Source organism: Streptomyces sp. NPDC059009 (genome assembly GCF_042740175.1).
GTDB lineage: Bacteria > Actinomycetota > Actinomycetes > Streptomycetales > Streptomycetaceae > Streptomyces.
The window spans coordinates 68,830-123,783 of record NZ_JBHYJB010000028.1; the positions used below are offsets into that span (position 1 = coordinate 68,830).

The 54,954-nt window shown below is 71.4% G+C and carries 57 protein-coding genes (2 of these 57 cut by a window edge); 40 read left to right on the forward strand and 17 right to left on the reverse strand.

Annotated features, from left to right (window positions below; translation table 11 throughout):
• The 6 genes from ftsZ to ACFWYM_RS26410 all read left to right on the forward strand — a co-directional run.
• On the forward strand, positions 1–1,076 hold the 3' portion of the coding sequence (gene ftsZ, locus ACFWYM_RS26385) for a cell division protein FtsZ (protein WP_384842094.1). The gene continues 157 nt to the left of window position 1, outside the view; the window shows 1,076 of its 1,233 coding nt (coding positions 158–1,233); the start codon falls outside the window, past its left edge; it ends in the stop codon at positions 1,074–1,076.
• Positions 1,073–1,852, forward strand: coding sequence for a peptidoglycan editing factor PgeF (pgeF, locus tag ACFWYM_RS26390; RefSeq protein WP_384842097.1), 780 nt, complete (start codon positions 1,073–1,075; stop codon positions 1,850–1,852). Before ftsZ ends, pgeF begins: the two co-directional genes overlap by 4 nt.
• Positions 1,849–2,568, forward strand: a complete 720-nt coding sequence (locus tag ACFWYM_RS26395; RefSeq protein WP_384842100.1) for a YggS family pyridoxal phosphate-dependent enzyme — start codon at positions 1,849–1,851, stop codon at positions 2,566–2,568. The genes pgeF and ACFWYM_RS26395 overlap by 4 nt, the downstream gene beginning before the upstream one ends.
• Before the next feature lie 123 nt (positions 2,569–2,691).
• On the forward strand, positions 2,692–3,336 hold the full coding sequence (locus tag ACFWYM_RS26400; RefSeq protein WP_384842103.1) for a cell division protein SepF: 645 nt from the start codon (positions 2,692–2,694) through the stop codon (positions 3,334–3,336).
• 67 nt (positions 3,337–3,403) lie between these two features.
• Positions 3,404–3,688 (forward strand): YggT family protein, encoded by a 285-nt coding sequence (locus ACFWYM_RS26405; protein ID WP_249590439.1) that lies wholly within the window; start codon positions 3,404–3,406, stop codon positions 3,686–3,688.
• Between the two features lie 46 nt (positions 3,689–3,734).
• Positions 3,735–4,802 (forward strand): DivIVA domain-containing protein, encoded by a 1,068-nt coding sequence (locus ACFWYM_RS26410; RefSeq protein ID WP_384842106.1) that lies wholly within the window; start codon positions 3,735–3,737, stop codon positions 4,800–4,802.
• 209 nt (positions 4,803–5,011) lie between these two features.
• On the opposite strand, the gene ileS is transcribed toward ACFWYM_RS26410, so the two are convergent.
• Positions 5,012–8,143, reverse strand: a complete 3,132-nt coding sequence (gene ileS / locus ACFWYM_RS26415) for an isoleucine--tRNA ligase (protein ID WP_384842109.1) — start codon at positions 8,141–8,143, stop codon at positions 5,012–5,014.
• Between the two features lie 592 nt (positions 8,144–8,735).
• On the opposite strand from ileS, the gene ACFWYM_RS26420 reads away from it, so the two are divergent.
• The 6 genes from ACFWYM_RS26420 to ACFWYM_RS26445 all read left to right on the forward strand — a co-directional run bounded on the left by ACFWYM_RS26420 (position 8,736) and on the right by ACFWYM_RS26445 (position 14,597).
• Positions 8,736–9,770, forward strand: a complete 1,035-nt coding sequence (locus ACFWYM_RS26420) for a TraR/DksA family transcriptional regulator (RefSeq protein ID WP_384842112.1) — start codon at positions 8,736–8,738, stop codon at positions 9,768–9,770.
• A gap of 78 nt (positions 9,771–9,848) precedes the next feature.
• Positions 9,849–10,484: a signal peptidase II gene (gene lspA / locus ACFWYM_RS26425; RefSeq protein ID WP_384842115.1), complete on the forward strand. Its 636-nt coding sequence runs from the start codon at positions 9,849–9,851 to the stop codon at positions 10,482–10,484.
• Between the two features lie 57 nt (positions 10,485–10,541).
• Positions 10,542–11,483: an RluA family pseudouridine synthase gene (locus ACFWYM_RS26430; RefSeq protein WP_384842118.1), complete on the forward strand. Its 942-nt coding sequence runs from the start codon at positions 10,542–10,544 to the stop codon at positions 11,481–11,483.
• The gene (locus ACFWYM_RS26435; RefSeq protein WP_384842121.1) at positions 11,480–11,965 is read left to right on the forward strand and encodes a GNAT family N-acetyltransferase; all 486 of its coding nucleotides are present in this window, start codon (positions 11,480–11,482) and stop codon (positions 11,963–11,965) included. The genes ACFWYM_RS26430 and ACFWYM_RS26435 overlap by 4 nt, the downstream gene beginning before the upstream one ends.
• 192 nt (positions 11,966–12,157) lie before the next feature.
• Positions 12,158–12,916, forward strand: a complete 759-nt coding sequence (locus ACFWYM_RS26440) for a heparin lyase I family protein (RefSeq protein WP_384842124.1) — start codon at positions 12,158–12,160, stop codon at positions 12,914–12,916.
• A 94-nt stretch (positions 12,917–13,010) separates the two neighbouring features.
• Positions 13,011–14,597 (forward strand): Na+/H+ antiporter, encoded by a 1,587-nt coding sequence (locus tag ACFWYM_RS26445; protein WP_384842127.1) that lies wholly within the window; start codon positions 13,011–13,013, stop codon positions 14,595–14,597.
• Between the two features lie 55 nt (positions 14,598–14,652).
• Here ACFWYM_RS26445 and ACFWYM_RS26450 read toward each other — a convergent pair whose 3' ends face one another.
• On the reverse strand, positions 14,653–15,753 hold the full coding sequence (locus ACFWYM_RS26450) for a mechanosensitive ion channel family protein (RefSeq protein ID WP_384842130.1): 1,101 nt from the start codon (positions 15,751–15,753) through the stop codon (positions 14,653–14,655).
• A 45-nt stretch (positions 15,754–15,798) separates the two neighbouring features.
• Here ACFWYM_RS26450 and ACFWYM_RS26455 point away from each other — a divergent pair, with 45 nt between their 5' ends.
• The gene (locus ACFWYM_RS26455) at positions 15,799–16,368 is read left to right on the forward strand and encodes a dienelactone hydrolase family protein (protein WP_384842133.1); all 570 of its coding nucleotides are present in this window, start codon (positions 15,799–15,801) and stop codon (positions 16,366–16,368) included.
• Between the two features lie 7 nt (positions 16,369–16,375).
• Here ACFWYM_RS26455 and ACFWYM_RS26460 read toward each other — a convergent pair whose 3' ends face one another.
• The 4 genes from ACFWYM_RS26460 to ACFWYM_RS26475 all read right to left on the reverse strand — a co-directional run bounded on the left by ACFWYM_RS26460 (position 16,376) and on the right by ACFWYM_RS26475 (position 21,083).
• Positions 16,376–18,034 (reverse strand): alkaline phosphatase D family protein, encoded by a 1,659-nt coding sequence (locus ACFWYM_RS26460; RefSeq protein ID WP_384842136.1) that lies wholly within the window; start codon positions 18,032–18,034, stop codon positions 16,376–16,378.
• Between the two features lie 105 nt (positions 18,035–18,139).
• Positions 18,140–18,958, reverse strand: a complete 819-nt coding sequence (locus tag ACFWYM_RS26465; protein WP_384842139.1) for a thioredoxin domain-containing protein — start codon at positions 18,956–18,958, stop codon at positions 18,140–18,142.
• Between the two features lie 42 nt (positions 18,959–19,000).
• A complete protein-coding gene (locus ACFWYM_RS26470; protein WP_384842142.1) occupies positions 19,001–19,690 on the reverse strand; it encodes a hypothetical protein in 690 nt (229 codons plus the stop codon).
• 67 nt (positions 19,691–19,757) lie between these two features.
• Positions 19,758–21,083: a DUF2252 domain-containing protein gene (locus ACFWYM_RS26475; RefSeq protein WP_384842144.1), complete on the reverse strand. Its 1,326-nt coding sequence runs from the start codon at positions 21,081–21,083 to the stop codon at positions 19,758–19,760.
• Positions 21,084–21,312: 229 nt separating this feature from the next.
• Between ACFWYM_RS26475 and dnaE the strand changes: the two genes are divergently transcribed.
• Together dnaE and ACFWYM_RS26485 are read left to right on the forward strand one after the other, a co-directional pair.
• Positions 21,313–24,858 carry a DNA polymerase III subunit alpha gene (gene dnaE / locus ACFWYM_RS26480; protein WP_384842147.1) on the forward strand — a complete coding sequence of 1,182 codons (3,546 nt, stop codon included), beginning with the start codon at positions 21,313–21,315 and terminating at the stop codon, positions 24,856–24,858.
• Between the two features lie 146 nt (positions 24,859–25,004).
• A complete protein-coding gene (locus ACFWYM_RS26485; protein WP_384842150.1) occupies positions 25,005–25,253 on the forward strand; it encodes a hypothetical protein in 249 nt (82 codons plus the stop codon).
• A gap of 150 nt (positions 25,254–25,403) precedes the next feature.
• Here ACFWYM_RS26485 and ACFWYM_RS26490 read toward each other — a convergent pair whose 3' ends face one another.
• Positions 25,404–25,583: a hypothetical protein gene (locus tag ACFWYM_RS26490; protein ID WP_384842153.1), complete on the reverse strand. Its 180-nt coding sequence runs from the start codon at positions 25,581–25,583 to the stop codon at positions 25,404–25,406.
• A gap of 364 nt (positions 25,584–25,947) precedes the next feature.
• On the opposite strand from ACFWYM_RS26490, the gene ACFWYM_RS26495 reads away from it, so the two are divergent.
• The 4 genes from ACFWYM_RS26495 (at position 25,948) to ACFWYM_RS26510 (ending at position 30,170) form a co-directional block, all read left to right on the forward strand.
• A complete protein-coding gene (locus ACFWYM_RS26495) occupies positions 25,948–27,177 on the forward strand; it encodes an NYN domain-containing protein (protein ID WP_384842156.1) in 1,230 nt (409 codons plus the stop codon).
• Between the two features lie 339 nt (positions 27,178–27,516).
• Positions 27,517–28,551, forward strand: a complete 1,035-nt coding sequence (locus tag ACFWYM_RS26500; protein WP_384842158.1) for an ABC transporter ATP-binding protein — start codon at positions 27,517–27,519, stop codon at positions 28,549–28,551.
• 58 nt (positions 28,552–28,609) lie between these two features.
• A complete protein-coding gene (locus tag ACFWYM_RS26505; protein ID WP_384842161.1) occupies positions 28,610–29,425 on the forward strand; it encodes an ABC transporter permease in 816 nt (271 codons plus the stop codon).
• A gap of 88 nt (positions 29,426–29,513) precedes the next feature.
• Entirely contained in the window at positions 29,514–30,170 is a 657-nt protein-coding gene (locus ACFWYM_RS26510; protein ID WP_384842164.1) for a DUF2567 domain-containing protein, read from the forward strand.
• A 141-nt stretch (positions 30,171–30,311) separates the two neighbouring features.
• On the opposite strand, the gene ybaK is transcribed toward ACFWYM_RS26510, so the two are convergent.
• The 4 genes from ybaK to ACFWYM_RS26530 form a co-directional block, all read right to left on the reverse strand.
• A complete protein-coding gene (ybaK, locus tag ACFWYM_RS26515; protein WP_384842167.1) occupies positions 30,312–30,815 on the reverse strand; it encodes a Cys-tRNA(Pro) deacylase in 504 nt (167 codons plus the stop codon).
• Positions 30,816–30,832: 17 nt separating this feature from the next.
• A complete protein-coding gene (locus ACFWYM_RS26520) occupies positions 30,833–31,573 on the reverse strand; it encodes an LON peptidase substrate-binding domain-containing protein (RefSeq protein WP_384842169.1) in 741 nt (246 codons plus the stop codon).
• A 43-nt stretch (positions 31,574–31,616) separates the two neighbouring features.
• Positions 31,617–32,660 (reverse strand): hypothetical protein, encoded by a 1,044-nt coding sequence (locus tag ACFWYM_RS26525; protein ID WP_384842172.1) that lies wholly within the window; start codon positions 32,658–32,660, stop codon positions 31,617–31,619.
• A 96-nt stretch (positions 32,661–32,756) separates the two neighbouring features.
• A complete protein-coding gene (locus tag ACFWYM_RS26530) occupies positions 32,757–34,268 on the reverse strand; it encodes an oxidoreductase (protein WP_384842286.1) in 1,512 nt (503 codons plus the stop codon).
• Positions 34,269–34,552: 284 nt separating this feature from the next.
• Here ACFWYM_RS26530 and hisD point away from each other — a divergent pair, with 284 nt between their 5' ends.
• From hisD to ACFWYM_RS26580, 10 genes are all read left to right on the forward strand, one after another.
• A complete protein-coding gene (hisD, locus tag ACFWYM_RS26535) occupies positions 34,553–35,887 on the forward strand; it encodes a histidinol dehydrogenase (protein WP_384842175.1) in 1,335 nt (444 codons plus the stop codon).
• On the forward strand, positions 35,863–36,984 hold the full coding sequence (locus tag ACFWYM_RS26540; RefSeq protein ID WP_384842178.1) for a histidinol-phosphate transaminase: 1,122 nt from the start codon (positions 35,863–35,865) through the stop codon (positions 36,982–36,984). The genes hisD and ACFWYM_RS26540 overlap by 25 nt, the downstream gene beginning before the upstream one ends.
• On the forward strand, positions 36,981–37,574 hold the full coding sequence (gene hisB, locus ACFWYM_RS26545) for an imidazoleglycerol-phosphate dehydratase HisB (protein ID WP_384842181.1): 594 nt from the start codon (positions 36,981–36,983) through the stop codon (positions 37,572–37,574). Before ACFWYM_RS26540 ends, hisB begins: the two co-directional genes overlap by 4 nt.
• Before the next feature lie 3 nt (positions 37,575–37,577).
• Entirely contained in the window at positions 37,578–37,742 is a 165-nt protein-coding gene (locus ACFWYM_RS26550; protein WP_062781233.1) for a hypothetical protein, read from the forward strand.
• Positions 37,743–37,753: 11 nt separating this feature from the next.
• The gene (gene hisH / locus ACFWYM_RS26555) at positions 37,754–38,392 is read left to right on the forward strand and encodes an imidazole glycerol phosphate synthase subunit HisH (protein ID WP_384842185.1); all 639 of its coding nucleotides are present in this window, start codon (positions 37,754–37,756) and stop codon (positions 38,390–38,392) included.
• Positions 38,392–39,120: a bifunctional 1-(5-phosphoribosyl)-5-((5-phosphoribosylamino)methylideneamino)imidazole-4-carboxamide isomerase/phosphoribosylanthranilate isomerase PriA gene (gene priA, locus ACFWYM_RS26560; RefSeq protein ID WP_384842188.1), complete on the forward strand. Its 729-nt coding sequence runs from the start codon at positions 38,392–38,394 to the stop codon at positions 39,118–39,120. The genes hisH and priA overlap by 1 nt, the downstream gene beginning before the upstream one ends.
• Entirely contained in the window at positions 39,117–39,515 is a 399-nt protein-coding gene (locus tag ACFWYM_RS26565) for a RidA family protein (RefSeq protein WP_384842191.1), read from the forward strand. The genes priA and ACFWYM_RS26565 overlap by 4 nt, the downstream gene beginning before the upstream one ends.
• A complete protein-coding gene (gene hisF, locus ACFWYM_RS26570; protein ID WP_384842194.1) occupies positions 39,512–40,267 on the forward strand; it encodes an imidazole glycerol phosphate synthase subunit HisF in 756 nt (251 codons plus the stop codon). The genes ACFWYM_RS26565 and hisF overlap by 4 nt, the downstream gene beginning before the upstream one ends.
• 126 nt (positions 40,268–40,393) lie before the next feature.
• The gene (locus ACFWYM_RS26575; protein ID WP_384842197.1) at positions 40,394–40,981 is read left to right on the forward strand and encodes an ArsR/SmtB family transcription factor; all 588 of its coding nucleotides are present in this window, start codon (positions 40,394–40,396) and stop codon (positions 40,979–40,981) included.
• 1 nt (position 40,982) lies between these two features.
• Positions 40,983–42,251: an MFS transporter gene (locus tag ACFWYM_RS26580; protein WP_384842200.1), complete on the forward strand. Its 1,269-nt coding sequence runs from the start codon at positions 40,983–40,985 to the stop codon at positions 42,249–42,251.
• Here ACFWYM_RS26580 and ACFWYM_RS26585 read toward each other — a convergent pair.
• The gene (locus tag ACFWYM_RS26585) at positions 42,248–42,643 is read right to left on the reverse strand and encodes a VOC family protein (RefSeq protein WP_384842203.1); all 396 of its coding nucleotides are present in this window, start codon (positions 42,641–42,643) and stop codon (positions 42,248–42,250) included. The two genes, ACFWYM_RS26580 and ACFWYM_RS26585, sit on opposite strands and share 4 nt — an antisense overlap.
• A 39-nt stretch (positions 42,644–42,682) precedes the next feature.
• Positions 42,683–43,318, reverse strand: a complete 636-nt coding sequence (locus ACFWYM_RS26590; RefSeq protein WP_384842206.1) for a TIGR03085 family metal-binding protein — start codon at positions 43,316–43,318, stop codon at positions 42,683–42,685.
• A 131-nt stretch (positions 43,319–43,449) separates the two neighbouring features.
• Here ACFWYM_RS26590 and hisI point away from each other — a divergent pair, with 131 nt between their 5' ends.
• From hisI to lgt, 11 genes are all read left to right on the forward strand, one after another.
• Positions 43,450–43,836 (forward strand): phosphoribosyl-AMP cyclohydrolase, encoded by a 387-nt coding sequence (hisI, locus tag ACFWYM_RS26595; protein ID WP_384842209.1) that lies wholly within the window; start codon positions 43,450–43,452, stop codon positions 43,834–43,836.
• Between the two features lie 74 nt (positions 43,837–43,910).
• The gene (locus ACFWYM_RS26600; protein ID WP_384842212.1) at positions 43,911–45,413 is read left to right on the forward strand and encodes an anthranilate synthase component I; all 1,503 of its coding nucleotides are present in this window, start codon (positions 43,911–43,913) and stop codon (positions 45,411–45,413) included.
• A 7-nt stretch (positions 45,414–45,420) separates the two neighbouring features.
• On the forward strand, positions 45,421–46,062 hold the full coding sequence (locus ACFWYM_RS26605; protein ID WP_384842215.1) for a TIGR02234 family membrane protein: 642 nt from the start codon (positions 45,421–45,423) through the stop codon (positions 46,060–46,062).
• Between the two features lie 162 nt (positions 46,063–46,224).
• Complete coding sequence (locus ACFWYM_RS26610) at positions 46,225–46,443, forward strand: HGxxPAAW family protein (protein ID WP_384842217.1); 219 nt, start codon at positions 46,225–46,227, stop codon at positions 46,441–46,443.
• A 213-nt stretch (positions 46,444–46,656) separates the two neighbouring features.
• On the forward strand, positions 46,657–47,091 hold the full coding sequence (locus ACFWYM_RS26615) for a DUF2752 domain-containing protein (protein WP_384842289.1): 435 nt from the start codon (positions 46,657–46,659) through the stop codon (positions 47,089–47,091).
• A gap of 183 nt (positions 47,092–47,274) precedes the next feature.
• On the forward strand, positions 47,275–48,084 hold the full coding sequence (gene trpC / locus ACFWYM_RS26620) for an indole-3-glycerol phosphate synthase TrpC (RefSeq protein ID WP_384842220.1): 810 nt from the start codon (positions 47,275–47,277) through the stop codon (positions 48,082–48,084).
• A 7-nt stretch (positions 48,085–48,091) separates the two neighbouring features.
• A complete protein-coding gene (trpM, locus tag ACFWYM_RS26625; protein ID WP_384842223.1) occupies positions 48,092–48,280 on the forward strand; it encodes a tryptophan biosynthesis modulator TrpM in 189 nt (62 codons plus the stop codon).
• Positions 48,281–48,388: 108 nt separating this feature from the next.
• Positions 48,389–49,636: a tryptophan synthase subunit beta gene (gene trpB, locus ACFWYM_RS26630; RefSeq protein WP_384842225.1), complete on the forward strand. Its 1,248-nt coding sequence runs from the start codon at positions 48,389–48,391 to the stop codon at positions 49,634–49,636.
• Positions 49,633–50,445, forward strand: a complete 813-nt coding sequence (gene trpA / locus ACFWYM_RS26635; protein WP_384842228.1) for a tryptophan synthase subunit alpha — start codon at positions 49,633–49,635, stop codon at positions 50,443–50,445. The genes trpB and trpA overlap by 4 nt, the downstream gene beginning before the upstream one ends.
• A gap of 89 nt (positions 50,446–50,534) precedes the next feature.
• Positions 50,535–51,326, forward strand: a complete 792-nt coding sequence (locus ACFWYM_RS26640) for a DsbA family protein (protein ID WP_384842231.1) — start codon at positions 50,535–50,537, stop codon at positions 51,324–51,326.
• 89 nt (positions 51,327–51,415) lie between these two features.
• The gene (gene lgt / locus ACFWYM_RS26645) at positions 51,416–52,387 is read left to right on the forward strand and encodes a prolipoprotein diacylglyceryl transferase (protein WP_384842234.1); all 972 of its coding nucleotides are present in this window, start codon (positions 51,416–51,418) and stop codon (positions 52,385–52,387) included.
• 69 nt (positions 52,388–52,456) lie between these two features.
• On the opposite strand, the gene ACFWYM_RS26650 is transcribed toward lgt, so the two are convergent.
• The 4 genes in view from ACFWYM_RS26650 to rbsK are tightly spaced (each overlapping or abutting the next) and all read right to left on the reverse strand, a layout consistent with a single transcriptional unit that may run on beyond the window.
• Entirely contained in the window at positions 52,457–53,296 is an 840-nt protein-coding gene (locus ACFWYM_RS26650; protein ID WP_384842238.1) for an HpcH/HpaI aldolase/citrate lyase family protein, read from the reverse strand.
• Positions 53,293–53,424 carry a hypothetical protein gene (locus ACFWYM_RS26655; protein ID WP_384842241.1) on the reverse strand — a complete coding sequence of 44 codons (132 nt, stop codon included), beginning with the start codon at positions 53,422–53,424 and terminating at the stop codon, positions 53,293–53,295. The genes ACFWYM_RS26650 and ACFWYM_RS26655 overlap by 4 nt, the downstream gene beginning before the upstream one ends.
• Positions 53,421–54,632, reverse strand: a complete 1,212-nt coding sequence (locus ACFWYM_RS26660) for a CaiB/BaiF CoA transferase family protein (RefSeq protein ID WP_384842244.1) — start codon at positions 54,630–54,632, stop codon at positions 53,421–53,423. The genes ACFWYM_RS26655 and ACFWYM_RS26660 overlap by 4 nt, the downstream gene beginning before the upstream one ends.
• Positions 54,629–54,954 carry the final stretch of a ribokinase gene (gene rbsK, locus ACFWYM_RS26665; RefSeq protein WP_384842247.1) on the reverse strand. It continues 664 nt past the right edge of the window, so the window shows 326 of its 990 coding nt (coding positions 665–990); its start codon lies off the right edge, out of view; its stop codon occupies positions 54,629–54,631. Before rbsK ends, ACFWYM_RS26660 begins: the two co-directional genes overlap by 4 nt.

Sequence of the window (54,954 nt, forward strand, 5' to 3'; positions counted from 1 at the left end):
ACGTCAAGCTCGACGTCGGCCGTGAACTCACCCGTGGACTCGGCGCGGGAGCCAACCCGGCCGTCGGCCGCAAGGCCGCCGAGGACCACCGCGAGGAGATCGAGGAGGTCCTCAAGGGGGCCGACATGGTCTTCGTCACCGCCGGCGAGGGCGGCGGCACCGGCACCGGCGGCGCCCCCGTGGTCGCCAACATCGCGCGCTCACTCGGCGCCCTGACGATCGGTGTGGTCACCCGGCCGTTCACCTTCGAGGGCCGCCGCCGCGCGAACCAGGCCGAGGACGGCATCGCGGAGCTCCGCGAAGAGGTCGACACCCTCATCGTCATCCCCAACGACCGGCTCCTGTCCATCTCGGACCGCCAGGTCTCCGTGCTCGACGCCTTCAAGTCGGCGGACCAGGTGCTGCTCTCCGGTGTGCAGGGCATCACCGACCTCATCACCACGCCCGGCCTGATCAACCTCGACTTCGCCGACGTCAAGTCCGTGATGTCCGAGGCGGGTTCGGCGCTCATGGGCATCGGCTCGGCCCGCGGCGACGACCGCGCGGTGGCCGCCGCCGAGATGGCGATCTCCTCGCCGCTGCTCGAGGCGTCCATCGATGGCGCCCGCGGTGTGCTGCTCTCCATCTCCGGCGGCTCGGACCTCGGCCTCTTCGAGATCAACGAAGCGGCCCAACTGGTCAGTGAGGCCGCCCACCCCGAGGCCAACATCATCTTCGGTGCCGTCATCGACGACGCCCTGGGCGACGAGGTCCGGGTCACCGTCATCGCTGCGGGCTTCGACGGCGGACAGCCCCCGGCCAAGAGGGAAAACGTTCTGGGCTCGGCTTCCGCCAAGCGCGAGGAGCCCGCGACCCCGGCCCGGTCCACCGAGTCCCGCCCGGCCTTCGGCGGCCTCGGCAGCGTGACCCCGCGCGACGAGCCGCGGCCCGTCGAATCCGCCGAGTCCGCCGAGCCGGCCCCGGCCCCGGTGAGCGAGAGCCCGTCCGCGCCGGTCTCCCCGCCGCAGGTCCCCCCGGCCCGTCCCTACCAGGACAGCCAGGCCGAGGAGCTGGACGTGCCGGACTTCCTGAAGTGATAGGTCAGCGCTCCGGAACGAGCACTGTGAGCGGCGCGCGCTTCGCCTTCACCGACAGGTGGGGCGGGGTGAGCGCCGTTCCGTACGAGGAGCTCAATCTCGGCGGGGCGGTCGGGGACGACCCCGACGCGGTGCGCACCAACCGCGAGCTGGCCGCCAAGTCGCTGGGGATCGACGCGGCCCGGGTCGTCTGGATGAACCAGGTGCACGGGTCCGACGTCGCCGTGGTGGACGGGCCGTGGGGCGCCGCCGAGCAACTCCCCGCCGTCGACGCCGTGGTCACCGCCCGGCGCGGCCTCGCCCTCGCGGTCCTCACCGCCGACTGCACCCCCGTCCTCCTCGCCGACCCCGTCGCGGGTGTCGCGGGGGCCGCGCACGCGGGGCGGCCCGGCATGGTCGCCGGAGTGGTGCCCGCCGCGGTGGCCGCGATGGTGGAGCTCGGCGCCGACCCCGCGCGGATCGTGGCCCGCACCGGCCCCGCCGTGTGCGGCCGTTGCTATGAGGTGCCCGACGCGATGCGCGCCGAGGTCGCCGCCGTCGAGCCCGCGGCGTACGCCGAGACGAGCTGGGGCACGCCGGCGGTCGACGTGACGGCGGGGGTGCACGCTCAGCTGGAGCGGCTCGGGGTGCGCGACCGGGAGCAGTCCCCGGTGTGCACCCGGGAATCGGAAGACCACTTCTCGTACCGCCGCGACCGGACCACCGGTCGTCTCGCGGGCTATGTCTGGTTGGAGGGCGCCTCCGGTGCCCTCGAAGCGACGGGGGACAGGGCATGACGGACCGTAAGTCTCAACTCGCCGGGAATCTGGCGGATGTCGAGAAGCGCATCGCCGCGGCCTGCGCGGAAGCGGGCCGCGAGCGGGACGAGGTGACCCTCATCGTGGTCACCAAGACGCACCCCGCGAGCGATGTGCGGATCCTGTCGGAACTCGGTGTGCGCCACGTCGCGGAGAACCGCGACCAGGACGCGGCGCCGAAGGCCGCGGAGTGCTCGGATCTGCCCCTTACCTGGCACTTCGTCGGCCAGTTGCAGACCAACAAGGTCCGCTCCGTGGTCAGTTATGCCGATGCCGTGCAGTCCGTCGACCGTCCCAAGCTCGTCACAGCTTTGTCGGCGGCCGCGGTGCGCGCCGAGCGGGAGCTCGGCTGCTTCATCCAGGTCGCCCTCGACGCCGAGGAGGACGGGCGGGGGGACCGCGGGGGCGTAGGACCGGGCGGAATCGAAGAGTTGGCCGATCTCGTGGCCGGGGCGCCGGGGCTGCGGCTCGATGGTCTGATGACCGTCGCACCGCTCACGGGCCCTTACGAGGGGCGCCAACAGGCGGCGTTCGAGCGGTTGATGGATTTGTCGACTGCCCTGCGCGCGACTCATCCGGCTGCGAACATGGTCTCGGCAGGGATGAGTGCGGACCTCGAGCAGGCCGTTGCGGCCGGGGCGACACATGTGCGCGTCGGTACGGCGGTACTCGGAGTCCGACCCAGGCTCGGGTAACGTCGCCAAGAAGTCGGACCACAGCAGAAAATATGGTCATTCCCGCTGTTGGGGCGGGGACCTCGTGGATCGCGGGCAGTTGGTGACGACAGCCGATCCACCACAGAGCGGAGGACTCAGAGCATGGCCGGCGCGATGCGCAAGATGGCGGTCTACCTCGGCCTCGTGGAGGACGATGGGTACGACGGTCCGGGGTTCGACCCCGATGACGAGTTCGAACCCGAGCCGGAGCCCGAGCGGGACCGCAGGCGGCACGAGCCGCCGCATCAGTCGCACCAGTCCCGCCAGGCGCACACGCCCGAACGGGACGAATCGGTACGAGTGGTGCAGCCGCCCGCCCCGAGGGAGCCGGTGTCCCGCTCCGCTTCGCTAGCCGCGGAATCCGGACGTCCGGCGCGAATCGCCCCCGTGGCATCCATCACACCTGAACGCCAGAGCCTGGAGAAGAACGCACCGGTGATCATGCCCAAGGTCGTGTCCGAGCGGGAGCCCTACCGCATCACCACGCTGCACCCCCGGACCTACAACGAGGCCCGTACCATCGGGGAACACTTCCGCGAAGGCACCCCGGTGATCATGAACTTGACGGAGATGGACGACACGGACGCGAAGCGACTTGTCGACTTTGCCGCCGGTCTGGTCTTCGGTCTGCATGGCAGCATTGAGCGAGTGACGCAGAAGGTGTTCCTGTTGTCGCCTGCTAACGTCGATGTCACGGCGGAGGACAAGGCCCGTATCGCAGAGGGCGGGTTCTTCAACCAGAGCTGAGACGCAAGTGCAGTAGACACAGGCATCGGAAACGAAGCACGGGAACAGGGGAGAGGGAAACGCGGACATGAGCGTGGTCTTGCAGGTGCTCTACATCGCGCTGATGTGCTTCCTCATCGTGCTGATCTTCCGGCTGGTCATGGACTACGTCTTCCAGTTCGCCCGCTCATGGCAACCCGGCAAGGCGATGGTGGTCGTTCTGGAGGCCACCTACACTGTCACTGATCCACCGCTCAAGCTTCTGCGGCGGTTCATTCCGCCGCTGCGTCTCGGGGGCGTGGCGCTCGACCTGTCCTTCTTCGTACTGATGATCATCGTCTACATCCTGATCACCGTCGTGAGCGGCTTGTGAACGATACGGTCTTGCCGAATGCCGACGACTACGTTGAGGTGAAGAGATGCCGTTGACCCCCGAGGACGTGCGGAACAAGCAGTTCACGACCGTCCGCCTCCGAGAAGGCTATGACGAGGACGAGGTCGATGCCTTCCTCGATGAGGTCGAAGCCGAACTGACGCGCCTGCTCCGCGAGAACGAGGACCTGCGCGCCAAGCTGGCCGCGGCCACCCGCGCCGCCGCGCAGAACCAACAGCAGGGCGGAATGCGCAAGCCGCCGGAGCCCCAGGACCAGCGTGGTCCCGGTGCCCCCGTGCCCGCCGCAATATCTGGCCCGCCGCAGCCGGTCCCGCCGCAGCAGCAGCACCCGATGGGCGGCCCGCCGCAGCTGCCCGCCGGCCCCGGTGGCCATGGACCGCAGGGCGGTCCGCAGGGTCCCGGCCCGATGGGCCAGGGTCCGATGGGTGGCCCCATGGGCGGCCCGATGGGCGGTCACGGCCCCCAGCTGCCGCAGCCCGGTCAGGGCCCCGGTGGCGACAGCGCCGCGCGCGTGCTCTCGCTCGCGCAGCAGACCGCCGACCAGGCGATCGCGGAGGCCCGTTCCGAGGCCAACAAGATCGTGGGCGAGGCCCGTTCGCGTGCCGAGGGCCTCGAGCGTGACGCCCGTGCCAAGGCCGACGCCCTGGAGCGGGACGCGCAGGAGAAGCACCGCGTCGCGATGGGCTCCCTGGAGTCCGCCCGCGCCACGCTGGAGCGCAAGGTCGAGGACCTGCGCGGCTTCGAGCGCGAGTACCGCACGCGTCTGAAGTCCTACCTGGAGTCGCAGCTGCGTCAGCTGGAGACGCAGGCGGACGACTCGCTGGCCCCGCCGCGGACCCCGGCGACCGCCTCGCTGCCGCCGTCCCCGGCGCCTTCGATGGCCCCGGCCGGTGCGGGTGCCCCGTCCTACGGCGGCAACCAGTCGATGGGCGGCAACAGCCAGCCCGCCGGCGGCCCGTCCTACGGCGGCCAGCAGCAGATGTCCCCGGCGATGACCCAGCCGATGGCGCCGGTGCGGCCGCAGGGCCAGCAGCCGATGCAGCAGGCCCCGTCGCCGATGCGTGGCTTCCTCATCGACGAGGACGACAACTGACGGGTGTGACCACGCCCTTGTAGGCGTCGGACATTCAGGGCCGGGCCCCCAGATTCTCTGGGGGCCCGGCCCTTTTGCGCATGCACGTTTGTGTGCCGCTGCAGAAACGTTCAGTTGTGCCCGGTACGCAACGCCGAAGGCCCGTACCCACCAAGATCTTTGGCGGGTACGGGCCTTCGGTCCGTCTGCGGGCTTGCCGCGTCCGGGAGTTACGCCTTGCGCAGGCGGAACGTCAGGGACAGGGACTCGTCCGTGAAGGTCTCGCCGTACGAGTCGTCGGCCTCGCCCTGGGCGAAGTCCGTGGCGAGGACCTCGTCCGCGATGAGCTCCGCGTGCTCGGCGAGCGCCGTGAGCACCGCCGGCTCCGTGGAGGTCCAGCGCAGTGCGATCCGGTCCGCGACGTCCAGGCCGCTGTTCTTGCGGGCCTCCTGGATCAGGCGGATCGCGTCACGGGCCAGGCCCGCGCGGCGCAGCTCCTCGGTGATCTCCAGGTCGAGGGCGACGGTCGCGCCGGAGTCGGACGCCACCGACCAGCCCTCGCGCGGGGTCTCCGTGATGATGACCTCCTCCGGGGAGAGCGTCACCGTCTCGCCGTCGACCTCGACCGAGGCCGTGCCCTCGCGCAGCGCCAGGGACAGCGCGGCGGCGTCGGCCTCCGCGACCGCCTTGGCGACGGCCTGGACGCCCTTGCCGAAACGGCGGCCCAGGGCACGGAAGTTGGCCTTCGCCGTCGTGTCGACCAGCGAGCCGCCGACCTCGGAGAGCGAGGCCAGCGAGGAGACGTTCAGCTCCTCGGTGATCTGGCTGTGCAGCTCGGGGCTGAGCGCCTCGAAGCCGGACACCGCGACCAGCGCGCGGGACAGCGGCTGGCGGGTCTTGACGCCCGACTCCGCGCGCGTGGCCCGGCCCAGCTCGACCAGGCGGCGCACCAGGACCATCTGCTTCGACAGCTCAGGATCGATGGCGGACAGGTCCGCCTCCGGCCACGTGGACAGGTGCACCGACTCCGGGGCGCCCGGGGTCACCGGCACGATCAGGTCCTGCCAGACGCGCTCGGTGATGAACGGCGTCAGCGGGGCCATCAGCTTCGTGACGGTCTCGACGACCTCGTGGAGGGTGCGAAGCGCCGCCTTGTCGCCCTGCCAGAAGCGGCGGCGGGAGCGGCGCACGTACCAGTTGGAGAGGTTGTCGACGAAGACGGACAGGAGCTTGCCCGCGCGCTGGGTGTCGTAGCTCTCCAGGGCCTGGGTGACCTGGTCGGTGAGCGCGTGCAGCTCGCTGAGCAGCCAGCGGTCCAGGAGCGGGCGGTCGGCGGGGGCCGGGTCGGCCGCGCTGGGGGCCCACTGCGACGTACGGGCGTACAGGGCCTGGAAGGCGACCGTGTTCCAGTACGTGAGGAGGGTCTTGCGGACGACCTCCTGGATGGTGCCGTGGCCCACGCGGCGTGCCGCCCACGGGGAGCCGCCGGCCGCCATGAACCAGCGCACCGCGTCGGCGCCGTGCTGGTCCATGAGCGGGATCGGCTGCAGGATGTTGCCCAGGTGCTTGGACATCTTGCGGCCGTCCTCGGCGAGGATGTGGCCGAGGCAGACCACGTTCTCGTACGACGACTTGTCGAAGACGAGCGTGCCCACCGCCATCAGCGTGTAGAACCAGCCGCGCGTCTGGTCGATGGCCTCCGAGATGAACTGCGCCGGGTAGCGGCTCTCGAAGAGCTCCTTGTTCTTGTACGGGTATCCCCACTGCGCGAACGGCATCGAACCCGAGTCGTACCAGGCGTCGATGACCTCGGGGACGCGGGTGGCCGTCTCCTGACAGGTCGGGCAGGGGAAGGTGACCGCGTCGATGTACGGGCGGTGCGGGTCGAGCTCCGACTGGTCGGTGCCCGTGAGGTCGCCCAGCTCCGCGCGCGAGCCGACGCAGGTGAGGTGGTCGTTCTCGCAGCGCCAGATGGGCAGCGGGGTGCCCCAGTAGCGGTTGCGGGAGAGCGCCCAGTCGACGTTGTTGTTCAGCCAGTCGCCGAAGCGGCCGTGCTTGACCGAGTCCGGGAACCAGTTGGTCTTCTCGTTCTCCTGGAGGAGGCGGTCCTTGATGGCCGTGGTGCGGATGTACCAGGACGGCTGCGCGTAGTAGAGGAGCGCCGTGTGGCAGCGCCAGCAGTGCGGGTAGCTGTGCTCGTACGGGGTGTGGCGGAAGAGGAGGCCGCGGTCCTTGAGGTCCTCGGTGAGCTTTTCGTCCGCCTTCTTGAAGAAGACACCGCCGACGAGGGGGACGTCCTCCTCGAAGGTGCCGTCGGGGCGGACCGGGTTCACGACGGGGAGGTCGTACGCGCGGCAGACCTTGAGGTCGTCCTCACCGAAGGCGGGGGACTGGTGGACCAGGCCCGTACCGTCCTCGGTCGTCACGTAGTCGGCGTTGACCACGTAGTGCGCCTCGGCCGGGAACTCGACCAGCTCGAAGGGGCGCTGGTAGGTCCAGCGCTCCATCTCTGCGCCGGTGAAGGTCTGCCCGGTGGTCTCCCAGCCCTCGCCGAGGGCCTTCTCCAGGAGGGGCTCGGCGACGACGAGCTTCTCCTGGCCGTCGGTGGCCACCACGTAGGTGACGTCCGGGTGCGCGGCGACCGCCGTGTTCGAGACCAGGGTCCAGGGCGTGGTCGTCCACACCAGGAGGGCCGCCTCGCCCGCGAGGGGGCCGCCGGTGAGCGGGAAGCGGACGTAGACGGAGGGGTCGACGACCGTCTCGTAGCCCTGCGCCAGCTCGTGGTCGGAGAGGCCGGTGCCGCAGCGGGGGCACCAGGGGGCGACGCGGTGGTCCTGGACCAGGAGGTCCTTGTTGAAGATCTCCTTCAGGGACCACCAGACCGAGTCCACGTACTCGGGGTTCATGGTGCGGTAGGCGTCGTCGAGGTCGACCCAGTAGCCCATGCGCGTCGTCAGGTCGGCGAAGGCGTCGGTGTGGCGGGTCACGGACTCGCGGCACTTGGCGTTGAACTCGGCGATGCCGTACGCCTCGATGTCCTTCTTGCCGCTGAAGCCGAGCTCCTTCTCGACCGCGAGCTCCACCGGGAGGCCGTGGCAGTCCCAGCCCGCCTTGCGGGCCACGTGGTAGCCGCGCATCGTGCGGAAGCGGGGGAAGACGTCCTTGAAGACGCGGGCCTCGATGTGGTGGGCGCCCGGCATGCCGTTGGCGGTGGGCGGGCCCTCGTAGAACACCCACTCGGGGCGGCCCTCGGACTGCTCCAAGCTCTTGGCAAAGATCTTCTGCTCGCGCCAGAAGTCGAGCACGGCGTGCTCGAGGGCGGGCAGGTCGACCTGGGCGGGCACCTGGCGGTACTGCGTCATCGATCTTCCTCCGGCGGACTGCTCTTCCGTCGGAGGGACGAGAGCCTCGGACGCCGTGTGCGGCGCGCTCCCGCGGTACCACCCTCCTTGGCCCTCCGGAGCGTCGTGTGCGCCGGTGAGCCCCCTCATTGGGGTCGCGATGCCGGGTCTACTGGCCTTGGCCCTCGGGCTGCGGCTTTCTTCCGGCGGCTCCGGGGTGATCTTCGCGTCGCGCTCGCTCCCGGGCTCACACCGTCCCCGGGTCGCTCTTGGCTGCGTACGCCGCTACTCGTCCCCATCCACGCTTCTCGCTCCGGCCAGTGTACGGCGCCCGGGGAGGGGTGGCCGACCGGTTTTTGCGTGGACCGCGTGCGGTGTGCGGCCAGGGGCGCGTACTGACCCGAATGGCCACTGGTGGGCCGCGCGGATCCCGGCACGGCCCGGTCGGCGGATTACCCGGCGGGGAGCTGGGCACAACGCATGAAGGCTCGTCCCGCGGCACCCGTGGGGCGGGCGAATCGGGCGGCGTGCCCCGTTGCCGCGGGCCTGGAGTCGATTTATCGTCCCAGCACGATTCGCGAGCAAGATCACAATATGTGAAGGGGCCGCGGCCATGGTGGCGAAGAAGACCGCCGTACAGCAGTCGGCGACCAGCAGATCCACAGGCACGGCCGGCGCTGCCGGGACGGCAGCGCCCAAGGACGTCAGCGGCAAGAAGAGCGTGGCGAAGGGCACCGCACACGACGCCAAGGACCAGCCGCGCAAGACGACGGCGAAGAAGGCCGCCGCCAAGAAGACGGCATCCGCCGCGAAGGACGCGTCCGTCCACAAGGAGGCGTCCGGCGGGGGAACGGCGTCCAAGGAGACAGCGGCGAAAAAGACCGTGGCCAAGAAGGCGGTGGCAAAGAAGGCGGCAGCCACGAAGACTGCCGCCACGAAGGATGTCGCCGCACCGGCCAAGAAGGCCGCTGCCAAGAAGACGGCTGCCAAGAAGACGCAGGCTGAGGGGGAGGCGGGCACCGCGAAGGCCGCTCCGGCGAAGAAGGCGGCGGCGAAGAAGACGGCGGCGAAGAAGACCGCTGCCAAGAAGAGCACGGCGAAGAAGACGGCCGCAGCGGCGGCCGAGGGTGCGGCTGAGGCCGCGGAGACGACGGGAGCCACGACGGTGGTTGCGAAGAAGACTCCGGGCACGGCGACGGCAGCGAAGAAGCCGACCGCGGTGCCGAAGGCACGTGCTGTGGCGGCGGCGCCCGGTGAGCTCGCGGTCCGGCCCGGCGAGGACCCGTGGACCCCGGCGGAGGTCGCCGAGGCGCGGACGGAGCTGATGGCCGAGTCCATGCGGCTGCGGACCGAGATCGAGTCGTCCGAGAGCGCGCTCGCGGGGCTGATGCGCGACTCCGGTGACGGCGCGGGCGACGACCAGGCGGACACCGGCACGAAGAACATCACGCGGGAGCACGAGATGGCGCTCGCCGCGAACGCCCGGGAGATGCTGGAGCAGACCGACCGCGCCCTGGAGCGGCTCGACGCGGGCACGTACGGCCTCTGCGAGAACTGCGGCAACCCGATCGGCAAGGCCCGGATGCAGGCGTTCCCGCGCGCGACACTGTGCGTGGAGTGCAAGCAGAAGCAGGAACGCCGGTACTGAGGGCCTCCTGGACTGCTGGGGCCGTACGTGTGTGCCGTACTCTCGTCCTCAGTCAGGCACCTAGGTTGAGGGACTCACGTGGCAGAGGCGGAGCGCATCATCGGTACGCCGGATATCCCTGAGGCGGCTGGGGCCGAGCCGGAGCAGTCCGACTCCGGGACCGAGGAGACCGCCGCCGGCCAGGGCGAGCAGCAGGCCGCGGCCGGGGAGCCCGAGCAGCGGCCCAAGGGCAAGCGGAAGATCGCCGTGCTGTTCGGGGTGGCCGTGTTCGCCTACCTCCTCGACCTGGTCAGCAAGATGATCGTGGTCGCCAAGCTGGAGCACCACAAGGACATCGACCTCATCGGTGACTGGCTGCGCCTGTCGGCGATCCGGAACGCGGGCGCGGCCTTCGGGGTCGGCGAAGCATTCACCGTGATCTTCACCTGCATCGCGGCGGCCGTGATCATCGTGATCGCGCGGCTCGCCCGCAAGCTCTACAGCCTGCCCTGGGCGATCGCCCTCGGGCTGCTGCTCGGCGGCGCCCTCGGCAACCTCACCGACCGGCTCTTCCGGTCGCCCGGGGTCTTCGAGGGCGCGGTCGTCGACTTCATCGCCCCGAAGGGGTTCGCGGTCTTCAACCTGGCGGACTCGGCGATCGTGTGCGGCGGCATCCTGATCGTGCTGCTGTCGTTCCGCGGCCTGGACCCGGACGGGACCGTCCACAAGGACTGAGCCCTGGGCAGGAGCCTGCGGTGTGGGGGTGTCGGTGGGCTCCTGCATACTCAATGGGTGAGCACGATTCCCGAGATCCGCACCCTGCCCGTACCGGACGGCCTGGAGGGCGAGCGCGTCGACGCCGCCATCTCCCGCATGTTCGGGTTCTCCCGTACGAAGGCCGCGGAGCTCGCGGCGGCGGGCAAGGTGCTGGTCGACGGCGCTGCCGTGGGCAAGTCCGAGCGGGTGCACGGCGGTGCCTGGCTCGAGGTGGAGATGCCGCAGGCGGCGCCGCCGGTGGAGATCGTCGCGGAGCCCGTCGAGGGCATGGAGATCGTGCATGACGACGACGACATCGTCGTGATCGTCAAGCCGGTCGGCGTGGCCGCGCACCCGAGCCCCGGCTGGACCGGGACGACCGTGATCGGCGGCCTCGCGGCGGCCGGGTACCGCATCTCGACCTCGGGCGCCGCCGAGCGACAGGGCATCGTGCACCGCCTGGACGTGGGGACGTCGGGCCTGATGGTGGTGGCCAAGTCCGAGCGGGCGTACACGTCGCTCAAGCGCCAGTTCAAGGAGCGCACGGTCGACAAGCGCTACAACGCGCTGGTGCAGGGCCACCCCGACCCCATGAGCGGCACCATCGACGCCCCCATCGGGCGGCACCCCAACCACGACTACAAGTGGGCGGTGACCTCCGAGGGCAAGCCGTCGGTCACGCACTACGACCTCATCGAGGCGTTCCGGGCGGCCAGCCTGCTCGACATCAAGCTGGAGACCGGGCGCACGCACCAGATCCGGGTCCACATGTCGGCGCATCGGCACCCCTGCGTGGGCGACCTGACGTACGGCGCGGACCCGACGCTCGCCAAGCGGCTCGGCCTCACCCGCCAGTGGCTGCACGCCGTCCGGCTCGGCTTCGAGCACCCCGGCGACGGCCAGTGGGTGGAGTTCGAGAGCGGCTATCCGGACGACCTCCAGAAGGCGCTCGACCGGGTGCGGGCGGAGAGCGCGTGAGCGCCCGCGGGGTCGGCGTCAGCTGCCGGGTGGCGGCCGGGGCCGACGACCTCGAGGCGTGCTTCGGGGTGCGCAAGGAGGTCTTCGTCGCCGAGCAGGGCGTTTCTGAGGACTTGGAGTACGACGAGTACGACGCGGGGGCGACGCACGTCCTCGCGGTGCGCCAGGACGGCGTTGCGGTGGGCACGGGGCGGTTGTTGTCCGGCGCCGCGGCCGCCGTGAAGAACGGCGGGGACGTGAGCGTGGGCTCCCTGGGCCGCCTCGCCGTCACGCGCGCGGCGCGCGGCCTCGGGATCGGGGCCGCCCTCGTGACGGCCCTCGAGGAGGCGGCGCGCGAGCGGGGCCTGACCGCGGTGGACCTGCACGCGCAGACGCAGGCGATGGGGTTCTACGAGCGGCTCGGATACGTGGCGTACGGGCCGGAGTTTCCCGATGCGGGGATGCCGCACCGGTCGATGCGGAAGGCGCTGGGCCAGCCGTAGCTCCACCGAGCTCCACCGAGCTCCACCGAGCTCCACCGAGCTCCACCGAGCTCCACAGTTAGGAAAGTTTCCAGTCGGTCTTGACGGGCGACTGGGCGCGGCCCTACGTTCACGCTCATCCCCCACCTCCCCTCAACGGAGCCTGTGATGCGCGTACTTGGGAAGCACCGTAAGCGGCGAAATGTCATGGGCATGGTTTCGGGGGTGGTCGCTGCCGGGGCTCTCGGGCTCGCCGGGGGCTGGCACGCGGACGCCGGGCAGAGTGCCGCGCCGCTCTGGCAGGCCGACCCCGCGAAGGGCACCGGGGTCTTCGAAGGCGTCGAGACCAAGCCGGGCACCGTCAGCGTGGTCGACGACCCCAAGGGCCAGTACGGGAAGACGTACAAGCTCTACACCTCCGGCGACAAGGTCGACCCCGACGAGCGGGTGCGGGTGGAGACCCGGGGGCACAAGACGTCCGACGGTGGCCGGCTGCGCTTCAAGGAGGGCGACACCGTCTACGTCGGCTGGCGCTCGATGTGGAACCCGCTGCCCACGCACTCCGGCGACTGGGTCGTCCTGTGGCAGCTCAAGGACTACGGCGCGGGCGCCGCGACCCCGCCCCTGTCGCTGCGGGCGCGCGGCGACGGCACCGTCGACCTCGAGTACGCCGACCCGGACCTGAAGACCACGCAACTGTGGAACACGCCGCTGGAGACCGGCCAATGGCACCACTACGTGGTCGGCATCAAGGTGTCCGACGACCCCGCCAAGGGATCCGTCCGCTTCTGGTACGACGGGAAGCCGCAGAAGCTGAAGGGCGCCTCCGCGTACAAGGCCGCCACCCTGCGGGCGGACTGGGTCACCGACAAGTGGGGGGTCTACCGCTCCGACGGCGTGACCGGCGCGGCCACGGCTTATCTCAACGGGGCCAAGGTGGGGCGGAACTACGAGGACGTCGCGCTCCGGTGACATGATCGACAGCGCCATTGGTCCGGTTGGTCGGGATTGCGTGGCAGGGTTGAGGTCTTGATCGTTCGAGACCGATACCGCCGGAGGGCACCCCGTGGATCAACTGGCGCTGCTGCTCGTCCTGTTGCTGGGGGCGGTGGTGACCGTGCCGCTGGGCGACCGGCTCGGGCTGCCCGCGCCCGTCCTGATGACCCTCGCCGGGGTCGGGATGGCCCTGCTGCCCTTCGTGCCCAATGTGGAGGTGCCGCCGGACTACATCCTTCCGCTGGTGCTTCCGCCGCTGCTCTACGCGTCCGTGCAGCGGACCTCGTGGCGGCAGTTCACGGCCAACTTCCGGCCGATCCTGCTGCTCGCCGTCGCCCTCGTGTTCGTGACCACGGCCGCCGTCGCCGCCGTGGCCAACGCGATCGTGCCCGGCCTGCCGATCGCGGCCGCCGTGGCGCTCGGGGCGCTCGTCGCGCCGCCCGACCCGGTGGCGGCGACCGCCGTCGCGGGCCAGCTCGGGCTGCCGCGCCGCCTTGTGTCGATCCTCGAGGGCGAGGGGCTCTTCAACGACGTCACGGCGATCGTGCTGTACCACGTGGCCATCGCGGCGGCGATGAGCGGGACGTTCTCCTGGCCGAAGGCGGTGGGGCAGTTGGTGCTCTCCGCGGTGGTCGCCGTCGCCGTCGGGCTCGCCCTCGGCTGGCTCACCACCAAGCTGATGGGGCTGCTCGGCGACGCCACGCTGCAGACCGGCCTGACGCTGCTCGTGCCGTTCGCCAGCTATGTGCTCGCCGAGGAGCTGTACGGCTCCGGGGTGCTCGCCGTGCTGATGACCGCGCTGTACCTCGCGGAGAACGCCGTCGACGCCGATGACGTGCTCGGGCGGATCACGGGACAGACGTTCTGGCAGATCGTGGACACCCTCGTGACCGGAGTCGCGTTCGGGCTCATCGGGCTCGAACTGCACAACGTCTTCGGAACGGCGGACGGCCACGAGGCGGAGATGTTCGGGTGGGGCGCCGCGATCGTCGCGGTCGTGGTCGGCGTCCGGCTGCTGTGGCTGCTGCCCGCGACCTGGCTCGCCAAGCGGCTGCACAAGAGGCGTGACTACGACGAGGACATCCCCACGAGCTGGCGCGAGACCGTCGTCATGTGGTGGTCCGGGATGCGCGGGGTGGCCTCCGTCGCGCTGGCCCTGGCCATTCCGCTGCAGACCGACAACGGCGACCCGTTCCCGGGCCGCGACGAGATCGTCTTCGTCGCCTTCTGCGTGATCATGGCGACCCTCGTGGCCCAGGGCCTCACCCTGCCCTGGCTGGTCAAGCGGCTCGGCGTGACCGCCGACAGCGACGCCGAGCGGGCCCTGGAGCGCGAGCTCGCCGTCCGCGCCGCCAAGGCCGCCAAGCGCCGCCTCAAGGAGATCGAGGAGGTCGAGGAGCTCCCCGAGGACCTCTCCGAGCGGCTGCAGCGCGGGGCCTTCGACATCGGCGCCCGCATCAGCCCCGACATAGTGGACGAGGAGCGGCGCGAGCGGTACACGAAGCGGGTCGCCCGCCTGAAGTCGGTCCAGCGCATCCAGCGGGAGATGATGTCGGCCGCCCGCCACGAGGTGCTCGCCGCGCGCAGCGAGCCCGGCTCCAACCCGGAGGTCGTGGACCGGGTGCTGCACCAGCTCGACGTACGGAGTCTGCGCTGACCCCCGTACGAACGGATGGGACGGATGGGACGGGTGGGACGCGGGTACGGGCGGATCAGCCGCGGCCGGTGCGCGGGACCTCCGGCGACGGGGGCGTGGGGCGCGGCCTGCCGTCGCCGTCGGGGGAGGGCTCGGCCCAGCCGGTGATGACCTTCGGGAGCGCGTAGGGGTGGTGCTCGGCCACCCAGCGCACCAGCTGCTCGCGGACGGTGACCCGGACCGTCCAGATGTCGTCCGCGTCCTTGGCGGTGACCAGGGCGCGGACCTGGATGGTGTTGGGCGTCGTGTCCGTGACGGCCAGGCCCCAGTCCCGGCCGTCCCACGCGGCGCACTCGCGCAGGATGTCGTGGAGCTTCTCGCGCATCTCGGGGACGGGGGCCGAGTGGTCGAGCTGGAAGAAGACGGTGCCGGTCATCTGGGAGCCGCCGCGCGACCAGTTCTCGAAGGGCTTCGACGTGAAGTACGAGACCGGCATGGTGATGCGGCGCTCGTCCCACGTGCGCACGGTCAGGAAGGTCAGCGTGATCTCGTCGACGGTGCCCCACTCGCCGTCCACCACCACCGTGTCGCCGATCCGCACCATGTCGCCGAAGGCGATCTGCAGCCCGGCGAAGAGGTTGCTCAGGGTGGACTGCGCGGCGACACCGGCGACGATGCCGAGGATGCCGGCGGAGGCGAGCAGGGAGGCCCCGGCCGTCCGCATGGCCGGGAAGGTGAGCAGCATCGCGGCCGCGGCCACCACACCGATGACCGCGGAGACCACGCGCTGGATGAGCGTCACCTGCGTCCGCACCCGGCGGACCCGGGCCGGGTCGCGGTGCGCGGCGGCGTAGCGCGTGTACGACGTCTCGACGATGGCCGCGGCGATGCGTACGAACAGCCAGGCTAGGGAGCCGATGAGGGTGAGGGTGAGGGTCTGGCCGATCCCCGCCTCGTGGTCCTCGGCGATCTTCGCCTGGTCGTAGGAGCCACGCAGCAGGGCGGTGCACAGGACGAGTTGGAGGGGTAGTCGGCAGCGGCGCAGCAGGCCCCACAGGGGGGTGTCCCGGTGCCGCGCGTCGGCCCGGCGCAGTATGACGTCGGCCAACCAGCCGACGACCAGCGTGAGCACGACCGAGCCGCCGATCACGATCAACGGGCGCAGGACGTTCTCCATGCGTCCGAGGGTAGGGGGCGGGGATCCAAGTGGCACGATGGCCCCATGAACATCATGCTTTTCCATTCGACGTACGGCCTTCGGCCCGCGGTGCGCGCGGCGGCGGACCGGCTGCGCGCCGCGGGCCACGAGGTGTGGACCCCGGACCTCTTCGACGGGCGGACCGTCGAGACCGTCGAGGAAGGCAGGGACCTCCGGGACGAGATCGGCAAGGACGAGCTCCTGAAGCGGGCGATCCTGGCCGCCGCCCCCCACTCCGAGCGCGGGCTCGTCTACGCCGGCTTCTCGCTCGGCGCCGCGATCGCGCAGACCCTCGCGCTCGGCGACGCCAAGGCGCGCGGGCTGCTGCTCCTGCACGGCACGTCGGACATCTCCGAGGGCGTGACGGTGGACGAGCTGCCGGTGCAGCTGCACGTCGCCGAGCCCGACCCGTTCGAGCCGGACGACTGGCTGAGCGCCTGGTACCTGCAGATGGGCCGCACCGGGGCCGATGTCGAGGTCTACCGCTACGCGGGCGCGGGCCACCTCTACACCGACCCGGACCTGCCCGACTACGACGAGGAGGCCGCCGAGGCCACCTGGCGGGTGGCGCTCGGCTTCCTCGACAGCTTGTAGAGAGGCGTCAGCGCACCGGGGTGTCCGCCCGCTCGACCTTCTGCGTGCCGCTGAGCGTGCGGTACGAACGGGCCCACTCGGACGTCGCGTTCGGGTCCGTCTTGTCGGACAGGACGTAGTAGTCCATCTGCGAGCGCTCGGCGGTGACGTCCAGGACGCCGTAGCCGTGCGAGTCCATGTCCAGCCACTTCACATGGCGGTTGGCGGCCTTGACGGCGGCGACGGCCACCAGCGAGACGGTGTGCGGGGCGACGTGCAGCATGTCGTCGACGTTGTCGGACGTCATGGACGTCACCACGAACTCCGTCGCGGCGGACGGCGACAGGGGGTACGTCGCCGCCTTCGCGGGCACGTCGTTGGCCCAGGCCATGTGGATGTCGCCGGTCAGGAAGACCGCGTTCTTGACGCCCTTGTCGTGCAGGTGGCCGAGGAGCTCCTTGCGGTCGTCGGTGTAGCCGTCCCACTGGTCGGTGTTGATGGCCAGGCCCTCCTTGGGCAGGCCGAGCAACTCCGCGAGGGGGCCGAGCAGATGGGCCGGCACGGAGCCGAAGGCGACCGGCGAGATCATCACCGAGGTGCCGATCAGCTTCCAGGTCGCGTCAGAGGAGGCCAGGCCCGCCTTCAGCCAGTCCAGCTGCGCGCGGCCGGTGATCGTGCGCTCAGGGTCGTCGACCTTGCCGCTGCCGGTGCTCGCCTGCTCGGAGCGGAACGAGCGCAGGTCGAGCAGGTGCAGATCGGCGAGCCTGCCGAAGCGGAGGCGGCGGTAGACGGTGCCCGCGATCGAGGGACGCACCGGCATCCACTCGAAGTACGCCTGCTTGGCGGCGGCCATGCGCTGCGCCCAGGGGCCCTCGCTCTCCGGGGTGTGGTTCTCGGCGCCGCCCGGCCAGGCGTTGTCGGCGAACTCGTGGTCGTCCCAGATGGCGATCAACGGGTGTGCTGCGTGGACCAGTTGGGCGTCGGCGTCGGTCTTGTGGGCGCCGTGCCGGGTGCGGTAGTCGGCGAGGGTGATGATCTCGTGCGCCGGCTGGTGCTGCCGGACGCCGTACTTGGCCTCCGGGTACTCGCCCGCCTTGTACTCGTAGAGGTAGTCGCCGATGTGCAGGACCGCGTCGAGGTCGGTGCGGGCCGCGAGGTGGCGGTACGCGGAGAAGTAGCCGGCCTCCCAGTTGGAGCAGGAGACCACGCCGAAGCGGAGGCCGGGGGCCGTCGCGTCGGGGGCGGGGGCGGTGCGGGTGCGGCCGACCGGGGAGCGCGTATCGCCTGAGGAGAAGCGGAAGTAATAGTCGGTCGCCGGGCGCAGGCCCCTTACGTCGGCCTTGACGGTGTGGTCGCTCGCGGCCCGTGCGGTGGTGCTGCCCTTGCCGACGACGCGGCTGAAGCCCTTGTCCTCCGCGATCTCCCAACTCACCTCGGTGTCCCGGCCCTTGCCCGAGCCGGGCACCGCCTCGGGGCTGGGCGTGACCCGCGTCCACAGGAGCACGCCGTCGGGCAGGGGGTCGCCGGAGGCCACTCCGTGGTGGAAGGCGGGGCCCTCGGCGGCGTGGGCCAGGGGGCTCGCGGCGAGCGGGGCGCCGAGCGCGGCGGTGGCGGCCGCGGCCTTCACGACCGTACGGCGGCGCGGCGTCAGGGAGTTGCTGGGGGTGCTGCTGCTTCTACTGGTCACGGGCGATCACCATACTGACCAGTAATGGCCAAGAGCGGGCGACCCCGAAAGGTTCGCCCGCTCTTTCCCTGAGTGACGCTCACATATGGAGCGCTATGGGGTGATTCAGCCCTTGATGGCCGCGTCGACCGCCTTGTTGAAGTCGGCCACCGACAGCGGCGGGTTCTTCCCGTCCGCGCCCTTGAGCTCCTTGCCGTTCAGGACGAAGCCCGGGGTGGAGTCGACCTTGTCCTTGTTGCTGTCGAACGACTTCGACATCTCCAGGGCCCAGCGGTCGTACGTGCCGTCCTTGAGGTCCTTCTTGAAGGTCGCGCTCTTCTTGAGGGCGGGCACCTGGTCCGCGATCTCCTGCAGGTACGAGTCGTCCTTGAACTTGTCGTCCTGCTCCTCGGGGTGGTACTTCGCCGAGTAGAGGGCCTTCTTGTAGTCGAGGAAGGCGTCCTGGCTCACGTTCAGGGCGGCGCCGAGGGCACTCATGGCGTTGCGGGAGCCCTCGCCCGGGATGTTGCGGTCGAGGAAGGTGGCGCCGATGAACTGGATCTTGTACTTGCCCTTGTCGAGGTCCTTCTCGACGGTCGGGCCGACGGTCTGCTCGAAGCCGGCGCAGACGGGGCAGCGCGGGTCCTCGTAGACCTTGAGGGTCTGCTTGGCGCTCGCCTTGCCGAGGATGACGGTGGTGCCCTTGTCGCCGGAGGTGTGGGCGGGGCGGACCAGCTTGTCGTCCTTGGCGGCGTCCCAGCCGCTGGGCTTGTTGGACTGCATGACGGCGTAGCCGACGCCGCCCGCTATCGCGAGGACCGCGACGATGGTCGTGCCGACGATGGCGGTCCGCTTGCGCTTCTCGCGCCTGCGCTCGGCCTCCTGCTGGGCCTTGATCCGCTCGCGGGCCGCCGACTTCGCCGCCTGGCTGTTGCGCTTGCTCATGATCGTTTTCTCCGTGTGGGTGACATACGTGGGGGGGCGTACTCAGGCGAATACGGCCGAGCACGGCGGCCCGCGCCGCCCCACGAAATGCACCAACCACCGCGTACGCACGACCCGCGCGCGGGTCGCGGGGCGCGGCAGCCGGAGCGGCCGCTCCGGGCGCAGCGCCACCGCGGCGACCGCGAGCAGCAGCGGCCGGAAGGTGGCCGCGGCCACCGCGCGCACCAGCTGGGCCAGGGCCTGCTCGCCCCGCCGCAGCCAGGCCGCGGCGAGCAGCCCCACCGCGATGTGCGCGCCGAGCAGCAGCCAGGCGGCCCCCGCGTCGGTGTCGGCGAGCAGGGCGGCGGAGCGGTGTCCGTCGCCGCCGCCCGCCATCCGCGCCAGGGGGGTGCCGAAGGCGGCGTTGCCGCACAGCACGTCCACGCCGAAGGAGCGCAGCGGGCCCGCGACCGGGCCGCCCGCCTCGCCGTAACAGACGTGCTGACCGGTCGTGAAGACCGTGTCGGCGGCCAGCTCCAGGGGGATCACCAGGGCGGCGATCCGGCCGAAGCCGCGCTCCCGGCCCGCCAGCAGATACGCGAGGGCGAACACGGCGACGGCGATCGGGGCGACCGTGGTGAGCGGCAGCGGGGCCCTGGACAGCAGGACGTGCGACGCGGCGGAGAGCGTCACGACCAGCGTCGTGAACAGCGCCGCGCGCACGGCCCTGAGCTGAGTCCCGGATATGTCCATCGCAGGGGAGTGTCCCATGCACTCGGGTAGGGGTCCCCTAAAGGGTCCCTATGAGTTACGCAACGGACTACAGACCCGGAATCCGACCGTTACGGAACAGGTCGACGAAGATCTGGTGGTCCTCGCGCGCGCGGGCGCCGTAGCTGTGCGCGAAGTCCACGAGGAGGTCCGCGAAGCCGTCCTCGTCGGCGGCGATCGCGGCGTCGATGGCGCGCTCCGTGGAGAACGGCACCAGGGACTCGCCGGACTGGTCGTCCGCCGCCGCGTGCATCGTGGCCGTCGCCCGGCCCAGGTCGGCGACCACCGCGGAGATCTCCTCCAGGTCGTCGATGTCCGACCAGTCCAGGTCCACCGCGTACGGCGACACCTCGGCGACCAGCTGGCCGGCGCCGTCCAGCTCCGTCCAGCCGAGCCACGGGTCGGCGTGCGCCTGGAGCGCGCGCTGGGAGATGACCGTGCGGTGGCCCTCGTGCTGGAAGTAGCCGCGCACCGCCGGGTCCGTGATGTGCCGGGAGACGGCCGGGGTCTGGGCCTGCTTCATGTAGATCACGACGTCGTTCTCCAGGGCGTCGCTGTTGCCCTCCAGGAGGATGTTGTACGAGGGCAGGCCCGCCGAGCCGATGCCGATGCCGCGGCGGCCCACGACGTCCTTCACGCGGTACGAGTCGGGGCGGGTGAGGCTCGACTCGGGCAGCGTCTCCAGGTAGCCGTCGAAGGCCGCGAGGACCTTGTAGCGGGTGGCCGCGTCCAGCTCGATGGAGCCGCCGCCGGGGGCGAAGCGGCGCTCGAAGTCGCGGATCTCCGTCATCGAGTCCAGGAGGGCGAAGCGGGTCAGGGAGCGGGCGTCGCGCAGCGCGTCCAGGAGGGGGCCCTGGGCGGTGTCCAGGGTGAAGGGCGGGACCTCGTCGCTCTTCGCGCCCGTGGCGAGGTCGTGGACGCGCTCGCGGTACGCCGCCGCGTAGACCCGGACGAGGCCGGCGATCTGGTCGTCGCTCAGGGCCTTGGAGTAGCCGATCAGGGCCACGGAGGCGGCGAAGCGCTTCAGGTCCCAGGTGAACGGGCCGACGTAGGCCTCGTCGAAGTCGTTCACGTTGAAGATCAGGCGGCCCTGGGCGTCCATGTACGTGCCGAAGTTCTCCGCGTGCAGGTCGCCGTGGATCCACACCCGGCCCGTGCGGTCGTCCAGGTACGGGCCGCCGTGCTGCTCGCGCTCCAGGTCGGCGTAGAAGAGGCAGGCCGTGCCGCGGTAGAAGGCGAAGGCCGAGGCGGCCATCTTCCGGAACTTCACCCGGAACGCCGCCGGGTCGGCGGCAAGCAGCTCGCCGAACGCGGTGTCGAAGACGGAGAGGATCTGCTCGCCGCGCTGCTCAGCGGTGGGCTGCGGGACCGACATCGCTGGGTGCCTCCTGGTGCATGACATGTGGGACAGATGTTCCGCCCCTTCCAACGCACGACCGTACCCGCGAGTGCCCGCCCGCCCGTCACCCGACCACCACCCCTCAACGAGGCGCTGCGTGCCGCTGTATTTGTCTCCTGTGTCAGTCGCGAGTCGTAGACTTCCACGCTGTCCCCCCAGACTGTCCGCAGCCTGTCATCCCTCGTTTCTGCTGGAGGCCAAAGCCGTGACAAAGCCGCCGTTCACGCACCTGCACGTCCACACCCAGTACTCGCTGCTGGACGGTGCCGCGCGGCTCAAGGACATGTTCAAGGCGTGCAATGAGATGGGCATGACCCATATCGCCATGTCCGACCACGGCAACCTCCACGGGGCCTACGACTTCTTCCACTCGGCGCAGAGCGCGGGCGTCACGCCGATCATCGGCATCGAGGCGTACGTCGCCCCGGAGTCGCGGCGCAACAAGCGGAAGATCCAGTGGGGCCAGCCGCATCAGAAGCGGGACGACGTGTCCGGTTCGGGTGGTTACACGCACAAGACGATCTGGGCGGCGAACAAGACCGGGCTGCACAACCTGTTCAAGCTGTCCTCGGACGCGTACGCCGAGGGCTGGCTGCAGAAGTGGCCGCGCATGGACAAGGAGACCATCTCCCAGTGGAGCGAGGGTCTCATCGCCTCCACCGGCTGCCCCTCCGGCGAGCTCCAGACCCGACTGCGCCTCGGCCAGTTCGACGAGGCGCTCCAGGCGGCCTCCGACTACCAGGACATCTTCGGAAAGGACCGGTACTTCCTGGAGCTGATGGACCACGGCATCGAGATCGAACGCCGGGTCCGCGACGGCCTGTTGGAGATCGGCAAGAAGCTCGGCATCCCGCCCCTGGTGACGAACGACTCGCACTACACGTACGCCCATGAGTCGACGGCGCACGACGCCCTGCTCTGCATCCAGACCGGCAAGAACCTCTCCGACCCGGACCGCTTCCGCTTCGACGGCACCGGCTACTACCTGAAGTCCACGGACGAGATGTACGCCATCGACTCCTCGGACGCCTGGCAGGAGGGCTGCCGCAACACGCTCCTGGTGGCCGAACAGATCGACACCACCGGCATGTTCGACAAGCGCGATCTGATGCCGAAGTTCGACATCCCCGAAGAGGGATACACGAACACGACGTGGTTCAAGGAAGAAGTGCGGCGCGGCATGATCCGCCGCTTCCCGAACGGGATCCCGGAGGACCGCCAGAAGCAGGCGGACTACGAGATGGACATCATCATCCAGATGGGGTTCCCGGGGTACTTCCTCGTCGTCGCCGACTTCATCATGTGGGCCAAGAACAACGGCATCGCGGTGGGCCCCGGGCGTGGTTCCGCGGCCGGTTCGATCGTCGCGTACGCCATGGGCATCACCGACCTCGACCCGATCGAGCACGGGCTGATCTTCGAGCGGTTCCTCAACCCCGAGCGCGTCTCCATGCCCGACGTCGACATCGACTTCGACGAGCGCAGGCGCGTCGAAGTGATCCGGTACGTGACGGAGAAGTACGGCGCCGACAAGGTCGCCATGATCGGCACATACGGAAAGATCAAGGCGAAGAACGCCATCAAGGACTCCGCACGCGTGCTGGGTTACCCGTACGCGATGGGCGACCGCCTCACCAAGGCCATGCCCGCCGACGTCCTCGGCAAGGGCATCGACCTCTCCGGCATCACCGACCCCAAGCACCCCCGCTACAGCGAGGCGGGCGAGATCCGGGGGATGTACGAGAACGAGCCGGATGTGAAGAAGGTCATCGACACCGCCAAGGGCGTCGAGGGCCTGGTCCGGCAGATGGGCGTGCACGCCGCCGGCGTGATCATGTCCAGCGAGCCGATCATCGACCACGCCCCGATCTGGGTGCGGCACACGGACGGCGTGACGATCACGCAGTGGGACTACCCGCAGTGCGAGTCGCTCGGCCTGATCAAGATGGACTTCCTGGGCCTCAGGAACCTCACGATCATGGATGACGCCGTGAAGATGGTGGAGGCCAACAAGGACATCAAGCTGGAGATGCTCGAGGTCCCGCTGGACGACCCGAAGACGTACGAACTGCTCTGCCGTGGTGACACGCTCGGCGTCTTCCAGTTCGACGGCGGCCCGATGCGTTCGCTGCTGCGCCAGATGCAGCCCGACAACTTCGAGGACATTTCCGCCGTTTCGGCCCTCTACCGGCCGGGCCCGATGGGCATGAACTCGCACACGAACTACGCGGAGCGCAAGAACGGCCGCCAGGAGATCACGCCGATCCACAAGGAGCTCGAAGAGCCCCTCAAGGAGACGCTGGGCCTCACCTACGGCCTCATCGTGTACCAGGAGCAGGTGCAGAAGGCCGCGCAGATCGTCGCCGGCTACTCGCTCGGCGAAGCCGACATCCTGCGCCGCGTGATGGGCAAGAAGAAGCCCGAGGAACTGGCGAAGAACTTCACCATCTTCCAGGGCGGTGCCCGCAAGAACGGCTTCAGTGACGAGGCCATCCAGGCCCTCTGGGACGTCCTGGTGCCCTTCGCCGGATACGCCTTCAACAAGGCGCACTCCTCCGCGTACGGCCTGGTCACCTACTGGACCGCCTACCTGAAGGCGAACTACCCGGCCGAGTACATGGCCGCGCTGCTCACCTCGGTCAAGGACGACAAGGACAAGTCGGCGGTCTATCTGAACGAGTGCCGCCGCATGGGCATCAAGGTCCTCCCGCCGAACGTGAACGAGTCGGTGCACAACTTCGCCGCCCAGGGCGACGACGTGATCCTCTTCGGCCTGGAGGCCGTGCGCAACGTCGGCACGAACGTGGTCGAGTCGATCATCCGGTCCCGCAAGGCGAAGGGGAAGTTCGTCTCCTTCCCGGACTATCTCGACAAGGTCGAGGCGACCGCCTGCAACAAGCGCACCACCGAATCGCTCATCAAGGCGGGCGCGTTCGACACCATGGGGCACACCCGCAAGGGCCTGACCGCGCAGTACGAGCCGATGATCGACAACGTGGTCGCGGTCAAGAGGAAGGAAGCGGAAGGGCAGTTCGACCTCTTCGGGGGGATGGGCGACGAGTCCGGTGGCGACGAGCCCGGGTTCGGTCTCGACGTGGAGTTCTCCGAGGACGAGTGGGAGAAGACCTATCTGCTCGCCCAGGAGCGGGAGATGCTCGGTCTGTACGTCTCCGACCACCCGCTCTTCGGCCTGGAGCACGTCCTGTCGGACAAGGCCGACGCGGGCATCGGGCAGCTCACCGGCGGTGACTTCTCCGACGGCGCGGTCGTGACCATCGGCGGCATCATCTCCGGCCTCCAGCGCAAGATGACCAAGCAGGGCAACGCCTGGGCGATCGCGACCGTCGAGGACCTCGCGGGCTCCATCGAGTGCATGTTCTTCCCGGCGACGTATCAGCTGGTCTCGACCCAACTCGTCGAGGATGCCGTGGTGTTCGTGAAGGGCCGCCTCGACAAGCGCGAGGACGTGCCCCGGCTCGTCGCGATGGAGATGCAGGTCCCCGACCTGTCGAACGCGGGCACCAACGCGCCCGTGGTGATCACCATTCCGACGGTCAAGGTCAGCCCGCCGATGATCACCCGCCTCGGCGAGGTCCTCAGCCACCACCGGGGCAACAGCGAGGTCCGGATCAAGCTCCAGGGTGCGCAGAAGACCACGGTGCTGCGGCTCGACCGGCACCGGGTGAAGCCGGACCCGGCGCTCTTCGGCGACCTGAAGGTGCTGCTCGGCCCGTCGTGCCTGGCGGGGTAGCGCAGCCCAAGGAGCGGCCCAAGGGCCCGTAAAGCACGGCAAAGAAGGGCTTTACTTACTTAAAGCGGACATCTCACGGAGTAAGGTGCACCATGCATCTAGAAGATGCATGGTGCATCTAGTTTTTCGTGTGAGGGATGAGTTTCATGACGAACACCGCCGCCGTCGACAAGGCCGTATTTCTGCTCCGGGAGGCGCACCAGTCCCCGTGGACGGCGCAGAGTTCCCTCAAGTCCTACTTCCCGGGCATGGAGTTGAACGAGTGGGTGTCGCACGTGCGGCTCGCCTACGAGGTGATCCAGGGCGGCCGCAAGGTGGTGCGGCCGCGCGCCTCCGAGATGCAGGACCCGCGGTCGTTCATGGTCGCCCACGAGCGCCACGGATTCGGCGAGTAGGGCGCACGGACGCCGTACGCGCGGAGGCCGTACGCGCGAGGGCTGTACGCACGGAGGCCGTACGTGCGAAGGGGCACCCCCGGAATCCGGGGGTGCCCCTTCGCTGTGCCTGGGGTGGATCAATGCGGATCAATACCCCTGCCGGTGGCGTCAGTTGTGGCCAAAGCGGCGCTGGTGCTTACGGGCGACGTCCGCCGGGGAACCCTGGGCCTGCGACTCCATCGCCGACTGGGCTTCCGTCGCGGAGGACTTGGCCTGCTCCGCCGCCTGCTCCGCCGAGGACGCGCGATTCTGCTGTCCGCCCTGCTTGCGGTTCTTGTTCTTGGCCATGGTGATCTTCCTCCTGAGGGGGATCTGGGGGCCAGGATGCGACCAGATTCACATAGGGCGACAAGCTGCGCATTTTGGAGAATTACCGTGCGTGATATGGGCAGCGCGCGGCGTCGACAAGGGGTGCGTTCAGCCGAAGTTGCCGATACGCCACGCCGAAGATCGAGTTCGGGCCGTTAAGCCCCGCCAGGTCGGGCAGACTCGAAGGAAACCCGAAGCGTCCCGCAAGTGATCCCGCCGTTCCTTCACGGATTCCTGGCGGTCGCCCGGGGGTTCAGATGTTCCAAGATCTCAAGACCTCGGTACTTTCAGTTACTTTCTTCCGTTACTTCCAGGGAATATCCAGGGAAAGAGGGTGGATCGCGTGGACCGCTGCATCGTCCTGGTGGACGCCGGCTATCTGCTGGGGGCCGCCGCGAGTCTCCTCGCGGGAGAGCCGTCCCGGTCCCGGATCACCGTTGATCACACGGCCCTCATCCAGGGCCTGCGCGACCGCGCCGAATCGGACACCGAGCGCCCCTTGCTGCGCATCTACTGGTTCGACGGCGCCCCCGACCGCGTACCGCAGCCGGAGCACCGCAGGCTGCGGGTCATGCCCCGGGTCACGGTCCGGCTCGGCGCCCTGACCCGCAGCGACGGCCGCTGGGCACAGAAGGGGGTGGACGCCGCGATGCACGCCGAGCTCACCGAGCTCGCCCGCAACCGCGCCTGCTCCGACGTCGTGCTCGTCACCGGGGACGGCGATCTGCTGCCCGGCATGATGGCCGCCAAGGAGCACGGCGTCGCCGTCCACCTGTGGGCCGTACAGGCCGCGGACGGCGACTACAACCAGTCCGAGGACCTGGTCGCCGAGGCCGACGAGCGCCGCGTCCTGGACCGCGCCTGGATCACCAAGGCCGTCCGCGCCAAGGAGCTCGGCGGGGTCTGTGCGGCGCCGCCCGTGCCGCGCCCCGAGATCGCCGCGATCCTCTCCGCGCCGCTGCCCGAGTCCGCGCTCGCCGCTGCCGCCGCCCCGTCCGCCGACGAGGCCCAGGCGGCCCCGCACACCGAGCCCGCACCCGGCGGCGCCAACGGCACCGGTGAGCGCATCCCCGCCGCGAAGGGCGTCCCCACCCCCAAGGACCTCGCCGCCCTGCGCGGCCCCGGCGCACCCGTCGGCAAGGACCACACCAACGCGACGCTGCGCTGGTCCTCCGACAAGGGCTGGGTCGAGCGTCCCCCCGGTGCCGCCGAGGGGCCCGAGGCCGCCGCGCTGCCGACCCTCGCCCAGCTCACCACGGCCGAGCAGCGGTGGGCCGACCGCGAGGAGGACATCACCACGGTGGGCGGCGACCCCTACGAGGTGGGCCAGGTCTTCGCCCGCCGCTGGATGGCGCGGCTGCCCGAGCAGCACAACCTCCAGAAGCTGTCGACGATGTACCCGCGCATCCCGCACCGCATCGACGGCGAGCTGCTGCGGTACGCCGCGCGCTTCGGGCTGCTCGCCCACAAGGACGACCAGATCGACGAGCACGACCGGTACGCGATCCGGGCGGGGTTCTGGCGGGAGATCGACGTCCGTACCGCGGCGGAGCATGCTTCCGTGGGGGACTGAGTCGTGGGGCGCCCCTTGAGGTGGGGGGCCGGCTCGTGGGTGGGGCGCCGTCCCGGGGCTGCGCCCCTGGACCCCCATCGGCCTGAACGGCCTCGTCCTCAATCGCCGGACGGGCTTGATCTGCTGTGCGGCTCGTCTGCAGGCGTCGGGCGGGCTTGATCTGCTCGCGGCCTGTCCGCAGGCGCCGGGCGGGCTTGACCTGCTCGCGGCCTGTCCGCAGGCGCCGGGCGGGCTTGATCTGCTCGCGGCCCGTCCGCAGGCGCCGGGTGGGCTTGATATCCCTCGCTAGGCCGCCCCCATGCGCCATACCGGACATCGGACCCCGTACTCTCGTCCTTCGTGAGTACGCGCTCGGCACAGGCAGTCCGGCAGGGGCACCGGCAAGGACACGACCGGGGTGCCGTCTGCGCGGTGCGCGATCTCGTCAAGACCTATCCGGCCTCCCGGGGCGGCCGCGGCAGGCCCGCGACGCCGCAGGTGCGCGCCACCGACGGGATCTGCCTGGAGGTCAGGCGCGGCGAGATCTTCGGGCTGCTCGGGCCCAACGGCGCCGGGAAGTCCACCCTCGTGCGGCAGCTCACCGGGCTGATGCGCCCGGACAGCGGCAGCGTCGAGATCCTCGGGCACGACATCGTCCGCCACCCCGAGCGGGCCGCGCGCATCCTCGCGTACCTGGGGCAGGAGTCCACCGCCCTGGACGAGCTGACCGTCTCGCTCGCCGTCGAGACCACCGCGCGGCTGCGCGGCCTCGACGCGCGGAGCGCCCGGGCGGAGCGGGACGCCGTGCTGGACGAGCTGGCCCTGGCGCCGCTCGCCTCCCGGCCCCTGAAGAAGCTCTCCGGCGGACAGCGCAGGCTCGCCTGCTTCGCCACCGCGCTCGTGGGGGAGCGGCCGCTGCTCGTGCTGGACGAGCCGACGACCGGCATGGACCCCGTCGCACGGCGCGCGGTCTGGGCCGCGGTCGACCGGCGCCGCGCCGAGTCCGGCTCGACCGTCGTGCTGGTCACCCACAACGTCATCGAGGCCGAGACCGTCCTCGACCGCGTCGCCGTCCTGGACCGCGGCAAGGTCATCGCCTGTGACACCCCCGTGGGCCTCAAGGAGCGGGTCGCGGGCGAGGTGCGCGTGGAGCTGGTGTGGCGCGAGAAGGCGCCCGTCGACGTGCCCGAGGTGGCCGCGCTCCGGTCGTCCGCCGTGGAGTCGGGGCGCCGCTGGTCGCTGCGGCTCGCCCCGGACGAGGCGCGGGCCGCCGTCGCGGCGGTCACGGGCGGGGCCGCCTTCGCCGCACTCGACGACTTCACGCTGGCGACGCCGAGCCTGGAGGACGTCTACCTGGCGCTCGGCGGGAGCGGGCAGGGGCTGGTGAAGGCGTGACCGGAGGCGTGACCCAAGACGTGAGTCCTTGTACGTACGAGACCAGGAGTGGTGGCCGGTGAGCGCGGTGCCCTTGGAAGCCGTCGTGCGGGCCGAGGACGACGGGGCCGTGAGTGAGGCGGCGCCTCTCGGGGCGCGGGCGCGGCTGCTGCCCGCCCTCTCGGCGGTCTACCGCGCACAGCTGTCCCGGGCGCGGGTCGCCCGGATCCCGCTGCTGTTCGTCGCGACCTTCCAGTCCGTCGGGATCATGATCCTGATGCGGGGCGTCGTGGACGGGGGCGGGGAGGCGCGGGCCGTGGTCGCCGGGTCGTCCGTGCTCGTCGTCGCGTTCGTCGCGCTCAATCTGCTCGCCCAGTACTTCGGGCAGCTGCGGGCCGACGGCGGGCTCGACCACTACGCCACGCTGCCCGTGCCGCCCGCCGCCGTCGTGCTCGGCGCCGCGGCCGCGTATGCCTCCTTCACGGTGCCGGGGACCCTCGTCACGGCCGTCGTGGGGTGCGGGCTCTTCGGGCTTCCGCTGACGCACCTGTGGGTGCTCGCCGCGGTCATCCCGCTCGCGGGCGCCGCGCTCGCCGGGCTCGGGGCGGCGCTCGGGCTGCTCGCGCCGCGACCCGAACTGGCCACGCTGCTCGGCCAGTTGGGGATGTCGGCGGCGCTGCTGCTCGGGGTGCTGCCGGCCGACCGGATGCCGCAGGTGCTGCAGTTCGCGCGGGACCTGCTGCCGTCCACGTACGGGGTCGAAGCCTTCGCGCGCACCTTCGGGCCGCACCCGGACTGGGCCGTCGTCGCCCTCGACCTGGCCGTCTGCGCGGGCGTCGGCGTCGCCTCGCTGGCCGTGGCGACCTGGGCGTACCGCCGAGCGGCCGTCCGGTGAAGCAGCGCAATCCAGAAGGTGCGGCGCGAATGCGCCTCGTTGAGGGGCGGTGGCCGGGAGACGGGTGGGCTGCTGGCACCATGTGTGGGTGACCGCACCGCTGACACCCTCCCAACCGCCGCACAACGAACCCCCGCACGAGTCCTGGCCGTCCGACGCTCAGCCCTCAGGAGCCATGTCCCCGCAGGCGTACGAGGAGAACGGGCCCGACGTGCACGTCGAAGTGCTGCAGGCCCTAGTGATCATGGTCGCGGTCGCGGTCAGCGGAGTGCTGCTCGGACTGCTCTGGCTCTGGCTCGCGCCGCGCATCCCGCTCATCGCGGACAACACCGCGGTCTACCTCAAGGACACCGAGGGCGAGCAGGCGATCGGTGTAGACGGAACGTTCACCCTGCTCGGGCTCGGCTTCGGCCTGCTCAGCGCCGTCGTCGTCTTCCTGGTCCGCAGGCGCGGCGGCATCCCGCTGGTGGTGGGGCTCGCGCTCGGCGGGCTGCTCGGCTCGCTGCTCGCCTGGAAGGTCGGCGGCTGGTTCGGCCCCGAGACGGACGTCGTCGCGCACGCCAAGCAGGTCGGCAAGGGCGTCGTGTTCGACGCACCCCTGGAGCTCAAGGCCAAGGGCGCGCTGCTCGCGTGGCCCGTCGCCGCGATGGCCCTGCATCTGGGCCTGACCGCGCTGTTCGGGCCGCGCGACCCGGAGCCCGCGCTCTATCCGACGCCGTACGAGGACGCGGGCCCCGTCCAGTAGCGCTACGCCGGGCGCCTCCCGTGGTTGGCCCGGCCCTTCTTGACCCGCCACTTCCGCTTACGCGTCTTCTTCGACATGTCCTCGGTACTTAGCCGAGGGCGCGCACTTCGTCGAGGGGGTGCGTACGGGACGGGGGCGAGATCAAGCCCGCCCGATGGCCGCCAGGACCGCGCCCGTCTGTGCCGCCAGGTCGGTGGGCGCCAGCTCCACCTCGAGGCCGCGGCGGCCCGCCGAGACGCAGATCGTGGCGTGTGCCGAGGCCGAGTCGTCCAGGACGGTGCGGAGCTTCTTGCGCTGGCCCAGCGGTGAGATCCCGCCGCGCACATAGCCCGTGGTGCGCTCGGCGGCGGCCGGGTCGGCCATCACGGCGCGCTTGCCGGAGACCGCGGCGGCCAGCGCCTTCAGGTCGAGGGAGCCCGCGACGGGCACGACGGCGACGGTCAGCTCGCCGTCGACCTCCGCGACCAGCGTCTTGAAGACCCGGTCGGGGGAGACGCCCATGGCCTCGGCGGCCTCCTCGCCGTACGAGGGGTGGGCGGGGTCGTGCTCGTAGGCGTGGACCGTGTACGCGATGCCCGCGGCGGTGAGGGCCACGGTCGCCGGGGTCCCCCCGGACTGCTGGTTCTTCTTCTGCTTCTTCGCCAAGGTCCTCGCGCCTTACGTCAGTTGAGACTCGTCGGCCCGCGGGTGAGGTCCGTCGCGGGCAGCGACGGCAGCTTACGGATCACGGCGGTCTCCGCGCGCAGGAGTTTCAGCTCGTCGTGCAGCCGGGCCGCCGTGGTGCCGGCCTCCAGGAGGCGCTGCTTCGTGGGGGTGTCCAGGACGGCCGCCGCGGCGACCAGGTACGAGACGACCGACGGGTCGTCCGGCAGCTCCGCGCCCGTCGACAGGGACCGCTCCCGGGCCCCGGCGAGCCGCTTCTGGTAGCTCTTGAACGCCCGCAGGACGCCCTCCGCGAGCGTCCCGGCGCCCTCGCCCGGCTCCTCCTCCAGCTCCTCGACCTCGGCCGTGAGGAACGCCCCCGAGGCGTCGACGGAGTGCAGCCGCACCCGTGTCGTGCCGGTGGCCAGGACCTCGAAGCCGCCGTCGGGGCGCTCCCGGATGGTGGCCGCGTCGGCGATGCAGCCCACCGCGTGGAAGGCGTGCGCGGGGTCGTCGCCGAAGCCCGCGGTGGGGCCCAGCTCGGGCACCGAGGTCTGGTCGGGCAGGCCCGGGGCGCTCGGCGCCACCTCGAGGCCGTCGCGGATCGCGACGACGGCGAACTGGCGCTGGTCCTCCTCGGGGGACTTCAGCAGCTCGCGCATCATGGCGCGATAACGCTCCTCGAAGACGTTCAGGGGCAGCACGAGCCCCGGGAACAGCACCGAGTTGAGCGGAAAGAGCGGGAGCCGGACGGTGGTCACGAACGGCAAGCCTAATGGTCGCCCGGGTCCGCCCATGCCTGCCCTAGCCGCGCGGAGCCCGCAGCGGGGTCGTGGAGGCCACCTCGATGCGTACGCCGTCGCGGAGTTCCAGGAACTGGCCGAGCGGATCCGAGGCGATCCGGTCCCACGGGAACGACGTCGCGTACCGCCCGATGAGACGCAGCTGCTCCAGGGCTTCCGGCCAGCGCTCCAGCCTGACCAGGACGTACGTGAGGAGGTTGCGGACCTCGGCGGGGTAGGGGTCCCCGGCCTCGTACTCCCGGGAGAGCGCGATCGCGAGATCGGCGGCGGCGTCCAGGCGCTCGCGCGGCACGCGCCCGCCCGTCTCCCGACCACCGCCCCTCATCGAGACGCTTCGCGCCACACCCATGGGATTCGAGGGGCTCGTGAGATACGCGAAGGCGGCCCGGACCGGCAGTGCGCGGATCAGGGAGCCGGAGAGCGTCTGCGCCGCGGCCTCCTCGGCGAAGGCGAAGCACTCGCGGTGCGAGCCGTACCAGGCGGCCGAGAGGTACTGCAGGGCCGAGGCGTGGCAGCCGTAGTGGTGCGGGGAGCGGCGGACCGCCTCGGCCCACAGCCGGTCGAAGTCGGAGCGCGGGACATGGGCGCCGCGCGCGTGGTCGAGGGCGACGCGCCAGGGCACCGGGTCCCGCGGGTCGGCCGCGGCGGCCGCGGCGACCAGCGGGCCCGACCGGCGCAGGATCTCGGCGCGGGCCGGGGACTCCCAGCCGGTGAGCACGGCGAGCTCGGCCTTGACCAGGAGGGCGTCCGGGTCGTGTGGCGCCGCCTCCTGCCAGGCGTCGAACCACTCGGGCCGGGAGCGGGCGAAGGCGGCGAGCCGGGCCGTGTGGCGGTCGCGGTTCTCCCACTCGGCGCCCTCGCGGGTCGCGGCGAGGAGCTTGGCGGCGGGGCCGTGATCGCCGTGCCCGGCGGCGACGAGGGCGGGCGCGAGCCGCTCGTCCGGGACGTCGAGCAGCACCTCGTCGTCGGCGGGCAGGCCGGCGGCGAGGGCCGGGGTGTGCCGGATCATGCGGGCGGTGCGGATGAGCGCGCGCAGCAGTGGCATAGGAACCCCCGCCCCCTTGCGCCTGAGCCGACTTCGGTGCTTGCGATGGGAGGACGGCTGAGGATTTCAGGGGGTTGCCCGGCCCTCGATAACGGTTCAGCTTCTGCGCAGCAGCCGCGTCGCGCCCGCCGCCACCGTCGTCGCCAGGATCCAGCCGAGCAGGATCAGGGCCGTCGCGAACCACTGCCAGCCGCCGCGCAGCATCCAGTAGTTGCCCTGCCCCAGGTCGATCACGGGAAGCAGCAGGTCGAGGGTGAACAGCGCCGGGTTCCAGTGCGGGTGCTCGCCCGGTTTGATCGCCGGGTGGTCGGCGCGGGAGAACGCCACCGCGCTGATCGCCCACAGGACCGCCATCCACAGTGCGGCCCGGCCCGGCCGGTACCCGTAGGCGACCGTCCAGTCCTGCGCGAAGCCCCACACCTTCGCGGCCAGCGGCAGGGTCTCGCGGCGGCGGCGCTGCTTGGCGAGGAGCACCTCGCGGGCGTCCGCGTCCTCGCCGCCGTTGCGCAGGACGGTGGCGAGCCGCTCGTACGGCTCCGGGTTGTACTCGGCGGTCGCGGCCGACACCCACTCGATCCGCCGCGACAGCGGGAAGCCGCTCTGCGGGACGAGGTTCTCGTAGGTGAAACCGCCCATCTGGAGCCGGCCGGGACCGGGCCAGCTGGTGGCCTTGTCCACCAGGTTGACCACCTTCGCGCCGGACAGGACGACCTTGCCGCGGCGCGGGGCGTCGCCGAGGAAGCGCAGCTCGGGGGTCTGGACGCGGCGCAGCGACACCTCCTGGTCGCTCTGCAGCTCGAAGCGGGCCTGGGCGAAGTCGACGGCGTCGCCGAAGCGGCCGTCGTCCAGGCGGATGCCGCCCTGGCACTCGAAGCGCTGCACGCGGGTGCCGCGCGCCGGGGTGGCGCCGCTGGACTGCAGCGGGCTGACCCCGGCCGGGGTCAGATACAGGCTGCGCTCGACGGTCAGCTGCGGGGCGTTGAGCGCGCGCGGGCCGTACGGATTGGCCAGGCGGCTGCCGCGCAGGCTGAGCGAGACGCCGATCTTCGCGCCGCGCAGGCTGACGACGCCGTGCGACTCCATCATCTCGGCCTGCAGGTCCTGGCCCACGCTGAGCCCGTCGCCCATGATCGAGGAGCCGCGCCGGTCCCGGTAGATGACGGCCTGGTTGAGCAGCAGGTCCGTGCCGATCTGGGCGTCGGTGAGCCGGACGCCGTTGTGGATCCGGCAGCGCGGCAGGTGCAGGTCGCCCTCGGTGTGGATGCGGGCCGCCTCCAGGCGCGGGATCGAGCAGTCGACCAGGCGCAGCGTCGTGAAGTGGGCCTCGGGGAGCAGGACCTCCTTCTCGAAGCGGCAGTGCTTCAGCTCCGCGTAGGGCACGACGCTGCCGCCCGCGAGGTCGAGGGCGTCCGTGATCTGGAGCCCGGCGAGCTTCAGGGACGAGACCCGGCCGGGCAGGGCGGGCGGCCCGTCGAGCAGCAGCCAGGCGACGATGCGCGCCCGCACGCTGCGCTCGGGGCCCCAGGGGTGGCCGCCGTGCGGATCGTCCTCCGCCGGGTCACCGGAGCGCAGGTCGTACACGCTGCCGTTGCGGAACGCCTGCCACATGCCCACCTCCGCCGCGGTCAGCTCGTCGGGCGGGTCCCCGATGGACGGATCCGTGGTGGTGCCGTCGACCACTGCTGTTGTCCTCCCCGTTCCTGCGTGTACCTCTGCCGCGGGCGCGCCCGTGCCTCGTACAACTGTTCATGCCCGTTCAGTGACGGCCTGAACGCTAGTGGTGAACGCGGTCTTACGGGACGGGTCGGCTGGGTATCAGCCGGCGCGGGCGCTCGTATCAGCCAGTGATACGGGCGTCCGGCCGGAAACCGGGGTCTGAGAGAATTGGGCCTGTGATCTCTCGAATCGATCTGCGCAGCGACTCCCTCACGGACTTTCCGTCGGGTGCCGCCCTTCGCGCTCTGCTGCCCCGTGCCGACTTCGACGTCGCGGCCGCCCTGGAAAAGGTCCGGCCCATCTGCGAGGACGTGCATCATCGGGGCGACGCGGCGCTGATCGAGTACGCGGAGAAGTTCGACGGCGTGCGGCTGGGGTCCGTACGGGTTCCCGAGCAGGCCCTCAAGGACGCCCTCGCGGCCCTCGACCCCGCCGTGCGCGCGGCCCTGGAGGAGTCCATCCGCCGCGCCCGCACCGTCCACCGCGCCCAGCGCCGCGCCCCGCACACCACACAGGTCGTGCCCGGCGGCACGGTCACCGAGAAGTGGGTGCCGGTCGAGCGCGTCGGGCTGTACGCGCCGGGCGGCCGGTCCGTGTACCCCTCGTCCGTGATCATGAACGCGGTGCCCGCACAGGAGGCCGGGGTCGAGTCGGTCGCCCTCGCCTCGCCCCCGCAGGCGGAGTTCGGCGGCCTGCCGCACCCGACGATCCTCGCCGCCTGCGCCCTGCTCGGCGTCGACGAGGTGTACGCGGTGGGCGGCGCGCAGGCCGTCGCGATGTTCGCGTACGGCACCGAGTCCTGCCCCCCGGCCAACATGGTCACCGGGCCCGGCAACATCTGGGTCGCCGCCGCCAAGCGGTACTTCACCGGGCGCATCGGCATCGACACCGAGGCGGGCCCGACCGAGATCGCGGTCCTCGCCGACGACACCGCCGACCCGGCGCACGTCGCCTCCGACCTGATCAGCCAGGCCGAGCACGACCCGCTGGCCGCCGCCGTCCTGGTCACCGACTCGTCGGCGCTCGCCGAGGCCGTCGAGAAGGAGCTGGAGCCGCAGGTCGCGGCCACCAAGCACATCGAGGACCGGATCGTGCCCGCCCTGAAGGGGCAGCAGTCCGCGATCGTCCTGGTCGACGGGATCGAAGAGGGCCTGAAGGTCGTCGACGCGTACGGCGCGGAGCACCTGGAGATCCAGACCGCCGACGCCGCCGCCCTCGCGGACCGGGTGAAGAACGCGGGCGCGATCTTCGTCGGTCCGTGGGCCCCGGTCTCCCTGGGCGACTACTGCGCGGGCTCCAACCACGTGCTGCCCACCGGCGGCTGCGCCTGCCACTCCTCGGGCCTGTCCGTGCAGTCCTTCCTGCGCGGCATCCACGTCGTGGACTACACGAAGGACGCCCTCGCCGACGTCGCCCACCACGTGGTGACGCTCGCCGAGGCCGAGGACCTGCCCGCGCACGGCGCCGCCGTCAAGGCGCGCTTCGGATGGAAGGTGCCGAAGACACAGTGACCCGGATCGACGACCTTCCCGTACGCGCCGAGCTGCGCGGCAAGTCCCCTTACGGCGCCCCGCAGTTGGACGTCGCCGTCCGCCTGAACACGAACGAGAACCCGTACCCGCTGCCCGAGCCCCTCGTGCAGCGGATCGCCGAGCGCGTCGCCGACGCCGCCCGCCACCTCAACCGCTACCCCGACCGGGACGCGGTCGAGCTCCGCACCGAGCTGGCCCGCTATCTGACCCGTACGACCGGCTTCGAGGTCGGCTTCGAGCAGGTGTGGGCGGCCAACGGGTCGAACGAGGTGCTCCAGCAGCTCCTCCAGGCGTTCGGCGGCCCCGGTCGCACGGCGCTCGGCTTCGAGCCCTCGTACTCGATGCACCCGCTGCTCGCCCGCGGCACCAACACGGGGTGGGTGAGCACCCCGCGCCGCGACGACTTCTCCCTGGACGTCCCGGCCGCCGTGGCGGCGATCCGCACCCACAAGCCGCACGTCGTCTTCATCACCAGCCCCAACAACCCCACGGGCAACGCGGTCGCCCGCGAGGACGTCCTCGCGCTGTACGAGGCGGCCGGGCGGGACGCGATCGTCGTCGTCGACGAGGCGTACACCGAGTTCAGCCACGGCGCATCGCTCCTGCCGCTGATCGAGGGCCGCCCGAACCTGGTGATCTCGCGCACCATGTCCAAGGCGTTCGGCGCCGCCGGGCTCCGGCTCGGCTACCTCGCCGCCGACCCGGCCGTGGTCGACGCGGTCCAACTGGTGCGCCTGCCCTACCACTTGTCGGCCGTGAACCAGGCCACGGCGCTCGCCGCCCTGGAGTACACCGACACGCTGCTCCAGTACGTCGAGCAGCTGAAGGCCGAACGCGACCGTGTGGTCGCGGAGTTGACGGACCTCGGTTTCGAGGTGACCGTCGCCGACGCCAACTTCATCCAGTTCGGCGTCTTCGAAGACCCGCATGCCGTCTGGCAGTTCATCCTCGACCGCGGCGTCCTGATCCGTGACAACGGAGTGCCCGGGCGGCTGCGGGTGACCGTAGGCACCCCCGAAGAGAACGACGCGTTCCTGGACGCGGCCCGCGAAGTGAAGAAGGAGTTCGGCGCATGAGCCGCGTAGGAAGAGTGGAACGCACCACCAAGGAGACCTCCGTCGTCGTCGAGATCGACCTCGACGGCACCGGACAGGTCGACGTGTCGACCGGGGTCGGCTTCTACGACCACATGCTCGACCAGCTCGGCCGCCACGGCCTCTTCGACCTCACGGTCAAGACCGAGGGCGACCTGCACATCGACAGCCACCACACGATCGAGGACACCGCCCTCGCCCTCGGCGCCGCCTTCAAGCAGGCCCTCGGCGACAAGGTCGGCATCTACCGCTTCGGCAACTGCACGGTGCCTCTCGACGAGTCGCTCGCCCAGGTGACGGTGGACCTCAGCGGCCGCCCGTACCTGGTGCACACCGAGCCCGAGAACATGGCGCCGATGATCGGCGCGTACGACACGACGATGACCCGGCACATCCTGGAGTCCTTCGTCGCGCAGGCGCAGATCGCGCTGCACGTGCACGTGCCGTACGGGCGCAACGCCCACCACATCGTGGAGTGCCAGTTCAAGGCCCTGGCCCGCGCGCTGCGCTACGCCTCGGAGCGCGACCCGCGCGCGGCGGGCATCCTTCCGTCCACGAAGGGCGCGCTGTAAGCGATGACCGGCCTCAACACCATCCTCATCGTCGTCGGCCTCTTCCTGATCGGCGGCGTCATCTCCTTCGTCAAGCAGGGGATGCCCAAGAGCCTGATCACGCTGCTCTCCATCGGCGCCGTCATGTGCCTGGCCGCGGGGATCCTGCGGCTCGACTACTGGAATTGACCTGAACTGCCATGACTGACAAGAAAGTTGTCGTCTTCGACTACGGCTTCGGGAACGTCCGTTCCGCCGAGCGCGCCCTCGCCCGCGCGGGCGCCGACGTCGAGATCACCCGCGACTACGACAGGGCCATGAACGCCGACGGGCTGCTCGTCCCCGGCGTCGGCGCCTTCGAGGCGTGCATGAAGGGCCTGAAGGAGGCGCGCGGCGACTGGGTCGTGGGCCGCCGTCTCGCCGGCGGGCGCCCCGTCATGGGCATCTGCGTCGGCATGCAGATCCTCTTCGCGCGCGGCATCGAGCACGGCGTCGAGGCCGAGGGCCTGGACGAGTGGCCGGGCACCGTCGAGCCCCTGAAGGCCGACATCGTGCCGCACATGGGCTGGAACACCGTCGAGGCGCCCGAGGACTCCCGGCTCTTCGCGGGCCTCGACGCCGACGCCCGCTACTACTTCGTGCACTCCTACGCGGTGCACCACTGGGACTTCGAGGTCGGCAACCCCAACTTCCGCGCCCCGAAGGTGACCTGGTCGACGCACGGCGAGCCCTTCGTGGCCGCCGTGGAGAACGGCGCGCTGTGGGCCACCCAGTTCCACCCCGAGAAGTCCGGCGACGCCGGAGCTCAGCTGCTCAAGAACTGGATCGGAACCCTGTGATGCCTTCGAAGCTCGAACTCCTGCCCGCCGTCGACGTCCGCGACGGCCAGGCCGTCCGCCTCGTGCACGGCGAGTCCGGCAGTGAGACCTCCTACGGCTCGCCGCTTGAGGCGGCCCTCTCCTGGCAGCGCTCGGGCGCCGAGTGGCTGCACCTGGTCGACCTCGACGCGGCCTTCGGTACCGGCGACAACCGCGCCCTGGTCCGCGAGGTCACCGAGGCCATGGACATCAAGGTGGAGCTGTCCGGCGGCATCCGCGACGACGCCACGCTCGCCGCCGCCCTGGCCACCGGCTGCACCCGCGTCAACCTCGGCACCGCCGCCCTGGAGACCCCCGAGTGGGTCGCCAAGGTCATCGCCGAGCACGGCGACAAGATCGCGGTGGGCCTGGACGTACGGGGCACCACGCTGCGCGGCCGCGGCTGGACCCGCGACGGCGGCGACCTCTACGAGACCCTGGAGCGCCTGAACGCCGAGGGCTGCGCCCGCTACGTGGTCACCGACATCGCCAAGGACGGCACGCTGCAGGGCCCCAACCTGGAGCTCCTGAAGAACGTCTGCGCGGCGACGGACCGGCCCGTGGTCGCCTCCGGCGGCGTGTCCTCGCTCGACGACCTGCGCGCCATCGCGGAGCTCGTGCCGCTGGGCGTCGAGGGCTCCATCGTCGGCAAGGCGCTGTACGCGAAGGCGTTCACGCTGGAAGAGGCCCTGGAGGCGGTGTCGTCATGAGTGACGTACTGCGGGTGCAGAGCGGCAGTCCCTGGGAGGACGCGTACGGCTTCGCGCGCGCCGTCGCGGCGGGCGACCGGGTGGTGGTCGGCGGGACGACGTCCTTCAAGGGCGACGTCCTGTACGGCGAGGGCGACCCCTATGAGCAGGCACGCGTCGCCTTCGCCAACGCCCTCGACGCGATCGGGCAGTTCGGGCTCGGCGCCGAGTCCGTGATCCGCACCCGGCTGCTCCTGACCCATGCGCGGGACGTCGACGAGGTCGGCCGGGCCCACAAAGAGGTCTTCGGCGGCGTCCGGCCCGTGACGACCATGGCCGTCGTCTCCGGCTTCGTCGACCCGCGCATCCTGGTCGAAGTGGAACTCGAAGCATTCAGAGGAACCCCGGAGTCATGACCCTCGCCGTACGAGTCATCCCCTGCCTGGACGTCGACAACGGCCGGGTCGTCAAGGGCGTCAACTTCCAGAACCTGCGCGACGCGGGCGACCCCGTCGAGATGGCCAAGGTGTACGACGCGGAGGGCGCCGACGAGCTGACCTTCCTCGACATCACCGCGTCCTCCGGCAACCGCGAGACCACGTACGACGTGGTGCGCCGCACCGCCGAGCAGGTCTTCATCCCGCTCACGGTCGGCGGCGGTGTGCGCACCGCCGACGACGTCGACAAGCTGCTGCGCGCGGGCGCGGACAAGGTCGGGGTCAACACGGCCGCGATCGCCCGTCCCGAGCTGATCCGCGAGATCGCCGAGCGCTTCGGCCGCCAGGTCCTGGTCCTGTCGGTGGACGCGCGCCGCACGGAGTCGGGTTCGTTCGAGGTGACGACGCACGGCGGGCGTCGGTCCGCGGGCATCGACGCCGTCGAATGGGCCCACCGGGCCGCCGAGCTGGGCGCGGGCGAGATCCTGCTCAACTCGATGGACGCGGACGGCACGAAGGACGGCTACGACATCGAGATGATCGAGGCCGTACGCAAGCACGTCACGGTGCCGGTCATCGCGTCCGGCGGCGCGGGCCGGCTCGACCACTTCCCGCCCGCGGTCGCGGCGGGCGCGGACGCGGTGCTCGCGGCGTCGGTCTTCCACTTCGGGGATCTGCGGATCGGCGAGGTGAAGCAGACGCTGCGCGAGGCGGGACATCCCGTGCGCTGAGTCTCTGCGCTCTGGTAGAGCCCCGGTCGCCTGTGGAGGTGGCCGGGGCTTTTGCTCGGCCGGATACGAAGGGAAAGTTGCGCAAGATATATTGCGCAACTTTCCCTTCCTGTCTACCGTCGAGGCATGACGGAATCTCGCCGTGTCACCGATGTCGCCACGCTCAAGGCGTTCGGTCACCCCTTGCGCCTGAAGCTGTACGGCACCTTGAAGGTGGCCGGAACCGCCACCGCGTCCCAGCTCGCCGACCAGGTGGACGAGGCCGTCTCACTGGTCAGTTACCACCTGCGCAAGCTGGCCGAGCACGGACTGATCGAGGAGGCCCCGCAGGCGCAGCGAGGGGACGGCCGCGAGCGCTGGTGGCAGCCCGCGCAGGACCGGCTGTCCTTCCGTTACGAGGACTTCGACGACGCCCCCGAGGAAGTCGCCGCGTACAAGGCAGTGGTGCGCACACTCCACGAGCGGCACGGCGCTCTCTTCCACGCCTGGGTCGACCAGAGCGCGGCCTGGAGCCCCGAGTGGCGGTCCGCCGCCGACAACTCCGACTTCCTGGCCCGGCTCACTCCCGGCGAACTGACCTCGCTGCAGGAGGAGTTGCACGCCCTGATCCGGTCGTACGAGGAGCGGGCCAAGGCCGCCGAAGCGGCCGGTGACACCGAGGGGCGCGAGAACGTGGCGGTGTATCTGCAGGCGTTCCCGTTCCGGGAACTGTGACATGACCGCCACCGGCATACGTACGCCCGTCGCCGTCGCCGTCGCCGAACGCCCCGCCCACCGCGACGGGAACGTCCTGCGCTGGCTCGCCGCCTACACCGCCTCGATGATGGGCGACGGCATCTACTTCGTGGCGCTGTCCTGGGCCGCCGCCCGCAGCGGCAGCCCGGGACAGGCCGGGCTCGTGCTCGCCCTGGGGGCCGTGCCACGGGCCGCCCTGATGCTGGGCGGGGGAGTGGTCGCGGACCGGTTCGGACCCCGGCGCGTGGTCATCGGGAGCGACGCGGTGCGGTGCGCGGTGATCCTCGGGGTCGCCGCGCTGCTCTTCGTCAGCACGCCCGGGATCTGGCTGCTCGGAGCCGTCGCGCTGGTCTTCGGGGCCGTCGACGCCCTGTTCGTGCCGAGCGTCGGTGCGCTGCCGCCGCGGCTCACCTCGCCCGGGCAGCTCGGCCGGGTCCAGGGGATGCGCGGGCTCGGGCAGCGCGTCGCCCTTGTCGTCGGAGCCCCGCTGGGCGGCCTCACGGTGGCCGTCGGCGGCTCGTCGGCCGCGTTCGCGGTCGCCGGGGTGCTCTTCGCCGTCTCGCTCCCGCTGCTGTTCGCCGTACGCCTGCGGGAGCTGCCGCCCGACGACCGGGCGGGGCCGGACGGGGGCACGGCCCGGCGCCAACTGGCCGACGGGCTGCGGTACATGAGGGGCCACAAGATCCTCGCCCCGCTCCTGGTCACGGCCGGAGTGGCCGAGCTCGGCTTCACCGGGCCCGCCAACATCGGCTTGGTGCTGCTCGTGGACGAGCGGGGCTGGAGCGCCGCCGGGATGGGGTGGATCATCGCGGGCTTCGGGGTCGGCGCGGGCTCGGCGTCGCTGCTGATCGCCGTGCGCGGGCGGATACCGAGGGCCGGGACTGTGCAGTCGTACGGCTTCATGGCGGGCGCCGCCTCGCTCGCCTCGATCGGCTTCGCGCCCTCCGTCGCCCTCGCGGCCCTCGGCAGTCTCGGCGTGGGCCTGTGCACCGGGTTGAGCGGCGCCCTGTGCGCGGCGCTGCTGCAGACCCACTGCGACCCCGCCTACCTGGGCCGGGTCACCTCGGTGACCATGCTCATCGCCGTCGGCCTCGCCCCTCTCACCTACCCCGTGACCGGCGCCGCCATCGGCGCCTGGGGCATCGGCCCCGTCTTCGTCGCGAGCGCGGCGCTCAGCGCGGCGGGCGGGGTGTACGCGCTCTGCTCCCGCGCCCTGCGCCGCGCCGAACTCCCGTGCCAAGACGCCTAGTCGACCTGCTGCATCAGCTGCACCAGATTCCCCACCGTGTCGTCGAGCACCGCCATGAGCACCTGGCCCTGCCGCTGCGGCTCCTGCGTGAAGGCCACCCCGAGCCCGGTAAGGCGGGCGTGCTCGGCCGCCACGTCGTCCACCGAGAAGACCACGCTCGGGATGCCCGCCTCGCGCAGAGCCTTGCGGTACGGGTCCGCGATCGGGCTGTCGCCCGGCTCCAGGAGCAGCTCCATGTCCGCCTGCGCCCCGGCCGCGCCCACCGTCACGAACGGCGCGCCGCCGCCCATGTCGACGTGCGTGCGCGTCTCGAAGCCCAGCACGTCCGTGTAGAACGCGTGGGCCCGCGCCACGTCGTCGACGTACACCCCGGCCATGGCGAGCTTGATCATGAGAGTGCTCCCTGCGTGCGCCCCCCGGATCCGGTGGACTCAGATGCCGAGCTGCTTGGTGTCCCGCACCCGGGCGATCGCTTCCTTGTCGCCCTCCAGCTCGACGTCGGCGGTCTCCTGCCGCCCGTACGCGAACATGAGCAGCTCGTTCGGCTCCCCGGTCACCGTCACCACCGGCGCGCCCTTGTGGGCCACCACCGTCCGGCCGTCCGGGCGGCGCAGCACCAGGCCCGTCGGCGACTTGCGGCCCATCATCCGCGCCATCCGCTCCAGGCGCGCCCACAGCGCGTCCTGGAAGACCGGGTCGAGCTCGCGCGGCGTCCAGTCGGGCTGCGCGCGGCGCACGTCCTCCGTGTGCACATAGAACTCGACGGCGTTGGCCGCCTCGTCGATCTGCTTCAGGGAGAAGGGCGAGAAGCGGGGCGGACCGGTCCTGATGAGCTGGATCAGCTCCTCGTACGGCTTCTCGGCGAACTCCGCCTGCACCCTCTCCAGGCGCTGCGCCAGCTGCTTGATGAGGATGCCGCCCGCGGCATCCGCACGCCGCTCGCGCACCACCACATGGGCCGCCAGATCGCGGGTGTTCCAGCCCCCGCACAGGGTGGGGGAGTCCGGGCCCTGCGCCTCCAGGAGGTCGGCGAGCAGAAGCCGTTCACGCTTGGCATGGGTCGACATGCGGCAAGCCTACGACCGAGTAGCCGGTCCGCCCACCCGTCTCCCGGCCACCGCCCCTCAACGAGGCGCTCCGCGCCGCCCCTGCTCAATCAGTGGACGTCCGCGCAGGCACCCCCGCGCGGCCCGGCACAATGGCAGGCATGAGCAGTACGCCCCCTCCCAGCAGCCTCGACCCCGCCATCGCCGCCCGCCTCAAGCGCAGCGCCGACGGGCTCGTCCCCGCCATCGCCCAGCAGTACGACACCGGTGAGGTGCTGATGCTGGGCTGGATGGACGACGAGGCGCTGCACCGCACCCTCACCACCGGCCGCTGCACCTACTGGTCCCGCAGTCGCCAGGAGTACTGGGTCAAGGGCGACACCTCGGGCCACTTCCAGTACGTGAAGTCGGTCGCCCTCGACTGCGACGCCGACACCGTCCTCGTCCAGGTCGACCAGGTCGGCGCCGCCTGCCACACCGGCACCCGCACCTGCTTCGACACCGACCGGCTCAGCGTCTCGGCGCCGTCGGGGAGTTGACCCGGTCCCCGAGAGGTGACCCAGTCCCTGAGACGCCCGGCTGTCCGGCGGCCCTGCGCCCGTAAGCTCTCACCATGGATCTCGAGACCTTCCGCAAGCTGGCGTCCGACCGACGCGTGATTCCCGTCAGCCGCAAGCTCCTCGCGGACGGGGACACCCCGGTCGGCCTGTACCGGAAGCTGGCCGCCGAGCGTCCCGGCACCTTCCTCCTGGAATCGGCCGAGAACGGGCGCTCCTGGTCCCGGTACTCGTTCGTCGGCGTGCGCAGCGCCGCGACCCTCACCTCCCGTGACGGCGAGACCCACTGGCTCGGCACCCCGCCCGTCGGCGTGCCCACCACCGGCGACCCGCTCGCCACGCTGCGCGCCACCGTGGAGACCCTGCACACCCCGCAAGACCTCGCCCACGACCTGCCGCCCTTCACCGGCGGCATGGTCGGCTACCTCGGCTACGACATCGTGCGCCGCCTCGAGGACATCGGCCCCGGCGAGCACGACGAGCTCCGGCTGCCCGAGCTGACCATGCTGCTCACCTCGGACCTCGCCGTGCTCGACCACTGGGACGGCTCGGTCATGCTGATCGCCAACGCGATCAACCACAACGACCTGGAGACCGGCGTCGACGAGGCGTACGCCGACGCCGTCGCCCGCCTCGACGCGATGGAGGCCGACCTCTCCCGCGCCGTCCCCGCCGCCCCGGCCGCGCTGCCGCCCTCCGAGCTGCCCGAGTTCAGCACCAAGTGGGGCGGCCCGGAGTACCAGGTCGCCGTCGAGGACATCAAGGAGCGCATCCGCGCGGGCGAGGCGTTCCAGGTCGTGCCCTCGCAGCGCTTCGAGACCCGCTGCACGGCCAGTGCCCTGGACGTCTACCGGGTGCTGCGGGCCACCAACCCCTCGCCGTACATGTACCTGCTCCGCCTCGACGGCTTCGACGTCGTCGGCTCCTCGCCCGAGGCCCTCGTCAAGGTCGAGGACGGCGGCGCGATGGTGCACCCCATCGCCGGGACCCGGCACCGCGGCGCGACGCCGCAGGAGGACCAGGCCCTCGCCGAGGAGCTGCTCGCCGACCCCAAGGAGCGCGCCGAGCACCTCATGCTGGTCGACCTCGGCCGCAACGACCTGGGGCGGGTCTGCGAGCCCGGCTCCGTCGAGGTCGTCGACTTCATGTCCATCGAGAAGTACTCGCACGTCATGCACATCGTGTCGACCGTGACCGGCCGGGTGGCCGAGGGCCGTACCGCCTTCGACGTGCTGACCGCGTGCTTCCCCGCGGGCACCCTCTCCGGCGCCCCCAAGCCGCGCGCGATGCAGATCATCGACGAGCTGGAGCCGTCCCGGCGCGGCCTGTACGGGGGCGCCGTCGGCTACCTCGACTTCGCCGGCGACTCCGACACCGCCATCGCCATCCGCACCGCGGTCCTGCGCGACGGCACCGCGTATGTGCAGGCCGGGGCCGGTGTCGTCGCCGACTCCGACCCGGTGGCCGAGGACAACGAGTGCCGCAACAAGGCCGCCGCCGTGCTGCGCGCCATCCACACGGCCAACCGGCTGCACGCGGCATCCGCCCATAAGGGATAGTGGACGGGTGACTTCAGCAGTTCCGCAGCCCCGTACCGAGACCGCCTCCGCCGCCCGGGCGAGGGGCGGCGGCCGGCGCAGCCTCGCCGCGGCCCTCCTTCTCGGAGCCGTCGGCGCGGCCCTGGCGCTGCTCGCATCCCGCCAGGCGTGGGCGCACGGCACCGCGTCCGTGGCGGGCGGCGACTTCCCGCTGACCGCCAAGGGCAGCGACGTCACCGGCGTCCCCGCGGCCCTCGCCATAGTGGGCCTCGCCGCTCTCGTGGCCGTCTTCGCCGTGCGCCGCACCGGCCGCTTCCTGGTCTCGCTGCTGCTCGCCGCGAGCGGCGCCGGGATCATCGTCGCCGCCCTGCTCGGCGTCGAGGACACCGAGGCGCTGGACGAGAAGGCCGCCGAGGCGTCCGGCGACGCCGCCGCCCGGATCGGCGAGCTCACCCACACCGGCTGGCCGTACGCCGCGGCCGCCGCCGGGCTGCTGCTCCTGATCGCCGGGATCCTCGCCCTCACCCGCGGCGGCAGCTGGCCCGCCATGTCCGGCCGCTACGAGCGCGGCGGCGCCCCCGCCCCCCGCAGGGCGAGCCGCCCCGTGGACCCGGAGCGCCCCGAGGAGCTGTGGAAGGCCCTGGACCGCGGCGAGGACCCGACGCGCTAGGTCCTGTCCGACGGGTCGGGCCCCAGGGTCCGACCCGACGCGCGTGTCCCGCACCCCGCGCTCACGCCTGGCGTGCGCGTGCGGGACAATGTGAGCGAGCGTCCGACTCGCGGTGGGCGGACCCATCCACCACCCACGCACAGAGCACACGAGGAGCAAGTCATGGCAGGCCACGGACACACCCCGGCCGCGTGGACCGGAAGCATCATCGCCTTCATCGGTTTCTGCGTCGCGGGTGCCTTCATGGTGATGGCCAAGCCGGTCGGCTTCTGGGCGGGCATGGCCCTCATCGCCGCCGGAGCCGTCGTCGGCGGTGCCATGAAGGTCGCCGGTCTGGGCCAGAAGCCGCACGCGCACCCGGTCACGCAGACCGAGGTCTGAGCGGCGGGCGCACACCGGCCCTCGTACGGACGCGGAGGCGGCCAGGACACGGTCCGGGCCGCCTCCCGCGCGTTCCCGGCCGCCTCCCGTGCGCTGTCCCGCCGGGCGCCCGCGCGGACGGCGGGGGAGAATGCTCGGGTGAACGCCGAATCCACGGAGCTGTCCGGCGAGTTGTCACCACCGCCGTCGTCGCGGCAGCCCCCCACGCCGCCGGTGCCGCCCGCGCAGCTTGCGCCGTCCGCGCCACCAGGCTCGGCCGCGCGTCGGCTGCTCGTGCCCGTCGCGCTGCTCGGCTCCGTCGGTGCCGCCTTCGCCTATGTGGGCGCGGTCGACCCGAACGAGCCGGGGCACTACCCCGTCTGCCCGCTCCTGCAGTACACCGGCCTCTACTGCCCCGGCTGCGGCGGCCTGCGCAGCGCGCACGCCTTCATCCGCGGCGATTTCACGACGGCCCTCGGCGCCAATGCGCTCGCGGTGGTCGGCTACCTCGTGTTCGCCGTGGTATGGCTGCTGTGGGCGGTCTCCGCCGCACGTGGCAGGAAGCTGCGGATCGAGTTCGGTTCGGCACACGTCTGGGTGGTAGGGGTCCTGATCGCGGGCTTCACCGTTGTCAGGAATCTGCCGGTCGGAGCCTGGCTGCACCCGTGATTCCGCGGCTGTGCGCTGTGATGGAGTCCAGGACGTGGGATCGGCGTCAACCGGATGCGGGGCCTTCGCCCGCCTGTGGATATCATCGCAGTGACCATCGGAGTGCCCGATGTGGGCGATCCGAGAACAGCTTGTACCCAGCTTGAACGTCAGTTTTCAGCCGTCAGGAAGGGGGCCGCTCGCGTGAGCGTGCTCGACGAGATCATCGACGGAGTCCGTGCCGACCTCGCGGAGCGGCAGGCGCTCGTCAGCCTCGAAGAGCTCAAGGAGCGTGTGGCCAAGGCTCCCGAGGCGAAGGACGGCGCCGCCGCGCTGCGGGGCGACGGCGTCAAGGTCATCTGCGAGGTCAAGCGCTCCAGCCCGTCCAAGGGGGCGCTCGCCGCGATCGCCGACCCCGCGGGCCTGGCCGCGGACTACGAGGCGGGCGGCGCCGCCGTCATCTCCGTCCTCACCGAGAAGCACCGCTTCGGCGGCTCGCTCGCGGACCTCGAGGCGGTCCGCGCCCGCGTCGACGTGCCGATCCTGCGCAAGGACTTCATCGTCACCGCGTACCAGCTCTGGGAGGCCCGGGCCTACGGCGCCGACCTCGCCCTGCTGATCGTGGCGGCCCTGGAGCAGCCCGCCCTGGTCTCCCTCATCGAGCGCGCCGAGTCGATCGGCCTCACGCCGATCGTCGAGGTGCACGACGAGGACGAGGCCGAGCGCGCGATCGACGCCGGGGCCCGGGTCATCGGCGTCAACGCCCGCGACCTCAAGACGCTGAAGGTCGACCGCTCCACCTTCGAGCGCGTCGCTCCCGAACTCCCGGACAGCGTCGTGAAGATCGCCGAGTCCGGGGTGCGCGGCCCGCACGACCTCATCGCGTACGCCAACGCGGGCGCCGACGCGGTCCTGGTCGGCGAGTCCCTGGTGACCGGCCGCGACCCGAAGACGGCCGTCTCGGACCTGGTCGCCGCGGGCGAGCACCCCGCCCTGCGGCACGGCAGGAGCTGACCCGCAGATGTCCTCCGTCCGCCACGTCGCCGCGCGCGATCCGTACGCGCGCCTCGCTCCCGGCTGCCGCCCCCGCGGCTGCCGGGCGCCCGCGCGACGTGTGCGGGGCAGGCGGGTGCGGTACCACATCGGGGCGGAGCCGGGCCAGATCCCGGGGATGCGATGGCGACGGCGCCCCGAGCGCCGTCCGAGCTGAGGAGCGCCCCGCAAGGAGCGCAGGACAGCACGTCCGACCGGCAGCGGCGCTCGGACACACCCGCGAGAGCCAGAGAGCCATCAACTCCACTCCTAGCGAGGTTTCCGCATGCCCAGCGAGTTCTTCATCCCTGACCCGGAGGGTCAAGTCCCCAGCGCCGAAGGGTACTTCGGCGCCTTCGGCGGCAAGTTCATCCCGGAGGCGCTCGTCGCCGCGGTGGACGAGGTCGCCGTCGAGTTCGACAAGGCGAAGGCGGACCCCGAGTTCGCCCGTGAGCTGAGCGAGCTCCTCGCCAACTACACCGGCCGGCCCAGCGCCCTCACCGAAGTGCCGCGGTTCGCCCGGCACGCGGGCGGCGGCCGGGTCTTCCTCAAGCGCGAGGACCTCAACCACACCGGCTCGCACAAGATCAACAACGTGCTCGGCCAGGCCCTGCTCACCAAGCGCATGGGCAAGCCCAAGGTCATCGCCGAGACCGGGGCCGGCCAGCACGGCGTCGCCACGGCCACCGCCTGCGCCCTGTTCGGCCTCGAATGCACCATCTATATGGGCGAGATCGACACCGAGCGCCAGGCTCTCAACGTCGCCCGCATGCGGATGCTCGGCGCCGAGGTCATCCCCGTCACCTCCGGCTCCCGCACCCTCAAGGACGCGGTGAACGAGGCGTTCCGCGCCTGGGTCGCCAACGTCGAGGACACCCACTACCTCTTCGGCACGGCCGCGGGCCCGCACCCGTTCCCGGCGATGGTGCGCGACTTCCAGCGCGTGATCGGCGTCGAGGCCCGCCGCCAGATCCTGGAGCGCACCGGCCGCCTTCCGGACGCGGCGCTCGCCTGCGTGGGCGGCGGATCCAACGCGATCGGCCTCTTCCACGGCTTCCTCGACGACGTCGACGTCCGCCTGGTCGGCTGCGAGGCCGGCGGGCACGGCGTCGACAGCGGCGAGCACGCGGCCACGCTGACCGCGGGCGACCCCGGCATCCTGCACGGTTCGCGCTCGTACGTCATCCAGGACGAGGAAGGCCAGATCATCGAGCCGTACTCGATCTCGGCCGGGCTCGACTACCCGGGCATCGGCGCCGAGCACGCGTATCTGAAGGACACCGGCCGCGCCCAGTACATCCCGGTCACCGACGACGAGGCGATGCAGGCGCTGCGCCTGCTCTCGCAGGCCGAGGGCATCATCCCCGCGATCGAGAGCGCGCACGCGCTCGCGGGCGCGCTGCGGATCGGCCAGGAGCTGGGCCCGGACGGGCTGATGATCGTCAACCTGTCCGGCCGCGGCGACAAGGACATGGACACGGCCGCGCGCTACTTCGGGCTGTACGACAACGAGGCGCAGGGGGAGTCCAAGTGAGCGGGAACATCCGGCTGTTGAGCGACACCCTCGCGGCCGTCAGGGCCGAGGGCCGCTCCGCCCTCATCGCGTATCTGCCCGCCGGCTTCCCCACGGTCGACGGCGGCATCGACGCGATCAAGGCCGCCTTCGACGGCGGCGCCGACATCGTCGAGGTCGGCCTGCCCTACAGCGATCCGGTCCTGGACGGCCCCGTCATCCAGACCGCCGACGACATCGCGCTCAAGGGCGGCGTCAAGATCAAGGACGTCATGCGGACGGTGCGGGAGGCCCACGAGGCCACCGGCAAGCCGGTCCTGATCATGACGTACTGGAACCCCATCGACCGCTACGGCGTGGAGCGCTTCACCGCCGAGCTCGCCGAGGCGGGCGGCGCCGGGTGCATCCTGCCCGACCTGCCGGTCCAGGAGTCGGCGCTGTGGCGCGAGCACGCCGAGAAGCACGGCCTCGCCACGGTCTTCGTCGTCGCCCCCAGCAGCCTGGACGAGCGGCTCGCGAAGATCACGGCGGTCGGTTCGGGCTTCGTGTACGCGGCCTCGCTGATGGGCGTCACCGGCACCCGGGCCTCCGTCGGCTCGGCCGCCGCGGACCTGGTGCGGCGCACCCGCGCCACCACGGACCTGCCGGTCTGCGTGGGCCTCGGCGTCTCCAACGCCGAGCAGGCCGCCGAGGTCGCCGCCTTCGCCGACGGCGTGATCGTCGGCTCGGCCTTCGTCAAGTGCATGCTCGACGCCGAGGACGAGACGGCGGGCCTGACCGCGGTGCGCGAGCTCGCGGCCGACCTCGCCCGGGGTGTTCGAAACGCGTAGCCGTACGGGCACCCGGGGCCGGTAGCCCATACGGGTGGAGCTGCGACCGGGGAGGCACGCTGGTGCCTCCCCGGTTCGTTGGCGCGGGTGTGAGTGAGAAGAACCGTGAGGGAAAGCGCACGGCCCGAGAGCGCCTTGCAGTCGAGCGAGAGCGGCAGAAGTCGCGGGAGAAGCGGCGCCGCGCACTGATCGTCAGTTCCGCCGTCGTCGGCGTCCTCGGCCTCGCCGCGGTCGCGGGCGTCCTCGCCGCCAACTCGAACTCGGGCGGCAAGAAGGACAACAACACCTCGGGCCCACTGGTCGTCCCCAAGGGCGCCAACGGCAAGGACAGCCTCTCGATCCCGCTGGGCAAGGAGAGCGCCAAGTCCACCCTGGACATCTGGGAGGACTTCCGCTGCCCCGCCTGCAAGCAGTTCGAGGACGCCTACCGCTCGACCATCCATGAGCTCGCCGACAAGGGCCAGTTGAAGGTCGAATACCACCTGGCGACGCTGATCGACAAGAATCTCGGCGGCGACGGCTCGCTCCGCGCGGCCAACGCGGCGGGCTGCGCCCAGGACGCCGGGAAGTTCCCGCCGTACCACGACGTGCTCTATGAGAACCAGCCCGAAGAGACCGACGACGCCTACGGCAGCAACAGCAAGCTCATCGAGCTCGCGGGCAAGGTCGACGGGCTCGTCACCGACACCTTCAAGAAGTGCGTCGACGACGGCACGCACGACAGCTGGGTCGCCAAGTCCAACAAGGCTTTCCAGGACGGCAAGTTCCAGGGCACGCCCACGGTCATGCTCAACGGGAAAAACATCTTCAACGACGAGAAGAACCCGCTGACCCCGCAGAAGCTCAAGGAGATGGTCGAGAAGGCGGACAAGGCGGCGTAGCCGGCCGGGTGCGGGGCGGCGCCCGTTATGGACCCGTAAGCGGGCTGGTTGCCGTCGCCACCGCCCGGCACGGTAGCGTCGACCCTGCCATGGACCTTGCCTATATCCCCAGCCCGTCGCACGGAGTGGTCAACCTCGGACCCATTCCGCTGCGCGGCTACGCGTTCTGCATCATCATCGGCGTCTTCGTGGCCGTCTGGCTCGGCAACAAGCGGTGGATCGCCCGCGGTGGCCGTCCCGGCACGGTCGCCGACATCGCGGTCTGGGCCGTGCCGTTCGGCCTCGTCGGCGGTCGCCTCTACCACGTGATCACGGACTACCAGCTGTACTTCAGCGAGGGCCGTGACTGGGTGGACGCCTTCAAGATCTGGGAGGGCGGCCTCGGCATCTGGGGCGCGATCGCGTTCGGCGCGGTCGGCGCGTGGATCGGCTGCCGCCGCCGGGGCATCCCGCTGCCCGCCTGGGCCGACGCCCTCGCCCCCGGCATCGCCTTCGCCCAGGCCATCGGCCGCTGGGGCAACTGGTTCAACCAGGAGCTGTACGGCAAGGCCACGGATGTGCCGTGGGCCCTGAAGATCACGTCCTCGTCCGACGGCCGGGTGCCCGGCACCTACCACCCGACCTTCCTGTACGAGTCCCTGTGGTGCATCGGCGTCGGCTTCCTCGTCATCTGGGCCGACCGCCGCTTCAAGCTGGGCCACGGGCGGGCGTTCGCGCTGTACGTGGCGTCGTACTGCGTGGGGCGCGGCTGGATCGAGTACATGCGGGTCGACGAGGCGCACCATGTGCTGGGGCTGCGGCTCAATGTCTGGACCGCGATCCTCGTGTTCCTGCTGGCCGTGGTCTACCTGGTGGTTTCGTCGCGGGTCCGTCCCGGGCGGGAAGAGATCGTCGAGCCTGCGCCTCCCGGCGAGGGGAGCGGTGGGGAGTCCGACTCCGTCGAGGAGGGCGCCGAGTCCAAGGGCTCCGAGTCCAAGGACTCCGACTCCAAGGGCTCCGACTCCAAGGACTCTGACGTCGTCGAGAGTGAAACCGCGTCGGAGTCTGCCAAGAAGGGTTGATTCTTCGGCTGCCGGTCCGATGTGGCTGGTCGCGCAGTTCCCCGCGCCCCTCACGAGAACCCGCGTCCCCTACGGGACGCGGGTTCTCGCCAGTTCCAGGGTGCGCCGCGCCCCCTCCACCACCGCCCTGTCCACGAACCGGCCGTCCGGCAGAGCCAGGGCGCCCTCGTCCGTCTCCGCCGCCTTGAGGATCTCCTCCGCCGTCTCGATCTCCTCCGGGGCCGGCAGGTAGGAGCGCTCGATCACGGGGAGCTGGCGGGGGTGGATCGCCGCGCGGCCCAGGAAGCCGAGGGCGCGGCCGCGGGCGCAGGACGTGGCGAGGCCGCGCAGGTCGCGGACGTCCGGGTAGACCGACTGGGCGGGCGGTGCCAGTCCCGCCGCCCGGGCGGCCACCACCACGCGGGAGCGGGCCCAGTGCAGGCCCGCGTCGTCGCGGACGCCGAGGTCGGCGCGGAGGTCGGCCTCGCCGAGCGAGAGGCCGCGCAGGGCGGGGTGCGCGGTGGCGACGGCGTAGGCGTGCTCGATGCCGAGGGCCGATTCGAGCAGGGCGTAGAGGGCCGGGCAGCCGCCCTCGGCGGGGGCGGCGCGCTCCGCGACGCGGACCACGTCGGCGGGGGACGTCACCTTGGGCAGCCGGAGTCCGGCGAGGCCCGGCAGGTGGGCGAGGGCGCGCAGGTCGGCCTCGGCGAGCGGGCCGTCGAGGGCGTTCACGCGGACGTGTACGGGGACGGGGGCGGGGTCCGGGGCGGCGAGGAGCTCGGCCGTGGCGGAGCGGGCGAACTCCTTGCGGTCGGGGGCGACCGCGTCCTCCAGGTCGACGATCACCACGTCGGCGCCCGCGGTGAGGGCCTTCGCCACCACGCCGGGTCGGTCCCCGGGCGCGTACAGCCATGTCAGCGGCGGTCTCATGGCGTGACCTCCGTGTCCTGTGTGTTCTCCGCGTCCGCCGTGGGGCGTGCGGCGATCTGTCGTGCGGCCGTGCCGGGGCGCGTGCGGGCCGTGTCGGTGCGGGCGCGGGGCGGCGGCAGTCTCCTCACAGGGCGCCCTCCGTTCGCAGCGCGGTGATCTCCCGTCGGGTCAGGCCGAGTTCGGTGAGGACCTCGTCGGTGTCGGCGCCGTGCGGGCGGCCCGTCCAGCGGATGGCGCCCGGGGTGTCGGTGAGGCGGAAGAGGACGTTCTGCATGCGCAGCGGGCCGAGTTCCGGGTCGTCGACGGTCGTGATCGTGTCGAGGGCGGCGTACTGGGGGTCGGCCATGACGTCCCGTACGTCCTGGATGGGGGCGACCGCCGCCTCCGCCTTCTCGAAGGCCGTCATCACCTCGGCGCGGGTGTGCCGGGCGATCCAGCCGCCGACCGCCTCGTCCAGGACGTCCGCGTGCGCCGCCCGTCCCGCGCCCGTCGTGAACCAGGGCTCGGCGGTCAGGTCCGGGCGGCCGACGAGGCGCAGGACGCGTTCGGCGACGGACTGGGCGGAGGTGGAGACGGCGACCCAGCTGTCGTCCGCCGTGCGGTAGGTGTTGCGGGGCGCGTTGTTGGCGGAGCGGTTGCCGGTGCGGGCCTGGACCAGGCCCAGCTGGTCGTACCAGAGGGGCTGCGGGCCGAGGACCGTGAGGATCGGCTCGATGATCGCCATGTCGACGACCTGGCCCCGGCCCGTGCGGTCGCGGGCGGCGAGCGCCGTCAGCACCGCGAACGCCGTCGCCAGGCCCGCGATCGAGTCGGCGAGGCCGAAGGGCGGCAGCGTCGGCGGCGCCTCCGGCTCCCCGGTGATCGCGGCGAAGCCGCTCATCGCCTCGGCGAGGGTGCCGAAGCCGGGGCGGTGCGCGTACGGGCCGAACTGGCCGAAGCCGGTGACGCGGGTGAGCACCAACTCCGGGTTGACCGCGCTGAGTTCGGGCCAGCCGAGGTCCCATTTCTCCAGGGTGCCGGGGCGGAAGTTCTCGATGACGACATCGGCGGTGGCGGCCAGGCGCAGCAGGGTCGCGCGGCCGCCGCGCGTGGACAGGTCGAGGGTCATCGTGCGCTTGTTGCGGCCGAGGAGCTTCCACCAGAGCCCGACGCCGTCCTTCGACGGGCCGTGCCCGCGCGAGGGGTCGGGCCGCCGCGGGTGCTCGACCTTGATGACCTCCGCGCCGAAGTCGCCGAGCATCGTGGCGGCGAGGGGGCCAGCGAAGAGGGTGGCCAGGTCGAGGACGCGCAGGCCGGTGAGGGGGGCGGCATGGGGGGTGGCGAGCGGGGTGGTCATGAGGCCGGGCCCGCCGCGCCGGTGGCGGCCGCATCGCTCGCGGTGGTCGTCCCGTCCTGCGCGGTGGTCGACCTGTCGTGCTCCGCATCGATCTCCGCCCGGTACGGCATCGACGTGGATGCCCCCGCTCTCCGTACCGAGAGCGAGGCGGCCGTCGAGGCCCAGGCGAGCGCCTCCGCGACCGGGCGGCCCTCGCCGAGCGCCACGGCGAGCGTGCCCACGAAGGTGTCGCCCGCCCCGGTCGAGTCGACGGCGGTCACCTGCGGCGCCGCGACGACGACCGGCTCCGCGCCGCGCGCCGCGTACAGGCTGCCGCGCGCGC

What these genes read in the sequence shown, in the direction of transcription:
- ACFWYM_RS26600 (WP_384842212.1), top strand. Translation starts at nt 43,911, where the DNA reads ATGGATCTCGAGACCTTCCGCAAGCTGGCGTCCGACCGACGCGTGATT.
- ACFWYM_RS26400 (WP_384842103.1), top strand. Translation starts at nt 2,692, where the DNA reads ATGGCCGGCGCGATGCGCAAGATGGCGGTCTACCTCGGCCTCGTGGAG.
- ACFWYM_RS26585 (WP_384842203.1), bottom strand. Translation starts at nt 42,643, where the DNA reads ATGATCAAGCTCGCCATGGCCGGGGTGTACGTCGACGACGTGGCGCGG.
- ileS (WP_384842109.1), bottom strand. Translation starts at nt 8,143, where the DNA reads ATGACGCAGTACCGCCAGGTGCCCGCCCAGGTCGACCTGCCCGCCCTC.
- ACFWYM_RS26580 (WP_384842200.1), top strand. Translation starts at nt 40,983, where the DNA reads ATGACCGCCACCGGCATACGTACGCCCGTCGCCGTCGCCGTCGCCGAA.
- ACFWYM_RS26410 (WP_384842106.1), top strand. Translation starts at nt 3,735, where the DNA reads ATGCCGTTGACCCCCGAGGACGTGCGGAACAAGCAGTTCACGACCGTC.
- ACFWYM_RS26490 (WP_384842153.1), bottom strand. Translation starts at nt 25,583, where the DNA reads ATGGCCAAGAACAAGAACCGCAAGCAGGGCGGACAGCAGAATCGCGCG.
- ACFWYM_RS26450 (WP_384842130.1), bottom strand. Translation starts at nt 15,753, where the DNA reads ATGGAGAACGTCCTGCGCCCGTTGATCGTGATCGGCGGCTCGGTCGTG.
- ACFWYM_RS26540 (WP_384842178.1), top strand. Translation starts at nt 35,863, where the DNA reads ATGGAAGGTGCCGAAGACACAGTGACCCGGATCGACGACCTTCCCGTA.
- ACFWYM_RS26455 (WP_384842133.1), top strand. Translation starts at nt 15,799, where the DNA reads ATGAACATCATGCTTTTCCATTCGACGTACGGCCTTCGGCCCGCGGTG.
- ACFWYM_RS26395 (WP_384842100.1), top strand. Translation starts at nt 1,849, where the DNA reads ATGACGGACCGTAAGTCTCAACTCGCCGGGAATCTGGCGGATGTCGAG.
- ACFWYM_RS26440 (WP_384842124.1), top strand. Translation starts at nt 12,158, where the DNA reads ATGGTTTCGGGGGTGGTCGCTGCCGGGGCTCTCGGGCTCGCCGGGGGC.
- ACFWYM_RS26575 (WP_384842197.1), top strand. Translation starts at nt 40,394, where the DNA reads ATGACGGAATCTCGCCGTGTCACCGATGTCGCCACGCTCAAGGCGTTC.
- trpM (WP_384842223.1), top strand. Translation starts at nt 48,092, where the DNA reads ATGTCCTCCGTCCGCCACGTCGCCGCGCGCGATCCGTACGCGCGCCTC.
- ACFWYM_RS26485 (WP_384842150.1), top strand. Translation starts at nt 25,005, where the DNA reads ATGACGAACACCGCCGCCGTCGACAAGGCCGTATTTCTGCTCCGGGAG.
- hisI (WP_384842209.1), top strand. Translation starts at nt 43,450, where the DNA reads ATGGCAGGCATGAGCAGTACGCCCCCTCCCAGCAGCCTCGACCCCGCC.
- ACFWYM_RS26525 (WP_384842172.1), bottom strand. Translation starts at nt 32,660, where the DNA reads ATGCCACTGCTGCGCGCGCTCATCCGCACCGCCCGCATGATCCGGCAC.
- hisH (WP_384842185.1), top strand. Translation starts at nt 37,754, where the DNA reads ATGACTGACAAGAAAGTTGTCGTCTTCGACTACGGCTTCGGGAACGTC.
- ACFWYM_RS26405 (WP_249590439.1), top strand. Translation starts at nt 3,404, where the DNA reads ATGAGCGTGGTCTTGCAGGTGCTCTACATCGCGCTGATGTGCTTCCTC.
- hisF (WP_384842194.1), top strand. Translation starts at nt 39,512, where the DNA reads ATGACCCTCGCCGTACGAGTCATCCCCTGCCTGGACGTCGACAACGGC.
- ACFWYM_RS26610 (WP_384842217.1), top strand. Translation starts at nt 46,225, where the DNA reads ATGGCAGGCCACGGACACACCCCGGCCGCGTGGACCGGAAGCATCATC.
- trpB (WP_384842225.1), top strand. Translation starts at nt 48,389, where the DNA reads ATGCCCAGCGAGTTCTTCATCCCTGACCCGGAGGGTCAAGTCCCCAGC.
- ACFWYM_RS26550 (WP_062781233.1), top strand. Translation starts at nt 37,578, where the DNA reads ATGACCGGCCTCAACACCATCCTCATCGTCGTCGGCCTCTTCCTGATC.
- priA (WP_384842188.1), top strand. Translation starts at nt 38,392, where the DNA reads ATGCCTTCGAAGCTCGAACTCCTGCCCGCCGTCGACGTCCGCGACGGC.
- ACFWYM_RS26650 (WP_384842238.1), bottom strand. Translation starts at nt 53,296, where the DNA reads ATGAGACCGCCGCTGACATGGCTGTACGCGCCCGGGGACCGACCCGGC.
- hisB (WP_384842181.1), top strand. Translation starts at nt 36,981, where the DNA reads ATGAGCCGCGTAGGAAGAGTGGAACGCACCACCAAGGAGACCTCCGTC.
- lgt (WP_384842234.1), top strand. Translation starts at nt 51,416, where the DNA reads ATGGACCTTGCCTATATCCCCAGCCCGTCGCACGGAGTGGTCAACCTC.
- ACFWYM_RS26465 (WP_384842139.1), bottom strand. Translation starts at nt 18,958, where the DNA reads ATGAGCAAGCGCAACAGCCAGGCGGCGAAGTCGGCGGCCCGCGAGCGG.
- ACFWYM_RS26565 (WP_384842191.1), top strand. Translation starts at nt 39,117, where the DNA reads ATGAGTGACGTACTGCGGGTGCAGAGCGGCAGTCCCTGGGAGGACGCG.
- ACFWYM_RS26420 (WP_384842112.1), top strand. Translation starts at nt 8,736, where the DNA reads ATGGTGGCGAAGAAGACCGCCGTACAGCAGTCGGCGACCAGCAGATCC.
- ACFWYM_RS26660 (WP_384842244.1), bottom strand. Translation starts at nt 54,632, where the DNA reads ATGACCACCCCGCTCGCCACCCCCCATGCCGCCCCCCTCACCGGCCTG.
- ACFWYM_RS26475 (WP_384842144.1), bottom strand. Translation starts at nt 21,083, where the DNA reads ATGTCGGTCCCGCAGCCCACCGCTGAGCAGCGCGGCGAGCAGATCCTC.
- ACFWYM_RS26470 (WP_384842142.1), bottom strand. Translation starts at nt 19,690, where the DNA reads ATGGACATATCCGGGACTCAGCTCAGGGCCGTGCGCGCGGCGCTGTTC.
- ACFWYM_RS26530 (WP_384842286.1), bottom strand. Translation starts at nt 34,268, where the DNA reads ATGTGGCAGGCGTTCCGCAACGGCAGCGTGTACGACCTGCGCTCCGGT.
- ACFWYM_RS26590 (WP_384842206.1), bottom strand. Translation starts at nt 43,318, where the DNA reads ATGTCGACCCATGCCAAGCGTGAACGGCTTCTGCTCGCCGACCTCCTG.